A 56,711-nucleotide genomic window follows, 5' to 3' on the forward strand; every position below is an offset into this window, starting at 1 on the left:
AAGTTCTTGGCTGCACCGCTTGAATTCTACGGCGACGAGAAAGGCTGGGTTAAGAGCATGAAATGCATCGCCATGGAACTCACCGAGCCAGATGCGAAAGGCAGAAGAGGAGTCAAACCGATTCCAGGTAGCGAATTCACAATGGACGTTGACACAGTAATCATTGCTATTGGACAAACACCCAACCCAATCATCCAGCGTACAACAGAAGGCTTACAGAGCGACCCACGACACGGGACAATCACAGTTAACGAAGTCGGCAAAACCAGCTTAGACGGCGTTTACGCAGGCGGAGATGTCGCCACGGGCGCGGCAACGGTTATCAGCGCCATGGGTGCAGGCAAACGCGCAGCAAAAGCAATCCACGAATACTTAACAAACAAAAAATAAGCGCAATCTTTCAATCTATCTGAACTATAACTCCCTATTTTAACATATTACATACTTTTTAGAGGGGTGGTTTATTGCTTGCCTTAACCACCCATCCTATAATATAAAAGAACGATAATGCGATTTTTTTAATTTTGTATGTTAAAATTTGGGGTAAGGTGAGGGGGATAAGCCCCTCTCTCTCCGTTCTTCCTTTCTTCCCTTCCTGAAATAGAAAGTGTCTTCTTGATTTAAAAGGGATATTTCGGAAACCGTAATATTCCATTTTCATGTGGCTGGTTGCGGTTTAGGCCAAGACTGTCCCCGCTCCTGTTGAGCGCTCGGCGCGGAAAGATGCAACTGCATAAGCAACCAGTTTCCATCACGCTTTTCCAAGACTCCTGTCAACCGAGCTGGGTATGTAAACTTTTCCACAGCTATTTTTCCGTGGAAAATGATGTCTGTTGCAAACCAAGAAACTGAGCCAGACATGGACACAGCAACGTCTTTGTGTTCGATTGTTACAGAATCGGATTGTTCCCAATCCCTTCTTAAGCACTTAACGAACTGGTTTATGCCTATGCATTTCTCGTCTTCGCCTGAGCCAATGACTACTATATCAGGGTCAGGAGCCCAAAAAGAAAGTACGCCATTTAGGTCTCTCTTTCCGTAAGCCTCAAACATAGCTCTCAACGTTAGAGTAACTTCAGCTTGCGTTTGTCTATCTGATTTCACTTTGTTTCCTCGTCGGCGGAACTTTTGCGGCGTGGCTTTTAAGTGTAACTATTAATTATAGAATGTATTAATCATTAAATTATAACAAATTATGGAATTATACGTTCTTCAGCTTGTTTTTTCCGTAGTCCTTTTGCAAATAATTTTTTTTGCCTAGAAGTAGCACCTGAGACAAGTTCCACCTCAGTATGCAACAGCCTCGAAAGTTCCTTTACGATTTCTTTGTTTACTTTGCCTTTGACTGGTTCCTCGGTGCAATACAGAACGATTTCGTCGCCATCAAGTTTTATTTTAAATTTTGCACTGTTGGGTTTAACAAAAACTGAGATGATTACGCCATCTTTTGTCTCGGTGATGCTCATGCAGTTATGCACTCAGTCTGCTCTTGCGCTTTGCTGTTCTGCAGTGCCCAGCTGAACTTGTTACGTAGAGTTTTTGGGTAGAACTTTTCGATGTCGAACTTAACTTTTTTTGCCCATTTAACATATGCTGTAGGGTCAATGTATGATTTCAGCGAAGTGCCAAGGTTGTATTCTCGCGTTAGCTTAGTTAATTCGATATCTAGTTTTGCTCGCTCAATTCTTGTTTCGAGTGACTCGGTTTTTTTGCCCTCTTTCTTTTTTGCTTCGAGCTGATCTTGGAGTTTTTTGAGGTTTTCTTCTTTCTTGGCTAAGCGCTCATCAAAAGTTGGAGGAATCTTGCGCTTGTGGTTAGCTACTTCTGCCACCTTCAGGTTAGCCATCTTGGCAGCGAAATTTTTCTTGTAGGGCGGGTCATCTTTTGTGATACCGCTTTTTTCTAATTCTTCTTTAACGGTTTTTGTGCACCGCCACGTACGGAAAACTTTGGCTGTTAGCTTGGGCATTTTCTCCGAGAGGAAGCGGCTGACTTTTTTGGAGTCAATGCCTTGGAAGAGGTATTCTTTGCTTTTATCGTTCATGTATTCTTTGATGTTTCGGATGACTTGCGGCGGGGCCTCAACTTCCTTTATCCACCTCACGCTGTCTTTGCCTAGAAAATCGAAGTGTATGATGTTGGGTTCTTTTATTGTGATGTGTTCTGCCCTAAGAGTGATTGCGCCCACTGTGTCGGCTTCATCTGGGTCTTTTTCGTCACCAACTCTCATGTTAGGAACCAGAATAAGCCACGAAACAGTGGCAACTTTGCGTCTCATCTCATCCTTGTCATCGAGGTTTCTGAGGATGTGGGCTTCGATTTGCTTGATTTGTTTGCCGAGTGTTTCTGCTTTTTTGAATTTCTCTTTTTCACGGTTCTGTTTTAGGAAAGCTGTATCGCTAAACCAAACGTACTTGATTTTACCCGTGAGTTTATCCTTCCAACTGGCAACATACATTTTGTTCGGTTCCCAAACAGCCCCAGCCCATCCTGCTTTTTTCGCTTCTTCATCAGTCATTGATGAAGTATTAAGTGTAATGTCGCATTTGCTTGGGCCATCCTTCCATCTTCCACGTTGCGGGTGGTCGCCGCGCCCAGCGAACAGGCAAGACGGCTCAGCAGTCCAGTTGGCTACCTCTAAGCGTTGCCCATCAACTTCTGCGTAACCGAATTTTTCTTTGAACTCTAAACGTTTGACTTTGCGTTCTTCAGCTTGTTTCTTTTTTTCTTCTTTACTTAAAGCCTCTTTTTTCGCTTTGTCTTCAATAATGAAGCTTTTGACTTGGCTGAAGTCAATGTCGTTGATTTCTTCTCCACCGTTGTTTTGGGTTGGGTTATCGATACTTGCCAGATATTTCGGAACGAACGGCGCTAAGTAGTCGGCTGAAGGGTTTTCTTTCTGTAACTGTTCGAGGAATTCTCTCATAAAGTTCTTTGTGAAAACTTTGTCTGGCGGCGGTATAGTGGTTGATAGAGTCCTGCGGATCCATGCGACCGCCATCTGCTCAGTTTTTTCTGAAAGTTTGATGGTGTTACCTTGAATTTTTATGTTAAACCCTTTGTAATCGTAAGGCGGAACGTATATGCCGTTATGTTTTAGGCTTTTCATAACGTGCTTCATAGCTTAAACCTCAATTGCAAGGGCATTCTGTAGACCTTGCCTGACTATTTGCTTATGCATGGTTCTTTTATCTTTCGCTGTCGAACCTGCAACTTTCTATAACCCTATAGTGCGAAGCTTAAAAATGTTGCATCAAAAACGTATTGTTTGTCAGGGAAACAGCTTTTTTTGGCGTTTTGCAGCGCGGTCGCTTTGCAGTTTTTTGTAGACCATTTCAACGTTTTTTCTCTCAACGTATCCTTTGTGTGGTCGAAAACCGCCTGAGAAGCCGCCGGGGATGTGCATTAGTTCATGAATGAGGGTTTTTTCTTGGTCTTCAGGTGACATTTTGTCGTAGATTTCGGAGATGACTTCGATGGTGTATGAGGGGGGAAGGTTTAGGACTCCTTGCCAGATTCTGCCTAAACCGTGGATGCGAGCGATTGTGCGGCGAGCTTTGGAGCCCCTGCTTCGGACGCAGAAGACGAATTGGGGGACGACGTGGTAGAATTCGCATTCTTCCGCAAGCTGGTCGACTTGCTTTTTTATTTCTGGGGCGTCATAATATCTTATCGGTATTTTTTCTCTCTCCGTTTACTTGATGTATTGTTGTTTGGGTTAAAAAGTTAAGTGCTTTTCAAGTTCTCGTTTGTGCTCTTTGACTTAGAGGTCAGCCGATTATTTGCTTTATGAACGGGATTTTCTTTAAGGGATAAACTATCGCCGCTGTTAGCGCAAACGTAATTATGGTGAGTAATGGAATTTCAATTATTGGGTTCATCGTGTTCATGTTTAGTGTGAAGCCCAAGAAGCCAGCCTTAATCGTCTCCATCACAATGATGTGTAACAGGTAAATCGGTAGGGTGTTTTGGCTTATCCAATGCAGCAAGTTGTTAGCTATGGGGTGACCATTTTCGATTTTGCTTTTTGGAATGGCGGTTAAGAGAAGAAAAAGTGATGTTGATGCCATTATAAGGGTGACGTTTAGGGGTTCATGGAAAAAACCGGTGAATTTTTCGCCTGCAGTAGCGGTTATCCACCATGACCCAAATATTGTTGCCGAAACTCCTGTGACAACGCCAAGTATCGCTACCCACGAACGGGCTTTGACCTTGAGTAAGTAAATGCCTAAGAGGAAGTAGCCTATCCAGCCTGTGAAAACAAACATTACGGGGTTAAAACCGAAAGAGGCGAATTGGTTGATGAATGGAACGGCGGTGTTGCCGATGAACCACAGGACTAGCAGGTACTTGAATTTGTCTCGGTTAACATGTTTGACTATCACACGCAGGACGGGTGTGGCGAGGTAGAGTCCGACTAGCAGGTAGAGGAACCAGAGGTGGTAGTATGAGCCGGAGAGTAGCCCTTGCAGTACACTGTTTACTGTAAGTGGTTGCCCGCTGACGAATACGCCCCAGCCGAAGTAGGCTATGGTCCAGAAAATCATGGGTAGCCCCACGCGCATGAAGCGTTTTTTGAAGAAGACTTTGAGTGGTTCGTCGGCCTTTGCAGGGTCAAGGAGCAGTGCGCCGCTTAACATGACAAACAGGGGAACGGCTAGGTTTGCAACAGCTGCGTAGATGTCTATTGTCCACCATGTTTTCATAACTGTGGGTGTGATCTCGCCCGGGATAATGTATGGAAATGCTGTGGCGTGGACAAGAACAACGAGTAGAATGGCGAGGGAGCGGATTAAATCAACTGAGTATGGTGCTGCTGTTGCTCCTGCTGTTTGGGTTCCAATATTCGCCATTTTAGCATCGCGTTTGGTCTGCCCAACAGAAGAATCACTTATAAGGGTAGTGAAGCCAAATGTGAAAAAGTCAGGATGAAAAAGGGATTATTGTTTTGGGGTTTTGCCGTTGTAGTCTGTTTTGAGCACGTTCATGCCGCTTATGACTGCTTCCATGCTTGCTTTTACGATGTCTTCGCGTACGCCCATGGCTGTGACGACTCGGTTGCCTTTGCGCATGCGTACGACGACTTCGACCATGGCGTCTGTTCCGCCTGTGATGGCTTTGACCATGTATTGTTCTAGCGTTATGGGTTCGACTTCTGCGATGGCGTTTCTAACCGCGTTTATGGCTGCGTCGACTGGTCCGACGCCGACTGCTGTGCCCCAGACTGTTCTGTCGTTGACTTTTAGGCGTACTGAGGCTGTTGAGGTGACTTTGTCGCCGCCCACATATGTCATTTCTTCAAGTTGGATGGGTTTTTCTTTGCTGCTGAGCCCCATGACGTTTTCTGCTATGGCGAGGACGTCGGCATCCATAACGCTTTTGCCTTTGTCGCCTAGGTCTTTGATACGTTGGAAGATTTCTTTGAATTGTTCGTCTGTGGGTTTTATGCCCATGTATTGGAGGCTGTCTCGTATGGCGTGTGAACCTGAGTGTTTGCCGGGTGAGAGGCGTCTTGTGCGTCCTACGAGTTCTGGTGTGATGGGTTCGTAGGTTAGGGGGTTTTGGAGTAGTCCTTGGGTGTGTATGCCTGATTCATGTGTGAAGGCGTTTTCGCCGACGATGGCTTTGTTGGGTTGTACATAGATGCCTGTTAGGCGTGAAACCAGTTGCGAGGTGCCGTAGAGGAGTTCGGTTTTTATGTTTAGGTCTAGTTTGTAGAGTGCTTTTAGGGTAACTACGATTTCTTCTAGGGAAGCGTTTCCAGCGCGTTCGCCCAAGCCGTTTATGGTTGCGTGTGCTTCTTGTGCTCCTGCGCCTAGTGCAGCGATTGTGTTGGCGACTGCCATGCCGAAGTCGTTGTGACAGTGAACTCCGACGGGGACTTCAAGTTGGTCTACTATTTTTGAGTAGAATTCAAACGAGCGGTCGGGTGTGAGGATGCCTACGGTGTCGCATGGGACGATGCGGTCTGCGCCTGCCTCTTGGGCGGCTTGGAGGACTTTGGTTAGGTAGTCAAAGTCTGAGCGTGTTGCGTCTTCAGCTAGGTATTCTACGGTCAAGCCGTGTTTTTTGGCGTATGCGACGAGTTCTTTGGTGGTGTTTAGTATGTCGTCTCGTGTCTTGTGGAGTTTGCACTCGATGTGCAAATCAGAGGTTGGGATAATCATGCTGATGCCCGAAGCACCGCTTTTGAGTACGGCATCGATGTCCCCTTTGGTACCTCTTGCGGCACTGTAGACTTGCGCTTTCAAGCCCTGCTTGGCGATTAGTTTGACGGCTTCAAGTTCGCCCTCAGAAACCGCCGCGAAACCAGCCTCAATGAAGTCTACGCCGAGCTCGTCTAGGCGCTGGGCTATTCTGAGTTTGGTTTCAGGTACAAGTGATACTCCGGGTGTTTGTTCACCATCACGCAGGGTGGTGTCTAAAAATTTTATTTTTTTAGGGAAGCGATTGAATAAAGCAATACCCCATTTAAATCACATCTCTCTTGAAGGCGTGTTGCGAAGATATAAGATTTATGGTGCAGCGATTCACTGTTGTGTGCCTTCTCTATCTTGGTGCGTCGTTTCTGTCTTAAGTAATGGGTTTTTGAAAAGTTTAAATGTGTGTTGTCCCACTCTATAGATGTGGGAAATGTGGAAGAGCAGGTTACTCTAAAAATTGACTCAAAAGGCAGAATGTGTATCCCTAGCGAGTTCCGAGAAGAAATCGGAGATGTTGTCATCATGAAGAAAACCGCTGAAGGTTTCCTTATTCTGCCTGGTAAGCAAGAGAATTTCATTGAATCCTTCAACAAAATGATAACTTCTGAGCCTAAACGCAAAGGTAAACCCAAACTTGCAACACCTGAAGAAATGAAGTCGGTTTGGAGAACCGTCAAGTGATAGTTGGCTTAGACACCAATATCCTTTGCTATGCCCTTGACCCAGCGTATCCTGAGCATGCAAAAGTCAAAAACCTGTTAACTAACTTATCGCCAGAAAACATGGTTGCCATAAACCCAACCGTGCTCCATGAAGCCTACCACACGCTCGTTCACTATTTAGAATGGACGCCAGAAGAAGCTGCCAGACGTCTCTTGGCAATGCTAAAACACCCCTACATCAAATTTTACAACCAAACCCAAAAAACCAGTCAAATCGCTCTGCACCTTGCAACAAAACATGGCTTAGACGGCAGAGATGCGCTCATAATAGCCAACTACGTAGCAAACAAAACCCCAACACTATGTACCCATGACAAACCCCTGCTAAAACTACAAAAAATAGCATGGAAAAACACCAACTTAACCCTAAAAGACCCACTAAACCAAAAATAAGGTGTTCAGGTTTTTTTGCTGGTTAGGCTGTTTTTGGCAGTTTCACCACAAGAAACCTGAAAACGCCCTCTCCGGTGTTGCGAAGAAGATGCGGAATCCCCTTCGGACTGTCGATTATTGTGTCCTTTTCCACTTCTTGGGCTTCTTCGCCGACCTCAACAACACCCTTGCCCTCCAAAATGTAGAAGAACACGCCCTCAGGCGTAGTGTGCCGCTTAAGACTCTGACCAGCCCCCAAGGCCATGTGGATAACGTCAGCGTCTTTTGATTCAAAGATTCTTCGCGCGTCAACCCCGTGAGCATTCGGGAAAGACTCAGTATCTTCAACCTTAACGATTCTCATAACAACACACTAGGCGACAATAACAATTTAGAGTTTCCCCCTAACAACTAAGGGACACCTTTTACATTTTCACCCTACACACTTAATTGGCAAAGCGTGCTGTGAGCGACAGTTTGATGGTTGCTGCTTGCGGATTTGGCTACAACCTGCCTGCAGTTTGGGGCTAACGCTGACGCAAAAAAGCAATCCATCGCAAAGTCTGCTGGTAGATGATGAGTAGGGCAGGCACTCTCTTCTTCTACTAATAAAAAAAACAAACCTAACCAAACGACTTAACCTACCCTATAGGGGATAGGGTATACGGCAAAGCAACAAACCATCACACAAACAACCATACAAAAAACAAAACCTAAACGGAAGACTATATCTGCAACATCAAACCATCCATTGTTGAACCAAACATGAGTTCAGACAAGGAAATGCGCAAAATCCCAACCAGCCGCATCAAAATCCTAACCAAAGACGCCAAACAAATGGTCAACGGACCATACTACTGCCCAAAATGCCGAAAAGAACTCCTACAAATCTACGCTGACGTCAAAAACAAACAAGCCTACGCCATATGCAAATGCGGACTAGAATGGCAACTAACCTACGCCCCAGTCTTCCAACCCATTGACTACTACAACAAATTTCGAGACCTCTGGAAAAAACAAAGCTACGGCATAATCAAACAAAAATAAACCAAACACCACCTTAAACCGAAAACAACAAACCCCTATAAACAACCAACCGTTACTAAAAAAAGGGCAAACCCAACTTGACCACCCAACAAAAACTTGAATTCACACGACCACTGCTCATTTTAGGAAACCTCACACTCTTAGGATGGCTTTTTTTAGCATTCCTCAGCGTGTACATATTCAATGAAATCTACGGCTACCTATACCTACTACTATTAACCATCACAATTTACGGAATCCTGCGCAGACTCGGCTGTAACAGTTGCTACATGTGCAAAACCTGCACCAGCGGATTCGGCAGGTTAGCTGGAGTATTCTTCGGCAAAGGTTTCGTGAAAAAGGAAAGCGCTGGCAACAGACGAGGAATGATAGCTTTTGTTTACTTTCTACTCTTTCCGTTACCAACCACGGTTTTAGCATTGACTATCTGGAACGCTTTCTCATTTACTGTTCTGGCAGTCTTTGCGTGCCTTTTGACAGTAGCGTTCTACAGCTTAACAACTTGGTTAAACCACTAATCCGCCTAAAAATTATATAATTTGGGATAAGTTTTTAATGCCTCCTACCATAGTGTATCTATTCATTGCCGAAGATGAACAGATGAGAAGCCCAATCAACCCCAAGCTTGTTAAACTAATAATTATTGTTGCTTTATCATTAATATTGGCTGTTCCCACGGTTTCTTTCACCAAGGTTGCCGCCCAAACAAGCGACCAATATTATGACAAATCTTTCGCTTGGGACTACAATGGAAACCACTGGAAATGGAACCTAAGCATCCCCAAGGCTCTCTACGATGCCTACAAGGAAGTGTCAATACGTTCCCGAACAAGAAATGGCCCGGATGGCTATGGTTTTCTAACGACAACAAACGATTATTACTTAAGAGCCCTCGCGCAGAAACTGAACGAAACCGCAACATCGATGAACTACGGCACATATGACCAAGTCAGCTTCGTTCTTGCATTTGTCCAAAGCTTAACCTACACCTCCGACTCAGTAACCACTAGCTACGACGAATACCCAAGATTCCCCATCGAAACGCTAGTCGATGAAGGCGGAGACTGCGAAGACACATCTATACTCTTTGCAACATTAACACTAATCTTGGGATACGGCACAGTCTACATTAATCCACCAAACCACTACGCCGTCGGAATTCTAGGAAATGGTCTTATAGGCGTCTCATGGACATACCCTAAAGACTCCAACAACACATACTATTATTGCGAAACAACAGGAAGCGGTTTCAAAATCGGCATGCTTCCCGAAGAATTCAGCGGTCTATCCGCTTATGTTTACCCAATAGACGAAAGAGAACAATATGTTCCTCCAATAGTAGTGATACCTAAAGCAACACCAACCCCGGGAGCAGCAATCTCAAAAACACCACTTCCCACAACTTCGTCATCCTCTAATGTTGGAGACCCAACTATTCAGCCAGTAATGCCCTTATCGCTTGACTTAATCAACAAAAACCCCGTTCTGTTTGCAATAATTATTGCTGCGATAGCGGGTTCAATCTTGATGGCTGTCATTTCGGTTAGAAAACCTAAGAACCGAACGGTTTTGCTCACTGAGGAACCCAAAGAAGCTGCTTCCCAGAAATCCCTTGATGGTGGTTCGGAAACAGAGAAGTTCTGTATTTATTGTGGTCAAAACAACAAAGACTACGCCGTTTATTGCGAACGTTGCGGTAAACAAATTGCTTAATCGGCCGCTCATTTGGCAGATTTTTCTAGTTCATTGAAGGTTTCTTCTGCAATTACGTAGAGCTTGTTTTTGGCGTAACCAACAATCGCTATTTCAAGCAAGACTATGACTGAAAGGAAAACCGCTAAGCCCCACGCTAAATTAATTAACGATTGAGTTGCCTGCAAATTTACATCGCCCTCAACGGTGACAATCCAGCTCCAAAAACTAGGAGCCCGTTCAGCCATAAAAGCGGTTAAATCATTAGCCATCCAAACGCACAAGCTTGCCAGTGCGACCGCTAAGATGCAGCCGATTATGGTGATGTTTTTCCAGTCAGAAGCTAAGTTGGAAGAAGCAGACAGTTTTGTTTGAGAACCCTGAGCTTCCAAATTAATTATTACCTTTTTCTTCGCGGTTCTTGGCGCTATACCCCAAAGTGACCCCTGCGAAAACTTGATTTGTTTTGTTGGTTCTTCTGAGAGTATTTTGTAGCCTTTCGCTGTAAAGTTGTCTTTTAGTTTTGTGTAAGCTTCATCAATATTTAGACTGACAGTTCGCTCAAGCGTAGGCATAGCTTAAAGATAGCGTTTGTTGTTATTGTGGTTTTTCGTTAGGTTTGAAAAGTTTCTTTTGGTATTGTGATTTAGGCTTAAAACCCCTAATTGGCTGGCGTACCATGGCTCGCTGTCGTTCAAGGTTTTTTATGCGTGCATAGAGCTTGGAGACTTTGGTTTTGGACGGCACTTTTGATTTTGGTTTATGAATTGGTACAGGCGTGAATGGTTGAGTGATTTCTAGCTTCGTCCGCTTGGATTTCTTGAATGGAGCATCACGCACTTTCTTGAATGTAACGTGCCCTTCTTTGAGGTTGACTTCCTGCACTTCCCAGCCTGCATTTAGCCAAGCCTTCGTGTGGATGCTTGATGAGTTGTTGCTCCACCATGCAGGGTCTCGGTAAGCGTTCATTGGGAGGTTGCTGCCGATTAAGCCGTCGATGCGTGCAAATGAAAGCTTCACTAGGTTTGTGAATGACGCTCGGAATTTTAGGTGGCTTTCAAGTCCAGCGTACTTGGATGCGGTTCGTGGTGAAACTATTCGTCTGGCGCAGTGCAGGCAAAGCATTTTGGTTGGGTCGCCTGTGGCAACATCTGGGGTCATACAGTCTCGGCAGAACAGTTTTTTGCAACGTTCGCACTTGCGCATGTATGTAGTTTGTATTACTCTGCCGCATATGCCGCATTCATCTTTCAATGTTACTGCACCTGTGACCTGTAGGAAGCCGTTACCATTACCTTTGCTTTTTTAGGGATATTAATTTTGACCTGTTTAAAGCTGCTTTTCTTTCTGAAATTGTGATTATGGCGTTTTTATGGGTGTTTTCTTTTCTAGTAGTTGTTGTGTAGCCCCTCCCTCTTTCAACAATTAGCGGGATGTCTAAAGCGTTGTTTGTTGGTTTCTGTTTGTGGTTTGGGTTGCTGGTTGGTTGTGGATGTTGCACAAGCAGTAGGGTGAGTTTTGTGTTGCTTGCTTTTTTCTGTTTTTTCACCAACTGCGATATGGTAATATTGCCTACGTGGTGGTTTGGTTCCAGTAGTAAACTGTCTTGTACTCTACTTTAGAGACTGGGTAAGCTGAATCCTCATAGACTATGTCTAGGCTGGTGCCATATTTTGCCAGCAGTTCACTCATGATTGTTGCGATTTGCTGTGTTTTATCGTCTGTTGACCAGAACCCCCAGATGGTGTCGTTGGGGTTGCGCATGCCCCACCCGTAATTGTGAGGCAAAACCAGCGCTACCTCAGGGCTACTTTTATCCACAAACTGTTTGTTGTTGATGTCGTTCCAGAACCGTTCAAGCGCAAGGTAATGTTGCTTAGTCATAGCTGCTGCGGTGTTGCCCTTATCATCTTTGGCGTAATTAAAAATCGTTATGTACTTGGCGCCTGCTTGATAGGCGCTGAGCATTTGGCTGTAAATTTTCTCTGGAGTATCAAGGAAAGGCACCTCATCGTACTTCCATGTAATCATGGCGCCCCACTCCTTATCCTGAAGCCGCGCTGCACCTTTCACTTGAGCTATCTGCTGAGCAACACTCGCATTCCACCCTAACTCAGCAAATAAAACATCGTATCCCCCTAAATAATCCCACCAATAGAGCCCATAATCAGAAGTGAAAGTGGTAATTCCTACAGCATTTAAGGTTGAAAGCCCCGGGTCACCATCACTTAACACTTCATTAATGAAAAATTCCGCTTCTAAATCATAGTTTTCAGGCTCAGTGCCATTATAGACGAAATCAAGCATTTTGAGATATATCTCATAGAGCGCTTGGAGTGCGGGATGGTCATGGCCGCTTAGGTTTTCTCCATAAGCTCTATACCAGTCTGCCCAGTACCCATCCAACTGGATTCCACCTGGTTCATCGTTGTAATACATACCAAGGAACTTGTCGCCCCAGCGTTGTGTCCAGTTCTGCTTGATGCTGTCCAGTGGTTCCAGCCAAAACCAAGTAGACTCGTTTTTTTCTATAACATCATAGATGCCTAAGTTAACTATGATGCTTAATCCGTTTGCTACGGCGTAATCGCAGGCTTCATACACTGCAGACTGGTTCCTGCTCAACACGCTTCTGCCCGAATCTAAAATAAACAGGTTAGTGTACGCTTTTGTTCTGTCGATAAGCGCTTTCGCTTCAGCGGTGGTGTTTCCGCAAAAAGCAACCCCGACAAAAACGCCTGGGTCCGCTTTCACTCGGCTCCAGCCTAAATAGTACATGTGAAAGCCCAAGATTGAAACTGCCAGAACTGTAATCAGCAAGGCTCCAACAACATACTTACCAATTCTTTTGAACCCGCTCACACCTCGCTTTACATTAAAAATTCACGTGTACCCGCTTAAATCTTACGATAAAACCGCCAAAACACGCTCCGCCCGTAGAACAGCAGTATTGTTCCAGTTTTGGAACATAATGTTCCTTCTGTAGAACTAAAAGCCCCTGCCCCATGGTACTGGTGGCGAGAGAAATGAACAAATCAGTACCCACTATCATAATCATGGTAATTATAGCCGCCTCCAGCATACTCATGACTGAACCAGCAGAGGCAAGTGGCAACGTGATTGTTGTTCCAGACGATTTCCCAACTATAAATCAGGCAATCCAGAACGCTACAGAAGGCGACACCATCCTCGTCAGACAGGGCATGTACAACGAAACCCTAGTAATCGACAAAGCCATAACACTGAAAGGAGAAGATACAAACAAAACAATTATAAACGGAAACATGTCTGGAACTGTAATCCAAATCCTATACGACAACGTCGCAATAACAGGTTTCACCGTCACCTATTCAACAACGCCCAACACGCCAAGAAGATACTACCAGCATAACATTCCCCAAGAATGGCTTCCTATGACGCATAATGGCTGGGCGCTCTCAAGTGGCTACCCGCTGGATGGCGGCTACTTTGTCAGGAAGACCCAGTTTAGGCTATCAGGAATCCACATCCAAAACGCCAAAAACTGTCACATCTCTGGCAACAAAATATCTGACTGCGGTGTAGGCATGTGGCTTTGGAGAGCTTCTCAGAATAATATTACTGGAAATATCTTGGTTCAGAACGATTACGGTATGCAGGTTGAGTCCTCAAGAAACAACAGCATTAGTGGCAACACCTTTTTGAATAATGGCGGTGGCGTATGGCTTCCACAACTCAACTGGATGAGCGGCTGGGGCACTGACAGAAAAACCGTCAACAATACATTCACCGAAAACAACTTTATCGGCAACCAGAAAGCAATAGAGCCGCAGAGCCTAACAAACACCACAAACTACTGGGACAACGGCACAGTAGGAAACTATTGGGAACTATACAACGGCACCGACAGCAACCAAGACGGAATCAGCGAAAAACCCTACCAAATTATCGGCGAATATTTTACAGGCGGATACCACCAACACGGCATCTGGAAAGAGCAAGTCTACGGTGTAGATAACTATCCGCTTATGGAGCCCTTTAACACAACCAACATGTTTGTTGTTTACACACCGCCCCCATCCTCACCACCAACGGAACAAAAGCCCCTAAACTTATCCGAGCACACCAAAACAACTCTCGCTATAGTTGCCACTGGCATAACCATAGCCGCTGTAGCAGGAATAGCAGTTCACTTTTACTTCAAAAAGCGCCAGCATTAAGGCTAAAGGCTATTTGTGTGTAAGTATTTTTAAGCAATTACAACATTATCAAACTCTAAGGGGAGAAAAACTGATGGAACGCGCCAAAGTCGTAAAAGAAGAGCTCCTTGAACAGGACACACTTTTTTTGGCAGTTTATGTGGAGGCAAAAAACTCCATCATGATAATGCTCAGTGAAAAAGAGGACAAGCTAGGAACAATGGCAATTGCTGTTCCCAAATTCAAAGATGTTGGTCAAGTTACTTCTTCAGTGCTTTTAGGAGACCGAAACGTTATCTCTGCGCGCATGTTTGCTGAGCACGTTGCTTCCAAGAAGGGCAAAATCGCCATGGTCTCCGTTTACCTGGAAAAGGTCGGAGAGATGCAGGCGCAATCATTCTTCATGCACCTCATAGACAAACTCATCAAAACAGATAGCCCCAAAGAATCCACTGCAATCTAAGCCAGCGCAGTAGCAGTGAAACCATGATTCAAAAGCTTACAAACGCTGACTTTCAAACAATCCTAACCGTGGTAAACGATGCCGCCATCGCTTACAAGGGAAAAATCCCAGCCGACAGGTGGAAAGAACCCTACATGCCAGCGCAAGAATTAGAAGAGGAAATCGAAAGGGGTGTCCAATTCTACGGCTGGACAGAAAAAGGCACAACTATCGCTGTTATGGGCATCCAGCTGGTAAACGATGTCACCTTAATACGGCATGCCTACACGCTTACGAGCCACCAGCGCAGAGGGTTCGGGGAAAAACTCCTAAACTACCTGCTAAGCTTAGCGCAAACCCGCAAGATTTTGGTGGGCACTTGGGCATCAGCGCCATGGGCAATTAGCTTCTACGAAAAACATGGCTTCAGACTGGTTTCAACAGAAGAAAAGAATAACTTGCTCCATAAGTACTGGAACATTCCAGAACGCCAAGTAGAAACATCAGTTGTACTTGAACTAAAAGGCTAAAGCAATGAAACAAACCCTCGTGCTCAAAGTTAATGCAGAGAATCCAGAGCCAGCAAAAATACAAACCGCAGCCCAAATCATACAAAACGGTGGATTAGTAGCGTTCCCCACAGAGACCGTTTACGGCTTAGGCGCAGACGCACTAAACCCCAAGGCGATTCTGGCTCTTTTTGAAGCTAAAAAACGACCATTGGATAATCCGCCAATAGTTCATGTGGCAAGCATAAGCGAGGTTTACCCGCTGGTTACAGGTGTCCCTGCTAAAGCTGAACTGCTAATGAAACAGTTTTGGCCTGGCCCCTTAACTCTCATTTTTAAACGCTCAAAATTGGTTCCGAGCGTGACAACCGCAGGCTTAGACACGGTAGCCATCCGCATGCCAAAACACAAAGTAGCCCTCGAACTTATCAAACAAAGCCGCCGCCCCATCGCGGCGCCAAGCGCAAACCTCGCAGGCAAACCCAGCCCAACCACCGCCAGCCACGTCTACGAAGACCTCAACGGAAGAATCGACGCTATCATAGACGGAGGCGATACAAACATTGGTGTGGAATCCACGGTTTTGGATTTGAGTGTTGAACCCTCGATGCTTCTGCGTCCTGGGGGAACGCCGTTTGAAGCCTTAAAGAGCGTGCTTGGCGACGTGAAACTTCACCCGTTTGTGCAAGCTGAACAGGAGCTACCCCTGCAGCAGATTCGTTCGCCTGGAATGAAGCATAAGCATTATGCGCCGAGGACTGAAGTGATTCTTGTCGAGGGTAGCGTTCAGGCAGTAATTGGCAAAGTTAAGGAACTTGCAGAAGCCTACAAGCGTAAAGGCGCAAAGGTTGGCATACTTGCTACTGATGAAACCCAAAGCGCTTACAAAGCGAGCATAATTCGGTCTCTTGGCAGCCGCTTTAATTTGGCATCTGTTGCCCAAAGCCTGTTTCGTTTACTGCGGGAAGTTGACGCTGAAAACGTTGATGTTATAATAGCTGAGGGTGTGCCTTCTGAGGGGCTTGGTTTAGCCGTGATGAATAGGCTCCGCAAAGCCTCAGGCTACCACATAATCAAAGTAGACTAACTAGTTCTATCTGCGAATTTGTGACAAAAGCTTATCTAAACCAATCGTGGCAACACAGAGCACGCTGTCTGCTCCACCATAATACACAAAGAGTTTGTCATCTATAATGATGTTGCCAGTGCTAAAAACTACGTTGGGCACTTTGCCGAACCGTTCATAATCCTCTTTTGGCGACAAAAGATACTCTTTTGAGCGAAACAGAACATGCTCAGGGTGCTCAGCATCAAGAAGAGCGAATCCTAAAAAGTACATTCGGTCAACACTAACTCCATGATATATGATTAACCATCCCTCGGTAATTTTCATGGGTGGTCCAGCGATGCCGATTTTCCAGTTGTCCCAACTGTTAGCTCTTGGCCCCATAACCGCCATAATATCGCACCATCGCGTCAAATCATCAGAGTAAGCAATGCACATGTCCGGTTCAATGCGGTGAAGCATAGCGTATCTGCTGCCTATCTTTTGGGGAAAAACAACCGAGTTCTTGTTCCGTATTCCTGGAAAGGGAAGCCTGCGAGAGCCCCATTTCCATGTTCTGTTAAGAAAATCATCTTTCGAAATCGATGTTAGCGCTGCTTGGTAAACTTGTAAGTGGCTGTATTCTCTAAGTGCCGTGTAAGTTAGTATAAGCTGGTCGTCGATGTGAACTATTCTTGGGTCTTCGCACCCGTCCTTTTCAGGCTCTGTGGCTGGCTCAAAAACAGGGTCAGGTAAACGCTCCTCTATATGAAAACCGTCAGTCGATGTTGCGTAGCCTATCCTTGAAACGTGGTCGTTACCGATGGCTCGGTAAAGAATATGGATTTTTCCGTCGAGATAAACCGCTGCGGCATTGAATACCTCGCGTGACTCCCAAGCATGCCCTTCTATCGCGGTTAAAATCGGGTTGCCTGAAAAGCGTTCCATGAAAAGTCAGCCTTTTACGTTGTGCCTGGCACTGGCGTTTTGATACCCATGATTTCGTCGAAGAATGCACGCAAAGAGAACATCCCAATCAATTTTCCCGTGGCATCCGTTACTGGTAGGTGCCGTATGTTATGCGAGAGCATGAGGTTTTTGGCTTCATCGAAGGATGCATCAAGAGTTACTGAAACGACATGCTTGCTCATGACACTACTTAACGGCTGATCCAACGCAAATTTGTGCGCTACAATTCGTATGGCATCTCGCTCGGTGAATATTCCTCTGCATTTTTCTTCATCATCAATAACGATTACTGAGCCGATATGTCTATCATAGAGGAGTTGTATGGCATCTTGGATGCTTAGGTCTTCTTTGGCTGTTATAACTTTTTTACACATTATATCTCGGACTTTTAGCATGGGTTCACACATATTTCATCTCTCAAAACAGTTAATTTGAAGAGCCGTAGAACTGTCTCTTGGTTTTTCTCCGCCCTGGGCTCTTATGTTCAATTCTTCCAGTTTCAGTCGTGCCAGAAGGTAAGAAATGGATGATTCCGCCCCTTGATTCATGTTTACGCTGTTGTGGGTTATTCCATCAAAGCAACCAGCGGTTTCAGGGTCATACAGCATTAACTTCTGGCTATTTTTTCCCAGATACCATTGAAAAACAGTTCTAGCCACCCATAAGTAGCTCTCATCATGCGTGGCAAAATAGGCATCAACGGCGGTGTCAACCATCGCTGACGCTTCCAGTGGTTGCTGGTCATAAAGCGCTCTTTTCCCATTCCGCTTGTACCAGCCATTATTGCCAATCGGCATAAAATTGCCGTCAACCATTTGGGTATTAAGCAGAAAACTCGTAGACTCTTTAGCAACATCCAAGTACCTGCCATTGCGGGTGATTGAATAAGCCTCAAAGAGCGCTTGAGGCAACCGAGAATTGTCATAAGTTAGGTAAGGTTCAAACCAGCGCCAATCATACTTTGATTGGTCATTGTAGGTTTCACAAAGAGAATTCGCCAGCCTTTCAATGCTATCTTTTAAATCGTCCACTCGATACGCACGGTAGTACTGTGAGAGCCCTAAAATCGAAAAAGCAAGCAACCGAAGCGAAGTTGACTTCCAAACGCATGGCAAAGCTTTATCAAAAATCTCCTTAGCAACCAGCTTCATGTACCTAGGCAAAATAGAATTAATCGTGCATCCGCAAGCCCACAGGCTTCGCCCCAAGCAATCCTCCGAGCCATCAACATCCATGTAAACCCGCTCGTAACTTAGGTAATTGTGGAAGTTGCCTTCAGGTTTCTGCATGTGATTGAGGAACGCCAAATAAACGTTCGCCAACGGCACTGTCCGTGGGTCATCCTGTAAACGGTGATATCTGGTGCAAACGATTAATGCGCGAGCGTTGTCGTCTGTTGTGTAGCCTTCGTTTCGTTTCGGAATACAATACTTCGCATGCTGAAAAACACCCGTGGAATCCGTCATTAACTCAAGATAATCAAGCTTTATAGGCGGAAGTTGCACAGCACATTTCCTCCCAAGACCGCTTGGTTAATTCATCAAAGAGTTTGAGGTATTTTTTAGCAACTAAAGGCCACGTGAACTTTCTGCTGTATTTGTAGGCTTTGTGCTCAAGAGATTTTCTGAGATGCTTATTATCGATTATTTCTGTAACTTGGTCAGCTATGGAATCGGCATCGTTAAAATTGCAAAAGAGCCCTCGTCCCTCGCCCAACGCTTCTTTTGCGTGAAGGTACGGTGTAGAAACAACAGCTTTCCCCGCAGCCAAAGCGTAAGATAATGTGCCGCTGCTGACTTGGTTGCGAGAAAGATACGGCGTTATGTACACGTCTGTCGCTTGCAAGTAAGTAAAAAGCTCAGGCTTGGAAAGGAAACGATTCAAGAATTTCACGTGCCCACGGAGCCCAAGCTCTTTAGCCCTCCTCATCAACATGTTGCGGTAGGCTTCGCCCTCGGCTCTTTTAACTTGAGGATGCGTAACCCCAAGGACATAATACACTATGCGCGGTTCTCTTTTGAGAATTTTCGGAAGAGCATCAATGACGTACTCGATACCTTTACCTTTACTTAACAACCCAAAAGTGCACAGGACCACATGATTCTGTAAGCCTAAAACAGGCTTCACTTTTACGCTGGGAACAAGCGGAAAATCAGGGCACCCATGCGGAATCAACTTCACTTTTCTTTGCGGAACACCATATTGCTTGAGCAGTGAACGCGTTGTTTTATTTAAAACTACAATAGCCGCGCTTCGGTCAATTATTTTGTGAAAAACTTCTTTTGTCTTTTTCTCAAAACTTGGCAGAACGGTATGCAGAGTTGTCGCCACGGGTTTCTTTACCCTATCAAGAAAATCACAAATGTATTCGCCTGATTCGCCGCCGAAAATTCCAAATTCATGTTGGATGTTAACCACGTTGATGGCTGTATGATTAAGAAAATTCGCTGTTAAAGCGTAATCTTCTCTGGAGTCCCGACCAATGCGGTGTTGCCCCCCACCGTTCAACGATTTAAACAGACGACGACCATCAATAGAGATAACCATTTGATCTCTCAGCCTGTTAAATTGACTAATAGAATTAACCAAATCGGACGTGAAAGTTGCTATTCCGCACTTTCTAGGCGGAAAAGTGCTCACATAAGCAACTTCTTTGACGGTTGTCAATGGAGGGGTGCCTAGAATATACTTTGCCACCGACAAATCACGTCATATATTGGGTTTTGGCTGTCTTTAAGCGCATGTGATTGTACACCGACAGTCACAAAGGCGAATTTTACCATATTTTTCCATGAAGTTTATATGTATCTACAAAGCATGAGTGTTTTCAGAGGGAGAGGGGCTATGAAACGATTTGAACATAATCCCATATTAAAACCAATCAAAGAGAACGCTTGGGAATCCGAAGCAGTGTTTAACGCTGCTGCTGTTTATAGCAACGGGCTAGTACATCTGTTATACCGCGCCATCGGTAACGACCACGTTTCAAGGATAGGCTACGCAACATCAACCGATGGATGCACCATCAAAGAACGGTTCGATGTGCCAGTTTTTAACCCAGTAAACCATGCTGAAAGAGACGGTTGCGAAGACCCGCGCCTTACAATAATCGGCGACGAGTGCTTGATGGCTTATACAGCATTCCGAAACCACGATTACCCTATCATATTCCAAATCTCACTAACATCCATCAGCATGAACGATTTTCTCAACCGTAAATGGGACTGGAAAGAGCGCATTCTGCCGTTTCCAGGAATCCGCAATAAAGATGCTGTCATTCTGCCTGGAAAAGTTGATGGCAAATATGTTATGTTCCACCGCATTGAACCGAGCATATGCGTAGCTTATTCGGAAGACCTCAAAAAATGGCATGGCTTTAAATCAATCATGGAGCCTCGGGATAAAATGTGGGATAGCCTAAAAATCGGTGCTGCTGGTACACCCATCGAACTCAACGAGGGTTACCTATTCATTTATCACGGCGTCGATGAGGCAAAGCGCTATTCGCTCGGTGCAGCCTTACTGGATAAGAGCAATCCAGAAAAAGTTCTCTACCGCTCAGATAAACCCATACTTACTCCTTGTGAAGGCTACGAATGCGTCGGTACTGTGCCTAACGTCGTGTTCAGTTGTGGAAACGTGCAGTTAGACGACAAAGTCATAGTTTACTACGGCGGCGCTGACAGTGTTCTTTGCGGAGCAATCTATGAACTAAACGAGTTGCTTCCAAGAAAATAATTACAACACCGCTAAAATATCGGTCTCTTAGGATGCCTTTTTGGCACTCCACTTTTTGTATGGATGCTGTTGGCGTAGAATTACAGTCACATATTCTTAAATCATGGTCAAACTAGCAGTATCATGAGCTACGCGCCCACTGCACTCGTGGAGAGCAAAAGAAGTTTTGGGCGCTGAAAATTAAGCTGATTTTCACTGTTTGATAAACAATTAGTGATTAGTTAGGAAGGTGAAGTTGTGTCTGATTTCTCCATTCATGAAGAAAATAAAGTTGATTCACCTCAGGCTGAGTCAAGAGACATGACAAGCGTAGATAAAGATTACATTACTGAAGATGCAACAGAAAGCGAAGATACAGAGGAAAGATGGGGCGCAGAGAAACAGTCGCCAGTAGCAGGCAGAATTTCTGGAACAATGGAGGAACTGGAAAGAATTCAAAGTGCAGAAACGATGACTATCGATGAGGTGCGTGAGTGTTTGAGGGATTCTTTGGATTGCTACCAGACATGCACAGAAACTACCGCAAAATGTTTGAGGATGGGCGGCAAGCATGCGGAACATAAGCATCTGAATCTTCTCATGGACTGCGCTAGAATCTGTAACATAAATGCTGATTTTATGCTAAGAAACTCAATCTATTACCCACAAACATGCGGTATAACCGCTGATATCTGCGACGAATGCGCTGATGCTTGCGATAGGTTTGATGACGACTTCATGAAGAAATGCGCAAGCGTTTGTAGACGTTGCGCTGAATCATGCAGGGAAATGGCCAGATAGCGTTTTGCCGCCGATTACTTGCATTTTCAGAACTACCAAGGAGGTGATTGTTAATGGAAACTGAACTTGAAAAAGAAGTGGACAAAGAAAAGCAAAAGCTCAAGGAGAACGCTACAATCTACGACTTGCTTAAACTGGAGCATAAGGACGTTAAGAAGCTCTTCAAGCAGATTGTTGAGAATGAGAGTTATCAAGATAACGTCTACAGTCAAATCAAGAAGGCACTAACGTTGCACATGGAAGGCGAAGAAAAACTGCTGTATCCACGGCTTGAGAACGATGAAGAAACGCGCTCAAGTATTCTCGAAGCGTATGAAGAGCATGATGTCGCCAAGAAAGTGATGAATGACATTGAGGACTCTTCGGATAATGATGCAAGGGTAGCCAAAGTTAAGGTGCTAAGCGACGTTGTTGACCACCACGTCGAAGAGGAAGAGGGTGAACTGTTCAAGAAAGCAAGAAAGATTCTATCGACTGATGATGAGCGTGAGATAGCTAGGAAATTCATGGATGAAAAAATGGCAAAAATGTAGTTGAATGATTTCTTCATTTTCTTTTTTAATTTTCTGCTTTATTGGTGGTGATTGTTTGCCTCCAAGGGGCGTCGAGAAATCAAAGAGAAAACGGAAGTACGAACACATTAAACTGTCAGAGCTTGAGCGGGGTGCATCTGAGCAGGATGTGAAGCGCATTGCTGCGGCAACGGTGAATAAGACTAGACGAGAGAAAGGTGAAACTAAAAGCTAGTTTTTCTGATATTATCATTTAAGAATTTTTAACGTATTGTAGTGTTTACGCTGAGAAAAACTTATATTTTAAAGGTTGATTGTTCCGTCTAGAATTTCAAATTAAACTTTGGTGAAAAATATGTCTACAGGTGGAGGAAACATTCCCGTTCTAGTATTAAAAGAGGGCACAGGCAGAACAACTGGCCGAGAAGCCCAAAGAAACAACATTATGGCGGCAAAGATTGTTGCTGAAGCGGTGAAAACAACGCTTGGTCCATGCGGCATGGATAAGATGCTTGTCAGCAGCATGGGTGATGTTGCCATAACCAACGACGGTGCAACCATTATGAAGGAGCTTGATGTCCAGCATCCAGCGGCAAAGATGCTCGTGGAAGTTGCAAAAGCACAGGATAACGAGGTCGGTGATGGAACAACAACAGCGGTGGTTTTATCTGGGGAATTACTTGCCAAAGCTGAAGCTTTACTCGACAAAAATGTACATCCGACAGTAATAATTGAGGGTTTCAAGAAAGCAAGCGAAAAAGCTCAGGAAATCTTGGAAAAAATCGCCATCCCCGTAGCCATAACCGATGACAAGACCCTGCGGATTCTTGCAACAACATCCCTGTCAGGCAAGAGCAACACAGTGTCATCTGAACATTTTGTTAAATTAACTGTTGATGCTGTTAAGCAGGTTGCTGAAGAAGTTGACGGCAAATACAAAGCCGACATAGACTTAATTAAAGTTGTTAAGAAGCATGGCAAGAGCCTAGATGAAACAGAACTTGTTAAAGGCATGGTTATTGACAAGGAAGTCGCCAGCTCAGGCATGCCAAAACTCATTGATGACGCCAAAATCGCCCTGTTAAACGCAAAGTTAGAGATTGAGAAAACCGAGTTTGACGCCAAAATAAACATTGAAAGCCCTGACCAAATGAAACTTTTCCTCGATGAAGAGGAACGCATGTTAAAGGACATGGTTAACTCAATCACTAAAGCAGGCGCTAACGTTATCTTCTGCGAGAAAGGCATCGACGACATGGCATTGCACTTTTTAGGAAAAGCTGGCGTTTTAGCGGTTAAGAGTGTAAGCAGCAGCGATATGGAGAAACTCGCCAGAGCAACAGGCGGTAGCATCATCGCAAGCGTCAAAGACTTAACCGCAGACGCGCTTGGCAGAGCTAAAAGGGTTGAAGAAGTCAAAATCGGCGATGACAAACTAATCTACATACGCGACTGCAAGAACCCCAAGGCCGTAACCATCGTCATCCGCGGTGCATCCAACCACGTAATCGACGAAGCAGAGCGCTCACTACACGACGGTTTATGCGTAGTCCGAAACGCAATTGAAGACGGCAAAATCGTCGCTGGCGCAGGTGCACCAGAGGCAGAATTAGCTAAGAACTTGCGAGCTTACGCTGTTAAAGTCGGCGGACGCGAGCAACTTGCAGTTGAAGCTTTCGCAGAAGCAGTTGAAGCTATCCCGCTAACGCTGGCTGAGAACGCTGGTTTAGACCCCATAGACGTTATGGTAGCCCTAAGAGCAGAGCATGAGAAAGCAGACAGCAAATACTTCGGCATCGAAGTGACAACTGGCAAAATCAAAAACATGGTTGACCTGCAAGTTCTTGAGCCACTGCGAGTGAAGCAGCAAGTCATAAAGTCAGCCACCGAAGCCACAAACATGATACTGAAAATCGATGATTTAATCAGTGTCAAAGGCGGCGGCAAAGCACCCCCAATGCCTCCAGGCGGAATGGGTGGCGGCATGGGTGGAATGGGTGGCATGGGCGGTATGGGCGGAATGCCCTACTAAAAACCGAACCCTTCCTTTTCCTTTTTGCTCTTTTGAAAATCCTTCAGTTTGTTTTTGTTTTTTGGTGTAAACTTATATGCATATTGGCTAGATTTATTGGGTGTCTGGTGTCTTTGAGTGAAGCATGTTAAGGTTAGCGCGTTTGATTGCCCTGATGCATGGTTTAAAGCGTTAAACGCGATTTGGCGAGAAGGCGACCCTTTCCAAGTGGGTTACGGTTCAGAAGCCACCGATACCAAAAAGCTGAATTTATCCATCGAGATTGCTCATCCTGAAAACCGTCCGCTCGTCAGCGACAAAGCCCCTTGCGACATGAAGTACGTACAGTGGTACGCGCTCACGTATCTTTGGTGCGGAGAGGGCAAGCAGGATGAAACCTACACTTACGGTAGCCGACTCCGTGAACCAGTTGACCAAGTTGAACAAGCAATTAAAAATTATGTGAAGGAGCAGCGGGACAGGCAAGTGACTATGGTGGTTAGGCTTCCAGAGGACATCTACAAGGTCAACCTAAAAACGGGCGAGAAGCATGAACCGCCATGCCTAAGCCTGATTGATACGGAAATCCTCGACAACAAAATGCACCTAACCTGCTACTTCCGCAGTTGGGACGCTTACGCTGGTCTGCCAGCCAACATCGCGGGGCTACAACTTTTCAATGAGGCGTTTGTGGCGGAAATCAACGAGCGCGCAAACCTTAGTTTAGAGACGGGTAAGCTTGTTTTTCACTCTAAAAACTGCCATATCTACCAGCGGTTATTTCCTCTTGTTAAAGAGCTCCTTGAGCCAAAACAAGGTTCAAAAGACTTGCCCGCTTCATTCACAGTCAGACACAAGTCATAGAAAGAAAAGAGCGGTAATTCATTCTCCCTTTCTGCCTATGTGGGGTAGCCGAACTTGTCCAAGCAACCATGCCGCCAAGTGCGTTGCTTGCATCTTTAATATTCTGTTTTCCACTGAGAGCTTAATCTTGCCAGTCTAAAAGCCGCTTTTCACCCTGCAACTTCTGGATGTCAGTCACATCCTGCACAACTTCCACGGTGCCCAAATACTTGCCCTCAGCGTCGCGGACTGCAAAGAAGCGGATAAAAATAACTCGTCCGTTAAGGTTTATCCAGAATTCAGCCACGTTCTTCTTGCCTGATTTAAAGGAGTCCACTATTCTGGTTACGGTGTCAAGGCTTTTTGCTGGGTGACAGTTTTGCACTTTTCTGCCAATAACTGATTTTGTGCGTACAAAAATCATTTTCTCTGGCTTATTAAAGTACTGTACAGTGTCGTTTTGGTCGATGAAGGTTATTTCCACGGGTAACGTGTTTAGTAATGCGTTTAGTTGCGTGTGGTTTAGGCTTCCGAAATCAAACGGCACGGTGCCTTCTGGTGCCTGCAGTTGCGCTTGAACAAGGGCTTTTTCTTCCTTAGGCGGCACTGTTAATTCTGGTGGCGTAAAGCAGCAGTAGCCTATCGCGTCGAATTCTTCGCGGATTTCTCGCCATTCCTGCTCAGTAATTATGCTGAGAGCGGCTGGGAATAGGATGTTGTTTTCCTTGTAGAAGTGGCTGGGTAGCAGGTTGCCGAGTTCCTTGGCAGAATCCCATAATTGCTGCTTGGAATTCTCAAAGTTAGCTGGGTCTGAGCCTTTGATTGCGGCTCGCAGTTTCTTTTTTGCTTCTCTTATTTGGTCATGCTCCATCCACATTACGGCTGGCGGCTCAGTGATGCCGTGTTTTTCCAGCGCTGGGAAAAGCACGTTTTCTTCACGCAGATAATGTTTCTCTGCGTCGGTGAAGTCGCTGATTAAGTGTTCTACTTGGTGAATGTCCTCTTTAACGTAGCGTATGTCGTTGACTCTGAGTATCTTGTTTGCTATTTTCAGGAGGTCTTCAGACATTTTGGTCATGATTTTGTGCTCTTCCATAAGAATGCTAATCGGCTGGCTAGGCTTGAGGTCAGGATGTTGCTTTTCGATTTGTTCTCTAAAGATGGCTAAGTGAACATCGCAGAGCTTGCGCATTTCCTCTCGTTTCATGCCTTCCTTAGCCAGCTCTTCCTCGATTTTAGCGATTTCTAATGAATCGGTGCCTTCGAAAACGTCTCGGAATTTTTCTTTGACCTCTTCAGGAGGCACACCCGCATGCAACTGGCGTATTGCCTCTTTAATTTGCGCTTTTTTATCCGCTGGCAAAATCACGTTTCCCTCTTTGCTAATTACAGAAATAGTGAGGGATTTATTTCTTTCCAAAACCGAAAAATTCATGATTAACTCTTTATAGCGCAAGGTGCCTATGCAATAGAGAGGAATATGTTATGGGTCACAATTTGGCAACATGGAAAACACTTGAAGATTTAATGATTGAACTGCGAAAGAAAGGCGTCAGTGTTCCCTCAAATGTGGTTGAGGATTTGAGGGCGGCTAGGTCCATGATTAAACTAACATCCATGGAGGACAGCCGAGGCGAGGTTTTCCAGAAAGCTGAAGAGTATCTTGCAAACGTTGAAGCTTACCTCATAACTGAAGCACAGAAAGTCTTCGGTTCCGAAAAGACGGATGAGTGGTTCAAACGTTTAGAGGAAGCCAGTGCCCAAGTTTGTGAAGAGCTAAAAGAGGAAGACAAGTTCATCACTGGTGTTCCAAGAGACCAAAAATGGATTCGTGTGGAACCCATCGACAACCTGCCTGCGGAGCGGATACAGCAAATCGCTAAAGAACACAACCTTGGCGTTAAGCCACAAAATAATGGTCGGCTGGTGGTTTTCGGTCAACCTGAAGATATTAAACAGTTTCTCAAGGCGATGGCACCGCAAAAAACCAGCTAAACCATGGTTATCTGCTCCATAACCATAAAGGTTTGCATGTGAAGGTTGAGGAAAAATTTTATATGATTAGCCGCAGTCTTTTCAGGCATGGCTCCCCATAGAAGACCTAAAGTAGTAAAGCGCAAGTCTCACACATCTCTGTATCTTGCAGTAGGCATAATCGTAATAGTCCTAATCATCGTTGGTGCTTACGTTGCAATAGGACAATTCGGCAGTCAAAATGTTCCAACACCGACGCCAACGCCAACAGCTACTCCGACGACAACTCCGACAACGTCACCATCAGGTGCTGACTCCGAGTATGAAAATGCAACTAAAGTTCTCTTGCACACAAGCATGGGCGACATAACCATCGCATTGCGAAATGATATGCCCATAACTACAGGCAACTTCATCAACCTTGTCAAGCAAGGAGTTTACAACGGCACAATATTCCACCGAGTAATAGCTGACTTTATGATTCAAGGTGGCGACCCGACAGGAACAGGATACGGCGACCCATCAATTCCAACAATACAGGACGAGTTTACAAGCAACAACCATAACTACAATGGAACAATAGCGATGGCAAACACGGGGGACCCAAACACTGGAAGTAGCCAATTCTTCATCAACGTCAAATACAACAGCCACCTTGACACTAAGCATCCAGTCTTCGGAAAAGTCATATCAGGAATGGATGTTGTCATGGCGATTTCAAAAGTGCAGACTAATTCAGCTGATAAACCGTTGCAAGACGTTACCTTAATTAGTGCAACAATCTTGCCCTAAAAATTGGGGTAAATATTACCTTTATTTCTTTTCCACTTTTGGCTTAGAACCGATTTCTACAACTTGGATGCTTACTTGGTACTTTTTTCCTCCAGCAACCATTTTGCCCGTGCCGTAGTATCCTCTACTGCCCGTTTTGAAGTCTTTCTTATCAATAATAAAATTCTGTTTATCACCGTTTAATTGTATAGTCGCTATGTTTGGTTGTTCACTCATTCGCTTTCACCTTCTTTGGATTATTGTCCTTGTTGCTTTTCACCTTTTCGCTTTGGGGCTCTGAAACATTTTTTGGCTCTTCACTTTTGCTGTAGAATTCGTCGGTTAACTCTTTGACTTTGGTTTCATTTTGTTTGCGTTTTTTTCTTCCGCGGAAATCTATAGCGAGCATGACAAGTATGGGCAGTGAAAGGTAGAAGGCTGCAAAGAAAACGTTAGTGAACAATTGAGTAACGGGATTAGAGAACAGCACTTCTGTGCTTGTGAGGTTAATACCGTAAACTTTGTTGAGCACGTCGATTAGTATGATTCCTGTTAATGCCAGCGTTAAGCAAACAATGAACTGAACCATAACGCCTCTGTCCTTGCCTAAAAGGAGACTAGGGATGATGGATGACAAAACAAATACCCATGCAAAAGAATAAACAAACACAACAATATCCATTCTCTCAAGCAACCATGCGCCAACAACTGGTAAGACTGGGCATAGGACAGATACAACCGTGGTTACGGCTGTTTGGGTGAAAATTTGGTAGCTTACCATTAAAACCCAAGCTACTGACAAATATAACGGAGTTATCAGGATAGCTTTCACCAAGCATGGGCCACCTTGATTAAAGTATGGGCAGTTTTTTTATAACGTTTACGCTCCACCGATTCAGATTACCTAACAACAAATAACCATCCAAATATATAACTGAACAAAAAAAGAGAAGAAATTTAGAAACTCTTACTTAAGCCAGTATTAACTGCGCGCTGACTTCCACTTAACCGCTTTCGTAATAGGAAGACGCTACCTATGATTGCGATAGTCGACAAAGCGATAACAGCTAATATTGATGGCGATTCAGGAATTGTTTCGGTGGTACCAGTCTCCAGTCCCCAGTTGGCTGGATTGTTATTCGAGTTAAGCGGCCAAACTTGGACTCCTGCTCCAGAATTACTTGCGTCATATACTCCAACTTGGATTCCCGGCGAATATCCTGAACCGCTAATGTCGAAATTTTCATTTGACTTGTTTATGGTGATTTCAAAAACCCAGTGTTGATTACTATTTAGCGGTGAAGTAGTCAATGTATCTGCTCCAACAACGGTTCCCGCTGGAAGACCTGTGAACTGTGTCCATCCTGTTCCATTGCCTTTGTAGACTTTTAATCCTGAACTGCTGTGCCCTTTCCACTCAATTTTGATGTCGTCTGCTTGAGGGGCGGCTCCGCCGTCTGCGTTGCGGTCATAGCAGATTTGATAGTAGTCCTCTGTGTTATTGGTGCTGTCAGTAAAGAATTCAATTAATATATGCTGGTTTATATCACCTGGCCATGTCCATTTTTCTCTCCAAGCGAAATTTGTGGGTGGATTTGTGGGAACGCCGGCATCTGTCCACTCGTTAGAGGCAGTCCATTTTCCATCTATGGTGGGTGTTACTATTGCCGAGTAGTTGGTACATCCGTATCCTGTAGCGATAGCACTTACGATTGCTGGTAGTGACAGGCTAAAAAGCGCAACTATAAGTAGAGTGCCCAATACAACTTTTTTCATGTTTAATCTATTCTCCTCTAAAGTTTTTTTAACTGTATTCAAGCTTTAACCTTAAATAATTTGCCATGCCCCTTATGTTGGCAACTTAGCTTCTACAAGACGGGATGCAGTTAATTCGCCCAGTACCGCCAAGTCTTCAGTTGGCAAATAGCAACTTGCTGATTCATCAAAAAGTACACTTGCTTCCGCTGGAAACACGCTTTCCTCCCATAGAATAATAACCAGCGGCACATGCGGCAAACTGAACAATTCTACTGCAGAATCGCCATAAGTTCTCTTAACTCCGCCAAGCAGTCTCGCGGATTCAACGAGCTTCTCTGGGGTTTTGCCAAATTCGTAAGCAATCGGTTGAACAGCCCTAGTCAAAAAAGCCTTTTCGTACGCTTGACCTCCAGGTAAACTCGCAAACCTTGTCAGTTGTCCAACTCTCTCAACCTTTTTTGCACTACTATAATGACACAGCACTGTCTCTATTACTCCAAGCACCGTCTTTGCAGGCTCTGCCTTCTTTAGCGAATCACGGATATCTCCAGAACACAAATCTACACGATAGCCTAAGAACTCAAACTGGTTCTCGCCAACCAATGACCTTAACCCGTTGATTACGTTTTCTCCTAAATTAAGTCGCAAAGGCTTTCATAAGTTAAGAACCTGTTGCAGTATAAAAATTGAATAATCACCTATCTATTCAAGGGGGAGAATTTGGTGTGGAAGAGTCATTTTACTCGTTATTTTTCGCTATTTGTTGTCATCCACCGCCAGACAGAATTTACTGTTACAGTTTTTCCAGACACTTCCAATCTGTCCTCCTGATTAGCGGTTAATATAAGACCGCGTGTTAAACCGACTTTTTCTAGTGCTTCTGTTAAGCCGTCAATCTCGCGCTTTTTATTATCTTCATTTAGTTCATAACAAACCTGAATAGCCTGAGTGATCACATTTTTTTCTTTGATGAGGAAGTCGCATTCATTACGACCCTTGAAATAGAAAACTTGCTTTCCGTTTCTCCGTAAGTGCAGAAAAACGGAGTTTTCAAGCATTCTTCCTTTATTTGCAGAAAACGATACTGAGTTAACATCAGCCAATCCATTGTCTATAACGTAGATTTTTTTCGGATTTACTGCTTGCTTCTTTAAGGAATAGTCGAACTTGGAGACTGTAAATAAGAGGTAGCTTTCTTCCAGATATGAGACGTAAGCAGTTGCGCTGTTGGTAGAGCCAAGGTTGAATGTCCTTGCGAGGCTGTTGTATGAAAATTCTGTGCCAACGTTTGAAAGCAAATAGAGCGCCATTTCCTTTATTGCTCGGGGACTTCTCAGCTTATGCCGTACTACGATATCCCTTAAAACTATGTCATTGAAAAGCTCCTGCAGAATATCGCTCTTGTTATATTTTAGATATTCTGGAAAGCCACCGCGCTGTAGGTATTCACTAAATGAGTCAATATTCGCCGTTTTTGAGGCGAAATCAAGAAACTCTGCATAAGAAAACGGAAATAGTTCATATTTTAGATGCCTTCCAGTGAGCCTTGTCCCAAGTTCTCGACTCATTAGTGAAGCATTTGACCCTGTTAACAGGAAATGTTTTTTTCTATCCAGCAATGTTCTCACAAAGAGCTCCCATTTATCGACGTTTTGTATTTCATCAAAAAAATAGCAATCACTTTCTCCAAACTCCTCTCTAAAAACCTCATCAAGCTTTTGAAAGTCACTAAGCTCAAAGCCTGTTGCTCTTGGATCTTCGAAATTAAAGTAGTATAAACCCTTCTGGGATCTCATAACTTGCCGCAAAAGCGTGCTCTTGCCGCAGCGTCGTATGCCAGATAAAACTAGGGCAAATGGGAGTTTGAACTCAATTTTTTTGGTCAGCGCTCTTTCTATTCCATACTCTAAAGTCTCACGCTCTTTTTTTTGGGTTGCTACGATGGCTCTTAAGGTTTCTTTAAGCAACATATGTTTAAAGTGTGCATTATTAAAATATAAACTTATGCATTACTAATGCACAGTATAGCGCCGACGAGAAAAGCCCAGGATGACAAAAATCGCTCCTGAATAAGCAAAATATTAAGTGGTGCGGTCGCCGGGATTTGAACCCGGGATCATTAGCTTGGAAGGCTAATGTCCTAAACCAGACTAGACGACGACCGCACACAGTACTGCTTGTACTTTTTCATTAACCAAGTTTGATTTAAGGGTATTGCAACATCACATACAAGATTCAAACGCTTAAGCAGAATTAGTTAACCATAGTGCCTAACTTTTTAATGTTAAGAATTGGAAAGGGGCAAAGTGGTTCCTTTTCCCCTGTGAGAAGCTCTCCTTTCTCCTCAAACAACAAGAAAGCGTTTATCGCTTAAAAGGGATGTTTCCAGCAAAGGAATATGTCGAAGGTTAATCTTTTTTCTTTGTACTGCTCAATTTTTCTAGGACTAAACCGCTTTATATAGGGGGATAGGTTCTACTGGCAGAGCAACAAACCTTTCCCTAACATAACACCATTGCGTCTCAAAATGCAATAGCGCAAGAATAACCCAAATTCAAAGCACATAAGATATAAGGAAGCCTTACAATATCAACCCGAAAGAAGTGTTCCTAATGTCAGAAAAACTCTCATTAGTCACATGCACCAGTTGCGGCAAACCAATCCCACCAGTCAGCGAATCCACCAAATTCCTCTGCCCCAATTGCGGTGAAATCCAGATAAAACGCGACGGAAAATGCCGCAAATTCGGCAGACTCTACAAATGCCCAAAATGCGGATTTACAGGACCATAAAGGTGAAATAGACAATGGGTAGCGTAATAGTAACCTACAAAGTCTTCCCAGAAGACATCGTCATAAGCTTTGATGACTTAAAAACGAAAATCCAAGCCATTCTACCTGCAGACTCAACCATCGAAGGATGGGGCGAAGAACCCATAGCATTCGGCCTCAAAGCACTCCTCTTACAAGCCAGATTCCCAGAAGAAAAATCAGGCATCGTTGACGAATTCGAAACAGCCCTTGCCAAAATCCCAGGAGTTAGCCAAGCACAAACCTTCATGGTGCGAAGGTCAAGCCGCTAAGCAACTTCCAACAGCCATTTCTTTACTCAAAAACCCCTCAATTATCTCACAAATAAGCACCTGAAAGTTTCAACCTTTACGCTTTAAAGTTTATATAATCAAAAAACGTTTCTTTCAACCACATACTCAAACTAAACATAACCATTACTTGGAGAAATTCTGCATGAGCGAAGTACAACTCCGTGTTGGAGACGCAAGACAAAGAGATGTAGGCAGAGGAATAGCCCGCATCGACCAGCGAACCATGCAAAAACTAGGCATAAGCGCAGGAGACGTTATCGAAATCGTAAACAAACGTACAACCAGCGCCATCGCATGGCCAGCATACAGCGAAGACCAAAACCGCGACATCATCCGCATCGACGGTTTTACACGCAAAAACTGCGGTGTAGCAATTAACGAATACGTGGTCGTGCGTCCAGCAAAAGTGAAAACAGCCCTCTCCATAACGCTTGCACCCGTGGACATGAGGCTAAACGTTGACGAAGACTTCACTAATTTTGTTAAAAACCGCCTCATGGAACGCACCCTAGTCGAAGGCGACACAACCCTAGTCATGATGCTAGGACACGCCATACCATTCACAGTGTCAAAAACCAGACCCCACGGCATCATTAAAGTAACAACTGAAACACGCCTAACCATCCTAAACGAACCTGCACCAGAAGGCAAAGGCTTACCACGCACAACATACGAAGACATAGGAGGACTCCACGAAGAAATCCAACGCGTCCGCGAAATGGTAGAACTCCCACTTCGCCACCCAGAACTCTTCCAACGCTTAGGAATCGAACCGCCAAAAGGCGTACTCCTTCATGGTCCACCTGGCTGCGGCAAAACACTCCTTGCACGGGCGGTAGCTAATGAGTCAGAAGCAAACTTCTACTCCATTAACGGACCAGAAATCATGAGCAAATTCTACGGCGAATCCGAAGCACGTTTACGTGAGATTTTCCAGCAAGCCCAACAGAATGCACCGAGCATTATATTTGTTGATGAGTTGGACGCTATAGCGCCTAAACGTGAAGAAGTCACAGGCGAAGTTGAAAGACGCGTTGTTGCACAACTGCTCGCACTTATGGATGGCTTATCAGGCAGAGGAAACGTAATCGTCATCGGCGCAACTAACCGTCCTGGCGCGCTTGACCCAGCACTAAGACGCCCAGGAAGGTTTGACCGCGAAATAGAAATTGCTGTTCCAGACAAAAAAGGACGCTACGAAGTACTTCAAATTCACACACGCGGCATGCCACTGGCTGAGGATGTTGATTTAAAGAAGCTTTCAGAGATGACTCACGGCTACACGGGCGCAGACCTTTCCGCGTTGAGCAGAGAAACAGCTATGAAAGCGCTTCGCAGGTATCTGCCACAGATTAACCTTGAGGAAGAGCGTATTCCGCCTGCTGTTTTGGAAAAGATGGAAGTCAAGATGAACGACTTCATTGACGCTTACAAGGAAGTCACGCCGACAGCTATGCGGGAAGTCTACATAGAAGTTTCCACGGTTCACTGGGAAGACGCTGGCGGCCTAGAAGAAGTAAAGCAGCACCTCAAAGAAGCAGTTGAGTGGCCCCTAAAGAGCCCTGAAATTTTCAGCCGCTTAGGAATCAGACCGCCAAAAGGCATACTACTTTATGGTCCACCTGGCTGCGGCAAAACACTGCTAGCTCGCGCAGTCGCGACCGAGAGTGAGGCGAACTTTATTTCCATTAAGGGACCTGAAGTTTTCTCCAAATGGGTTGGTGAATCAGAGAAAGCTATCCGCGAAGTTTTCCGTAAGGCACGGATGGCTGCTCCAGCAGTGATTTTCCTAGACGAGATTGATTCTCTAACGCCAAGGCGCGGTTTAGGCATGAGTGACAGCGGCGTTTCAGAGCGTGTCATTAGCCAGTTGCTGACAGAAATGGACGGCATAACAACCTTGCAGGACATTGTAGTCATCGCCGCAACCAACCGCCCAGACATGGTGGATTCCGCCGTTTTGCGTCCCGGCAGGTTTGACAGGTTGATTTATGTGCCTGAGCCTGATGAGAAGAGTCGTTTGCAGGTCTTCAAGATTTACACTAAGGGTATGCCGATTAGTAGCGATGTGGATTTGAACCAGTTGGCATTGATGACTAAGTATTATTCTGGTGCTGACATTGAATCTTTGTGCCGGGAAGCTGCGATGCATGCATTGAGACGCGATGTGAATTCCCGTGAGGTTACGATGAAGGATTTCCAAGATGCCATGAAAGAGATGGGGCCGTCAATCACGCCTGACATGGAGAAGTGGTATAAGAGTTTCATGCAGCAAATCCGACAAGTACAAAAGCCAGCAACCCCTGTAGCTTAGCGAGAAGATTAGCGTATGCCACAAATGAAAACTTGGAAAACACGCCCCGACTACTTCGTTCTCTTAGAGATTCTTAATAAGAAGGGTGACATGACTGACGATGACCTCTTTGATCAGTTGAAAAATGAGTTTGAAGATTTAGGTTTTAAAGACTTCAACGAATTACTACTAAAGCTTGAGGTAAGCGGCAAAATCCGCACTTCCTCGATGGCGAGAGGCAAACGAAGAATCGAACTCGTCCAGTAGAGATCACTTTCCTCTCTTGTTTGAATTTTTTAATTTGTTATTTTTAATCAGCATTTTATTTTGTGAAAATTCTTTAAAAGCTCGATTTCCCCAGCGATAGGTATCAAACTATGGTGGGTTGTCATTGTGCGAGGTAAAAAATGGACAGCAAAGCAGGAAGCCCAGCTGAAAACGCTTGTCGAGGCAAATGCGAGTATCGGAGAGATTGCCGCGATGTTTCAAAAGACGCCTGGCGCAATAATTGTGAAGTGTCAACGTTTAGGCTTGCCGTTAGAAACGAAGGACTACGTGAAATCCCAGATTTCTCTCCCAAGGGAACTGTCTAGTGTCGAAGAAGCGCTGAAAATATTGGCTGGTGCCCTGAAAGCTGCGGTTAAGCCTGGTTTAGAAAAAGTTGAGGTTCAGCGCCTGCAAGCCATTGCGACTATTTCTAAGACCTACAAGGAGCTGCTGGCTGACTACATCAACTATCGAGAGATTGAAGCTAAACTAAAAGAAATGGAAGAGCAAAATGCGCAACTACTCAGAGAAAGAAGCCCGAGCCCTACGCCCCAACAAGATACTGCCACGGTGGCATGAACTTCGGCATAGTAGTAGCCGACTTCGGCGAACAGTTGAGCAGAAAATCCAAGAGTTAAGCGATGACCCCGCCGAATTTTTTGAGCAAACATTGGGTTTTAAACCCTATGATTATCAAAAAGAGTTTGCTCAAATGTTTGAGAGTAATCAGTTTACTGCTGCTCGCTGGTGTAGGCAAAGCGGCAAAACCCAAACCATATCTGCACTGCTGCTGAAGTATGCAGTAAAGCACCCCAACGTTGCAATAGGCATAGTTGGGCCATCATGGCGGCAAACCAAGCGCATCATAGCGCGCATAGCCGCGTTGAGCAGGAAGCTTCCGTTGGGGATTGCGTTTAAGCCTCAGAAAACCCAAATTCACTTTGCGAACGGAAGCAGCATAGAAGCTTTCCCGAATAACCCTGAAACAATCCGCGGACCCACCCTCCACGTGGTGTATGCTGACGAGTTTAACTTTGTGGCTAACGACCAAGAACTCTACGACGCCATACTCTATACGCTTGGCACAACTGACGGCAAATTTGTCTGTAGCAGCACGCCGTGGCATAGCGATAGTTTATTTTTCAAGATTTTCAACCACAAAGACTTTTGTGATTTCAAAACCAGCCACGTCACCGTTGAGCGGGCTCTTAGTCCAAACGGTCCTCTCAAGCCCAATATTATTCAGCGGATTAAGACTCAGATGGGTGATGACCCAACACGTTGGCGCAGAGAAATGATGGCAGAATGGGTGGAAGACGACAACGTTTGGCTAACACAGAGCCTGATTGCTTCTTGCATTGGCACGCAACAGAACTGTGGGCAGGAGCTTCGTGAATTTGACCCGCAAACGCTCAAGAGAGGGGTCTTTTTTGCTGGGTTGGACTTGGCTCAAACACGCGATTACAGTGTCCTATCAATAGTTGAACGCGATGTCGATAGGCTCTTTCTTAGGCACCTCAAAATCTTCCCCCAACCCACAGTCTACGCCACAGTACTGGGCTACATCAAGGCACTGCAAGACCGCTGGAACGGCTTCAGACGGATTCGCGTTGATTTTACACGCGAAGGACCAAGCTTCATCGCAGACATGGAAGACGCTGGCATCAGGAACGCCGAAGGCGTCAACTTTAGCGTGCCACGCAAAAGCGAAATGGCAAGCCTGCTAAAACAAAGAATGTTAAACAAACAATTCTACTATCCACTGCTGAACTGGGAGCGACCCTACCGAGGAGACATCTGCATTGAACTCAATGTTGAGCGTTACGATTTGCGCAGGGACGGCAACGTTGGCTTCTCGCATCCGTGGGGCACACATGACGACGTTTTCTGGAGCATTGCGCTTGCGGTTTATGCGACGGCAGACATGGGACCCGAACCATTCCTAGCAGTAATCCCGCGAGAATAATTCAAAATGTCAGGTAGAGAAAGATTTGAATCTCCGTCTCTTGAGTGCAGGTCAAGCATTAAACAAATAATTCTTAATGAAGCTGTGTCTGAGACTTGTCGCGATATTGAAATACTATATGCTCGCCATTTCTCTTGTGTTTTATAGTAAAAACTTCCATATTCGATATGCGGTTGCAAAGGTGTTTCTTTAATTCAATTGCTTCCTTTGTTGATTGAAGGATGAGATTAAAGCTGCGTTCTTTTATTTGTGGATAAAATGAGCTATGTGGGTTTCCTTCACTATGAACCTCTGCCATGATTCTTAACCGTGGTCTGACTGAAGCCTTTTCAATATCCTGTGAGCAGGCTATTATTGTTTGGTCGTCTATACATCGCAGAGCCTTTTCTACTTCTTCCATTGTCTTTTTTGATGTACTGATACCTTTCTTTTCTAGATGGCGGTGATAAACATGGAGAAGCATTTCATGGAATAAGCGTTGTTTGGGTAATGTTTCAAAGAAAGCTCCATCGATTATTGAAATTTTAACTCTTTTGCTTCCCTTATTTGTTCTTACTAAGTAAAAGCATCTTCGATCAAATTTCATATATTGTTCTGTTGGCGGTAATTCTCCGTCAATAATGCTTGCTATTTTTGATACTATGTTCTTGCCATTTATGATGTCTATCTCTTCGAGAGTTTTAGTTTTTGTAGGAATTGTCGAATTGAAGGATGCAATGCTAGCGCTCTTTGAGTCCTTCAGTTCTAATAAGCTTCCACAGGAGTAAGTTGCTCCAATTTTAGTTTTAAATAAGAAATCTGGAAATCGCTGCGATTGAGAGTAAAGGATGTTTTCATTTAGCCCTTGTTTTATCAGTAGGTCGAGATTGATATTTTTCCAAAGATCACAGCCATAACTTTTTGCTTCTTTACGATTGTCTACATAAGCAAACTTTTGGTCACCGCTTTTCAAAGCTATCTCTTCAAGAGGCGAGTTAAGAATTAATTTTCCACTCTTGAGATTATTTACAATGTTAACGTATAGTTCAGCTACATCAGACAGGTCTATCATAGCAACTTCTTCTGCTCAAGGTTAGCGCTTTTAACATTCCAAATAGTGTTAAGGTTATCCGTGAATTTGTAGTAATCCCTGTATTTTTCGACTCTATCTGGTGGTCTTATAAAGTTCAATCTCTTTTTAATCAAAGCTACATGCGCTGGATCAAGTTCCAACCCAATTGAGTTACGTTCGAGCTGCTTTGCTACTACCAGTGTTGTGCCCGTTCCTGCAGTAGGGTCGAGGACAACATCGCCAGGTAAGCTAGATGAAAGAATTATTCTGAGAAGCAAGGAAATTGGGCTTTGTTGGGTGTGAATTCTCTTGCCTTCTTCATTTCTTATTGCTTCGTCGCCTGCAAAATAGCCCGATGTCATTTCTCTTATATCATCCCAAACATCAGTCAAATAAATTCCGTTTTCATGCTTATACTTATGCCAAGGAAGGGCTGGAGGGTCGATGCGAAGTTTATTGAATACCCTAGGCTTGTTCCCCTTTATCGCATACGCGATTATTTGATATTGTTTAGAGAAGCGAGAACCACATGGGACAGCAGACGTTTTTTTCTTCCATATTATCAGGTTCTGAAATTTCCAATTCGTCCTTCTCAGAACAGATAGGACATTTTCGACGTTTTTTTCTCGATGCATGAAATAGATCGCTCCGCCTAGCTGAGTGATTTCATATACACCTTTGAGTATCTCTTCTACCCACTCCCAGTATTTTTCGTCAGGTTGGTTGTCATCAAAAAAGCGGTAGTCTTTTCCCTGGTTATACGGTGGATCAAAGAACGTTAAATCGACATTTCCTAAAGCGCTTGGAATGAGGTATTTAATGCAGTCTCCTTCGATTACTCTGTGCCAGAGATTTTGAACTTGTTTTATTTCACTCTTATTTTCTTTGGTTTCTTCTGAAACTTCGACCATAGGCACTTCAGCTTAGGTTTATTTACACAGATGTTGTATATATTTTCAGTTCCATTAATTATAACTTCTTTATTATAGCTTGAAGTGAAGCATGTCAGTAGCAGAGGTATTCAAAGTTCTTCGTTTAAAGCGGCATTTTTGGTTCCAATTTTTGCCTTTGCAGAATGTGTTTTTATGCGAATTTGGTATTTTTGTATACTGGCGATGTGTGTTGACGCTTAAGCCGTTAGCCGTGCGCGTCCTATATGCTCTTTTTGAGATGTGAAAACAAAAACAAACCCAACATGCCCTCACAACCACAACCAGCCGCCCCAACATAGAATCATGTATCACTTGTGAAGAAAAAACCGCATCACACAACCTAACAGACCAAGAAAAACAACGCAAAAACAAAACACAACCCAATCCACAAGCAGACATGTGACAGGATTAAAACAAAATTTCTCACACAAAGAAAACAAACAACACTAAAGAACCTTAACCAACGTATCCAAATTAAAAATGGTGTTTGCACAACCATTCTTAATCAAAGGTATAGCCTGCCCAGCAACATCCATACCATTCAAAAGCGGAGCCATCATCTTCATCTCCTCCCCACAAGCAACCCCAATAATACCCTCATACCGCGCATTTTTAAGAATCTTCGGAATACAAGAACCACCAGGCACAACATAAACATCATAACCCTTATTTTCAGCCAACCGCGCTGCCTTATTCACCAAACAATCCTCAGAACAATGCGCACACACATACGACGGAACATCAGCATCAAACGTCGCCCTGCAACGAGAATCCATATATTTCCGAGAACAATGCGGCAGAAAAACCGCCCTCTTCTTAGTTTCCAAAAACTTGCCCCTCTGCATACTGTTAATGGCCTGCAAATCAATCAAATCCTGAAGCAAAACAATCGCATCAGAAATATTCAAACCCGTAGCTTCCTGAATCTTAAACTTAAGAATCAAATCATTGAGCGTTTTAAGAAAACTCTTATGCATACCCTTCTGATAACTAACCATAGCAATCTCACTAAAGAAGAACCGAGGAACCTGCGACAGATCAAAGGTAAATTTATAGGGCATAGCTTAGCATAAAGAATAACACGCTTAATAAAAATACCTATGTAGCATCAAGAACTTGCATGATCTTGTTTTTCGAAGTTTAACCCTAAAAGCTCCCTGAGAGCTTTAATCTCCTGCCTTAATTGTTTAACTTCAACCTCAAGGTTACTGGCTCGTGTTTCCGCGTCTTTCTTAAAATTCTCAATATCAAGGAGTAATTTAGGCTCTGAGTTGATTACTTCTAAATGTTTATGCAAATCCGCCAAGTTCTGTCTAAGCCCAAACTGTATTTTTTCAAGTTTACTGATCGCCGCTTCTATTTTTACAGTCTCGGAAGCGTTATTGGTGGAATGAGCCATTTTCACGCTCCCCTCAAAAAAAGGGTTAGATGCTTATTTCAAACATCAACCGTTCAACAAGTTCCTTGTACCTATTTCGAATGGTAACCTCAGTCACTTGGGCAATTTCAGCAATTTCCCTCTGAGTCTTGCGCTCACCCGTCAAAACCGAAGCAACATAACTCGCTGCTGCCGCTATGCCTGTTGGTCCTCTGCCAGAGGTAAGTTTGAGATCTTTTGCCGCAGTCAAAATTTTATGTGCAATTTCTTCTACTTTTCCCTGCATCGTCAACTGGTTGGAAAACTTGGTTATGTACTGGTTTGGTCTTAGCGGTGGGATTGAATAGTTTAGCTCTCTAATTAAGAAACGGTAACTTCTGCCAACTTCTTTCTTGTTAACCGTCGAGCACTGAGAAATTTCATCCAAAGTCCTAGGCAACCCACATTGCCTGCAAGCCAAATAGATCGCCGCCGAAGTAACACCCTGAATAGACCTGCCCCTAATCAGGCGCTCTTTAACAGCTTTACGATAAATAACTGAGGCTGTTTCAAGAATATTCTTCGGAAGATTCAAATTATTAGAAATCTTGGTAATCTCTGAGAGGGCAAAAGCCAAGTTTCTCTCAGTCGCGTCTGAAACCCTGATACGCCTTTGCCATTTACGCAGACGATAAACCTGCGCTTTCTGTCCAGGCGAGAGACTTTTACCATAGATATCGCGGTCATGCCAATCAATCGTCGTTGACAAGCCCTTGTCATGAATAGTATACGTTAAAGGAGCTCCAACACGAGTTCTCTTTGACCTCTGCTCATCATCAAAAGCTCTCCATTCAGGTCCTCGGTCAGCGATTTTTTGTTGCACAACAAAGCCGCAGTCCATGCAAACTTTTTCAGCACATTCATAGTCTCTCATAATTCGGGTGCTACCACATTCAGGGCATGCCTCAACTTTAGACGGTTCAACTCTTGGCGCAACATCTTTTTCTATTGCTTTTTCATGTAACTTGCTATCTCTAATCATACCTTTTTTTACTCCGTTTCGTTTTCGAGAGAAGCAAGTACAATGGTTTATTCACCAGTGTAGCGGGTTCCCTGACGGTTGACTTAACAACTGCATAAGGTGAAGACACTGGACCAATGATGTCGAAAACTCTGCCCACAACTTTCAGGTTCTCGTCAACAACTTCTAGGCCAATTTTCGGGGGGTTTGCTGTTTTTATTATAATATTTCCCGATGGAGTCACATTTGACGCCTTGCCCAATTTTTGCAAACGCAGTCCCCTCTCGAAAAACATGTAGGTGACCGTAATAGCGTATTTAAAGCTTTCTAAGTTGTGTTTTGGCTGAAAGTTCAGGACTTGCTTTTTACAGTAGAAAGCTTCTTAAATAAGAAGTGTTGATAAGACTGTGCCTTGAAAAAGGGTGAGGCTAATATGTCAAAACCATTCTATGTAAAATATGAAGTCCCCAAAGAACTCGTAGATGCAGCCTATGAAGCCCTAACGATTGCTTCAAAATCAGGATCAGTTAGGAAAGGAACCAACGAAGCTACAAAAGCTGTAGAACGCTCACAAGCAAAACTGGTCGTCATAGCTGAAGATGTTGATCCACCAGAAGTCATAGCACACCTACCGCTACTCTGCGACGAAAGAAAAATTCCATACGTCTTTGTCCCAAGCAAAGAACAACTCGGCAAATCAATCGGCATCGATGTCCCGTGTGCAGCGGCATGCATCATGAGGGAAGGAGAAGCCGCAGGATTAATCAAAGAAATCATCACACGCATTGATCAGGTTAAACGAGGAACTCAGTAATGAGCAGTAAAGAAGCGGCAGAACAACTAATTCCCTCAGAAGTTATTCAAATCATTGGTCGCACCGGCGTCACAGGCGAAATTACACAAGTTAGAGTGCGCATAATGGAAGGCAAAGACAAGGGCAGAATCATCACACGCAACGTTAAAGGACCAGTTAGAGTACAAGATATTCTGATGCTGCGAGAAACTGAAAGAGAAGCAAAGAAAATCACAAGATAAAAACGGAGAGAAAGTGTCATGCCAAAACCTAGAAAATGTTCGTTCTGTGGTGCTGATTTCCCAGCTGGCACAGGCATGATGTACGTTAAGAACGATGGCTCTATTCTATGGTTTGATTCAAACAAATGCAAGAAAAGCAGCTTATCATTCAAACGTGACGCTCGTAAGCTGAAGTGGACTAAGTACTTCGGTAAAGAAGAGAAGGGCAAAGGGTAGAAAGCAATCCTTCTACGTGTTTCAACCCATTTTTTCCTATTTTTCAAAAGTTATTCGTTTTTCGACTGAAATCTTATTTACATAGTTTTTAATCCAAATTAGGTGCAAAATGCCTCTCCTTAGGACAAAAAAAGAAATATTCGAATGGTTAAAACAAGGCAAAAAAACTATTGACGTGAGAAAAGGCAAGCCTTACCGTGGAGAATTCGCCTATTTTCAATCAGGTCAACAGATGTTGCGTCTAAGGATAATCAAGAGGGAAACTGGGAGATTAACTGATCTTGTGCATGGGGGCAATTACTGGTTGGTTATTCCTTCAGCTGAGACTTTGGAGGATGCGGTAGTCTATCTGCAGGTGCTTTATGGCAACTGTGATGGTTTTTTTACTGCTTATTACGTTAAGCCGGCAACTGATGTGCGAAATCATTTGTAACAGATAATTTATCGCTGTTTTAGCCTAATATTTGTCTGTTTTTCGTAATAAAAGTGCAATAAACGTAACGCTTAAATAGTCTTATTTACATTTCTTTGCCACACAATGAGGAATAAAAATGCAAACATTCAATGGATGCTACACTGCATTAATAACACCCATGACCCGTAATCGTCAAGTCGATTACGAAGGATTACAGCAATTGGTAGATTTCCAAATTAAAAACGGTGTGCAGGGTTTACTTGCCGTAGGCACAACCGGCGAGAGCCCAACTTTAGACTGGATTGAGCACAGTAAAGTAATAGAAAAAGTACATGAATATTCAAGAGGAAAAGTCCTGACCATTGCGGGGACAGGCAGTAACTCAACTCAAGAAGCCATAGAAGGCACAGAACACGCCCAAAACGTTGGTGTAAACTGTGTTCTTTTAGTTGACCCATACTATAATGGTCCGAGCTCGCTGGAAATTCGCAGAGAATACATTGAGCCTATTGCACGCAAGTTTCCTGAAGTGCAAGTAATTCCATACATTATACCGGGCAGGACTGGAACACAGTTGTATCCCCAAGACTTAGCTATCTTGCATCAGCAGTATGCCAATGTTCGGTGCGTGAAGGAAGCTACAGGCGACCTCAAGAACATGGAGTTAACAAGGCAACTTTGCGGCGAAGACTTTACTATTCTGTCAGGTGATGATGATAAAACATACACAATGATGGTTTCACCAGATATTCGTGCAAGTGGAGTCATATCAGTCGTATCTAACGTTGCACCAAGAGCAGTCACTGACATGACACATTACATACTTGACGGTAACGAGGAAGCAGCCAGCGTAATTGCTCAAGCCCTCCAACCGCTTTTCAGCATTGTAACGGTGAAAACCCAAGAACAAACACCATACGGACAAGTAACATGCAAAGCCCGCAATCCATTAGCTTACAAGGCACTGATGAATGTGTTAGGCATGCCCGCGGGACCATGCAGGCAACCCTTAGGCAAAATGACACGCACAGGCTTAGAAGTAGTCCTTGCAAACGCAAGAAAAGTCTATGAAGCCAACCCGCAGGTTCTCGAACCCGTTGCTGATTTCTTTGGCGTAGACATAGACGACCGTCTCTACAATGAGAAGTATTTGGAGGGACTTTTCTATGCTTAAGTTCTGTGTTGCAGGTGCAGCGGGCAGAATGGGCAACGCCATTATCACTGAAGCCACCGCCAGAGGGCATCAAATTATAGGCGCAGTAGAAGCCCCCAACATGCCCTGTGTCGGTAAAAGCCTCAAAGAACTCGGAGTCAGCCATTCAGACACAAGAATACTAAGCTCCGACAGGTTAACCGAAGCTGTGCAAAATGCAGATGTTTACGTCAGTTTCACCACGCCAGACGCTGACTTAAAAAATATTCCAGTCGTCGCTAACCTTGGCAAACGCATTATCCTTGGAACCACAGGCTTTACACCAGAGCAAAACCGCCAAGTTGTAGCCGCCATGACAGGCAAAGTTCCAGCAGTCTTCTCACCCAACTACAGCGTAGGCGTCAACATACTCTTCAAACTCGCAGAGGCGCTCAAAGCGTTTCCAGCAGGCTATGACTTTAGCATAAACGAAATTCACCATACGGGAAAAAAAGATGCTCCAAGCGGCACAGCCAAAAAACTCGCTGAAATCATCGCTAATGCGCGCGGTTACAAGAAAACCGTTCACGGCAGAGAAGGCATAAGCCCGCGCCAAAGTGAAGAACTCGAAGTCACTGCACTGCGCGCTGGAGGAGTTGCAGGAGTACACGACTTAATAGTTGCAGGACAAAACGAAATGCTACGCATCGAACACACTGCATTCTCACGTAATGTGTTTGCTCAAGGCGCTGTCTTGGCTGCTGAATGGTTAAGCAAACAAACCGAGCCGAAAGTGTACAGTATGGCTGATGTCTTAGGGTTATCTTAACTGAAAAATTACCATTAACTTTTTTATCAAGGAACAAATAAAGTGAAAAGGTCAAAGGAAGAAAAAGAAAATGTCAAATAAACGTAAAGTCGCCGTGTTAGGCGCAACAGGGGCCGTTGGACAACGGTTCATTCAACTCTTGCAGGGGCACCCATGGTTCGAAATTGAGGTGCTCGCCGCTTCAGAGCGGTCAGCAGGCAAAAAGTTCAAGGATGCATGCAACTGGGTCATGGAGACTGATATGCCAAAGGAAATCGGTGAGATGCCAGTGGCAAACGTTGATGTAGCGTCCGTAGAGAAGGTGGGTAAAGTAGACTTGGTATTTTCATCGTTGCCAGGCGATTTGGCGGGTCCCGTTGAAGCAGAATTTGCAGCTAAGTACCCAGTGTTCAGTAAGGCAAGTGCTCACCGCATGGAAAAGGATGTGCCCTTAATTGTTCCAGAAATCAACCCTGACCACGCAGAGTTGGTTAAGGTTCAGCAGAAGGCACGTGGTTGGAAGGGTTTCATCACTACTGACCCTAACTGTAGTACCATTCAAATGGCGATTACGTTAAAGCCGCTGATGCAGTTTGGTTTGAGGCAAGTTGTTGTTTCAACTATGCAAGCCTTGAGCGGTGCAGGTTACCCAGGCGTGGCTTCACTTGACATAATCGACAATGTGGTTCCTTTCATTTCTGGAGAGGAGGACAAGATGGAGTCAGAAGCCCTCAAGATTCTTGGAACCTTCAACGGCAAGGCAGTGCAGAACGCCGATTTCAAGATTAGCGCAAGCTGCAACAGAGTCCACGTTAAGGATGGCCACTTAGAGGTAGTCTTTGTCAAGCTGGACCAAAATCCATCGCTTGAGGAAATCGAGGCGGCATTTGCCAACTTTAAGGGTGAACCTCAACGGTTAAAGTTGCCCTCTGCACCGGAGCACCCGATTGTTGTTCGGCATGAAAAGAACCGACCCCAACCTCGCTATGACCGCGACGCAGAAGGCGGCATGAGTGCTGTCGTCGGTAGGATACGTAAGGATCCGATTATGACTTTCAAGTACCTCTGTCTTGGGCATAACACGATTCGTGGGGCTGCAGGCGGTGGCATTCTAAGTGCGGAGTTGTATGTGGCTAAAGGTTTAGCTTAAGGCAGGCGCGCAAACACAAACTAACTAGACGGTGTAACTAATGGTTAAGAGAAAGCTTCGTGAACCCTTAGAAGAACGAAAGGGCAACCTGTTCTTTGACGGTTTCTCAGTTAAGGAACTGGCACAAAAGTATGATACGCCACTGTATGTGATAAGCGAGAAGTGTATCCGCGATAACTATGACCGTCTCCACACAGCACTGATTAACAATTACAAGTACGTGCGCATTTACTATGCGGCAAAAGCAAACACTAATCTTGCTGTTCTACGGATTCTGCAGTCACAAGGCGCATACTTAGACACTGTTAGCCCCGGCGAAGTCTTCATGGCACTAAGTAGCGGTTTCACACCTGACCGCATCCTCTTCACTGGCACAAGCGTAAGAAACGATGAGCTCAAGATGCTGGCTGACGCCAACATAACCATAAACGTGGATTCACAATCAGAGCTTGACCGATTGCTAAAGATTTCTGTGCCGCAGATTCTGTCAGTGCGGGTTAATCCAGAAATCGGCGCGGGGCACCATAGTCACTGCATTACTGCTGGTTCAGAGTCAAAGTTTGGGCTTTGGGAAGAAGAAACCATTCAAGCTTTTGCCATTGCTCAAAGGGCAAGGGTGGAACGCTTCGGCATCCACATGCATATTGGTTCAGGTATCCTAGACGTTGAGCCATACGTTTTAGCGGTTGAAAAGCTGCTCAAGATAGCCAAGCGTGTTCACGATGAAGTTGGCATTGACTTTGAATTCATAGACATTGGCGGTGGGCTTGGTGTTCCTTACAAGCCAGAGGATAAGGAATTGGATTTGACAGAGTTCTCCAGCAAGGTCGTGGGTCTGTTCAAGAGCAAGGTTAAGGAGTACGGTTTAGGCAAGCCGTTCTTATGTGTTGAGCCTGGCAGATACTTGGTTTGTGACGCCAGCATCCTCTTGACATCGGTTAATACTGTCAAGGTTACACCAGCCAAGAAATTTGTTGGTGTGGACGCTGGCTTCAATACGCTTCTTCGCCCGACAATGTACGGCTCGTACCATCCAATCTTGGTTGCTAACAAGCTTGGTTTAGCAGACAAGGAAACCTACGATGTGGTTGGTCCAATCTGTGAGTCAGGTGATGCCTTAGCCAAGGATAGGAAGTTGCCTAATGTTGAAGAGGGCGATTTAATTGCGGTACTTAACGCTGGTGCTTACGGTTTTAGTATGAGTTCACAGTATAACTCGCGTCCAAGAGCGGCAGAGGTTATGATTCGGCAGGGCAAGGCAGTCTTGGTTAGGGAACGTGAGCAACTTAAAGATTTGATTTCAAGTCAGCGGGTGGCAAGTGACCTTTGATGCGCTTCTGGAAGATGCACGGCTTAGGCAACGATTATGTTGTAATTGATAATAGAGACCAAAAAATCAGTGACAAGCACGCTTCTGCTTTGGCTAAGCGGCTTTGCGAGAGACGTTTTTCCGTTGGCGCAGACGGGCTTTTGTTGGTTTATGCCTCCAAGAATGCGGATGTGAAGATGAGGATTTTTAATGCGGACGGCAGCGAAGCAGAAATGTGCGGCAACGGCATAAGGTGCTTTGCTAAGTACTGCTACGAAAACGGCATCGCCAAGAAAACAGAGTTCTCGGTAGAAACGCTCGCGGGCATGAAGCACGTATGGTTAACACTTGACGGAAGTGAAGTAACGGCAGTCAAGGTTGACATGGGTGCTCCCAACTGGCAGCGTTCATCTCTTCCAATGCTTGGACACGGTACAGCCATAAACGAGGACTTGGAAGTTGACGGAAAATCCTACATTGTGACCTGCCTGTCCATGGGCAACCCCCACTGCGTCACATTCGTCGAAAACGTCAACAACTTCCCAGTCGCGACTGTTGGTCCACTTATCGAAAACCACAAGGCTTTCCCAAAAAGAACTAACGTTGGCTTTGTTCAAGTTCTCAACCGCAACGAGCTTCGAGTGCGAGTTTGGGAGCGCGGTTGCGGAGAAACGCTTGCCTGTGGTACAGGAACATGTGCTGCTGTTGCTGCGGCAAACAAGCTTGGCAGAATAGGCAACAAGGTTACGGTTCACGTGCTTGGCGGCGACTTGCAAGTTGAAGTGAGCGAGACCCTGTTCTTGAGCGGGCCAGCTGAGAAAGTCTATGAAGGCACATTATTCAAGGAGAACTGAAAAATGACGTTTGAATACGCAGAACGAATAAAGCGGCTACCACCCTACCTGTTTGCCCAACTTGAAAAACTTATGAGAGAAAAGAAGTGTTGTGGAGTTGATCTCATATCGCTTAGCATCGGAGACCCTGACCTTCCACCGCCAGACTTTGTTGTGGAGGCGCTAAAAGAAGAAGTTGCCAACCTCAAGAACCATAACTACTCTTTCAGCCAAGGGGAACCCGACTTTCGCGCTGCAGTGACGGGTTGGTGCAAGAAACGCTTCAATGTTGACCTTGAGCATGAACAAGTCGTCGCGCTCTTAGGTTCCAAAGAAGGTCTTGCAAACGTTGCACGAGCGTTCATAAACCCAGGCGACAAGGTTATGGTTCCAGACCCCGCTTACCCCGTTTACGCAAACGGCAGCACAATTCTCTGCGACGGCATCGCCGTGCCCATGCCTCTTTTGGAAGAAAACGGTTTCAAGCCTGATTTTGACGCCATCGATGCGCAGGGCGCCAAAATGATGTTTCTCAACTACCCAAACAACCCAACCGCCGCAACCGTTGACAAGAAGTTTCTCAAAGAAGCTGTAGATTTCGCCAAAGACAACAACCTGATACTATGCTACGACAACGCTTACTCTGAAATCACCTACGACGGCTACACCGCCCCGAGCATACTGGAAGTTGATGGTGCCATGGATGTTGCCATTGAATTTCACTCGCTCTCCAAAACCTTCAACATGACAGGCGACCGCATTGGCTTCGCTGTAGGCAACAAGAAGCTTATAGATGGCTTAACTCAAGTCAAAACCCAAATCGACAGTGGACCACCAGTTTACACTCAGAGAGCTGCCGTCAAAGCTTTGGCATCCTATAAGAGCCGTGACCCACCAGAGTTTCTGCAGAAAAACAATCAAATCCTAAAGGAACGCCGCGACCTGCTTGTCGATACACTCTGCAAAATTGGCTATGAAGTTGAGCGGACTAAAGCAACCTTCTATGTATGGGTTAACTGCAAGTGTAGTTCGATGGAGTTTGCGGCTAAACTCCTTGATGTTGGCGTTGCTGTTACTCCCGGCATCGGCTTTGGCAAATACGGTGAAGGCTACATCAGAATAACTTTCACTCAGCCTAAAGAACGCATAAAGGAAGCCTGCGACCGAATAGCCAGTGCCTTCTAAATCACTTTTTATTTTTCCATTCTTCTTGGAGCTTCTCAGCCATGTTGCCGTCTTCTAGGATGACGGGTCCTCGGTAACCGCAATTTCTGCACTGCCATAACGACCAGAACTGGGGCATCCCCTGAGCCCAAAAAACATCGGTTGACCCGCACTGAGGACAGAACTTTAATGAAAATCTCTTCCGTTTATTCGTGGTAGAAGACTTGCTTTTCAAATGGAATTCCTCAACTGGATATATAGGGGCAAAATACATTAAACTTGTTTTTGGCGAATCTGCGCCTTCTTTTGTACACGTAATAAAAAGCTTTTCAGGGTTACGTTTTTTTATGTGAAGTAGCATTAGCAAGGTGTCGAGTTATCTATCCCAAAAACAGGTAGGTCACTGTATGGTTGAAAACGTCAAAGAACTCCTAAAACTTCACGAAGGCATAACACATGAGGTTTATTTGGACAATGAGAACTCCAGCATAGTGCCCCAAGAAGTAGTAGACGCCATGTTACCTTACTTCAACAATAAAGCCTACGGAAACCCAACGTTGACGCATAAGCCAGGATGGGAAGCCTTCGAAACCATAATGACCAGTCTAACAAAAATCAGCCGTTTCATGGGCGCAAAAAATCCTGAAGAAATCACGTTGGCTCCAAGCGAAACAGAAGCAAACAACCTAGCCATCATGGGCTCAGCGTTCGCACAAAAAAGTAAAGGCAACAAAATAGTCATTTCGGAAGTTGAGCCCATAAATGTGTTGCAAGTTGCAGAGATGATGAAAAAATTCGGTTTTTCAACCACCAAAATCCCAGTTGACCGCGAAGGCTTCATCAACCTTGAAAAGCTAAAGGGCGCCGTAGACAACCAAACCGTTCTCGTAAGCATTTCAGCGGTAAACAATGAACTTGGAACAATTCAACCCCTCAAGGAAGCTGTTGATATTGTTAAAGCCAAAAACCCGCAAGCCCTTTTTCATACTGATGCCTCAGACGCTTATGGCAGAATCCCTCTCAATGTGCAGGACTTAAACGTTGACTTAGCAACCGTGAGCAGCTATAAGATTCAGGGTCCACGCGGCATGGGCGCTATGTACCTGCGGGAAGGCTTAAACATGGAACGCATACTCGAAGGGCAAATCGGGACGCAAAGGCTCTGGCCAGGCATAGAGAACACTCCACTAATCGTAGGCTTTACAAAGGCTTCTGAGTTGGCGTTCGAGAACTTTGAGGCAACCACCACAAAGATGCGAACATTGCGCGACAAGCTTGTTGACGGCATATTCAGTGAACTAACTGATCTGCGTTTTAACGGTCCAAAGGGCGACAAACGCTCACCAGACAACGCCAACATAAGTGTCCTGCGCTGTGAAGGCGAAGCCCTAACCATTGAACTTAGCCTCAAAGGTGTCTACGTTTCCAGCGGGAGCGCATGTAGCCGAAGACTACTTCAGCCAAGCCATGTGTTGGTTGCTATTGGGCGCCAGTTTAGCGAGGCGCATGGCAGTATTCTTATGAAGACTACGCGGTACCATACAGAAGAGGATATAGCTTACGTTTTAGAAGTCTTACCAGTAGCCGTGAACCGTATCCGAGGGATAGTCGGCTCAACAGGAGTTGAATAAATGTCACGTATACCTCTACCTTACAACCCCAAAGTAATGGACTTATTCCGCAACCCCAAGAATTTGGGCAAAATGGAAGATGCCACAGTAGTTGCAGTAGCCGGCAACCCGGCTTGCGGAGACATGATTACGTTTTATTTAAAAATTAATGAGCAGGAAATAATTGAGAAGGCAACGTTTGAGAGCTATGGGTGCGCCGCCAACATTGCTACTTCCAGCATAGTCACCGAAATGATTAAAGGCTTAAGCTTAGAGGCAGCATGGAAAAACATTACTTGGCAGAAGGTTACTGAGGAAATCGGCGGCTTGCCAAGCGTCAAATTCCACTGCGGGGTCCTTGCTGTCGGTGCACTAAAACGTGCTATAAGGCAATACTACACGCAAAAGGGCGTAGCTGCTCCCACTTGGTTGCCTAGTGAAAACACTTTTGAGGAAAAACAAGCCTTAGAGGAAGAACAGCTTGCAAAAATGCTTTCCAAGAGGATGAAAACTGAGGCAGAAAAGTAACCGTGGATATTCAAGCGATTCGCAGCGACTTTCCTATTCTGAAAAGGACAATTAACGGCAATCCACTAATCTACTTTGACAACGCTGCCACAACTCAAAAGCCTCGTCAAGTCATCGACGCCGTAACCGATTACTATCAAAACCACAATGGTAATGTACACCGTGCAGTCCACACGCTTTCTATGGAGGCAACTGACCTGTATGAGAAGGCACGGGAGAAAGTCGCAAAATTTATCAACGCCAAAGACCCAGCTGAAATCGTTTTCGTCAGGGGCACAACTGAAGCAATAAACTTGGTAGCGTACTCTTGGGGGCTAAGCAACCTTGGCAAGGGTGACGAAGTTCTAGTTTCTCTTATGGAGCATCACAGCAATATAGTTCCGTGGGAAGTCACTTCTAAACGAGGGGATTTCACCGTAAAATACGCCGACTTAAACGAGGACGGCACGCTCAACTACACAGATTTCGAGAACGAGTTCTCCAGCAAAACAAAGATTGTTAGCTTAAGCCACGTCTCAAACGTCACAGGCGCAATAAACGACATTAAAAGAATTGCCAAGATCGCCCATGACAATGGCGCTTTGGTATTGGCTGATGGTGCCCAGTCTGTTCCACACATGCCTGTGAACGTTCAGGATTTAGGTGTAGATTTCTTGGTGTTTTCAGGTCATAAAATGCTCGGACCCACAGGCATCGGAGTTCTCTACGGCAAAAAAGAACTTTTGGAAAAAATGCCGCCTTTCGAGGGCGGAGGCGAAATGATACGGGAAGTCGAGTTTAGCCAAGATAGTGGGCGCTGTAGTGTTTCTTTTAATGATTTGCCTTGGAAGTTTGAGGCTGGTACACCTAACATTGCAGGTGCCGTCGGTTTAGGCGCAGCAATAGCATACTTGGAGGGCTTGGGCATGGATAACATTTTGAGTCATGAAAAAGCGCTCACTAAATATGCAGTTGAGCGCATGAGGGAGTGCAGTAAAGTTACCGTTTATGGTCCAAGTGACCTCTCAAAAAAATGCGGCATTATTCCTTTCAGCGTTAAGGGAATGTCCTCGCATGACGTTGCGTTATTCTGCGATAACTTTGGCATAATGATGCGGAGCGGCTACCACTGTGCACAACCTCTGCATCAACAAATTCTCAAGTTGCATTCCTCAGCTAGGGCAAGCTTTTACTTATACAATACAACCGAGGAAATTGACCGCTTCATTGAAGTCCTAAAGGAGCTGGACAAACTCTAATGCCCTCAATTGATGACTATGTGGCGCGCATTGAAGGAACATGCGGTGCAGAAAGCGACGTAATTGTTGTTTTCAAGTATGAAAAGAAGGATGAAGCCATCGCCAACATCTTAAAGAAAGCCAAACTCAAGAACACGATTGCAGGCATAATTTTTGAATTAACCTTTCAAGACATGTCTTTCCGCCTCTACACGAGTGGAAAAGCAATTTTTCGAGGCGTAAAAACAAGGCAAGATTTGAATAACCTTTTGGCTGGTCTTCTACTTTAGTTTCTTTAGGCGCAGTTTAAGCCATACTTTGGTCCTGCTTACCCAGTTAACAATTGGAAAAAGCGGATACTTAATTGAACTCGGCAAGGCATCTTTTAGTTCCCTATGTAACCCCAAGCGTACGGCTGTTCTGCCTTTGCTTGTAAGCGGTATGTAGTAGCGGTTTATGGGAAACTTGACGAAGCCATGGTTGTTTTTGAACTTGTCAAGCGAGGGGTGATTGCCTATTCTGCCATACATAAGCCACCGTTCGCCTTTGGATGCGCAGACTTCAACTGCTTTTGCTAACAGAGCGTTGTTTAGGGCTTTATCCCAATGCTTCTGTAATGAAAGTATGTTTGAGACGATTGCGATGTGGTCGCCGTAGAGCAACTGGATGAAACCCAAGATTTCCCCGTCTAATACAGCAGTGATGAATGTGTTGTTCTGGGCGGCGTACATGTTAACACGTACGGTTTCGAGTGATTCACCGTAATGGGGGAACGCGCGTTCTTGGCGGATTGGCGTTTCATTATAGATTTTATAGATGCCCACAGCTAATTCTTCGCTGGGTTCCACAACAGAGACGCTTACACCACTTTTCTCAGCTTTGCGTACCATGTTGCGGGTTTTTTTGCCGGTGTCACTCCACCACTTCTCATAATCAGTTATCTCTAGTAATGCAACGTTGTCTTCTTCTCGTATCCAGTCGGCCGATGGGTTACTAATGGGGCAGCACCATCGGCGGTCCAAAAATGTAAGGATATCTACGCCTCGGCCTCGCAGTTTCTCAATCAACGCTGGTGTCACGTTAAGGTCGTATAGGTATTCTTGGATGTTACGTGCAACCCGCGCGAAAAACCTCTTGTGTATATGTATGTTTTTGAGTTCTTCGTCTACCGCTAAAACGCTCCTTAGAACCTCATAGTAAGGTGGTCGGCGACCTTTTTTTTGGAATAGCCATTCTGGATGAATAGACAAAATAAAATTTTTCTTAATCCACTCTTCCGCTATCCTTTTGCTTTCTTCCACATCGTGATTACTAAGTATTGCGTCCACTCCAAACGTTTTACCGACTTTTTCTGCGTCATGGAAAGAAATGAGTGGGAAATCAGGAGGGATTTTGGCTTGGCTCTCGTCTAGTTTGCGTCCCCACAGTATCCGCATAATCAGGTGCTTGGTGCCGTGGATAGTGTAATATTTGATTGTTCGGTTGGTTTCTTTCTCTAGGGTTTTCCACTCCTCATAGGGGCGAGTGGCAACATGCAACGCTACCTCATGACGCTCAGGGTTAAGCAAATCAAGCAGGCGTTTATCAGGAATAGTGTAGGGTGTGAAGAACCAGTAGGCATGCACTTTTTTTGGCGAATCGTTAATCATTGTAGCGATGACACGAGCGTTTTGAAGATAGGCTGGGCTTGTTTTGCTTTTTCGCCTAAGCGCTACCGCTAAGAAGCTTTTCGGTCGGGACGCGTAGGGGTAATCAACGTCTATGCGGATTCTTATGTTTGCTTCCTGCGTAGCCACAAAGGTTTTCTCCATTTTTCTTGCAAATGAGGTTTGAATTTATTGTTTATTGTGTTGGTTTATGAAAATTTATCTATTCCTCTTAAACAGCATGGAATCCAATACACGATAATACTTGTTTTGCCCACAAAACTGCAACATCATAGATTTGTTCATCTTGTTGGGTTAGGGTTGTTGTATTAAAGATTCCACATGACTCCAAATATTGTTCTCAAAGGTTTTGGGGTTTAGAATCGAGATTTTACTCCACAATTGTTTGCGTTTGTTTTCCCAATTCTCGCTTGACTGTTCGGTTACATTGTTGAGAATTTTCGCTTTTAAGTCCTCATAGGTATCCCAGCGGTACTCGTCAGGTAAAAATTCCTCCATGCCGCCGCTGTTATGCACCAAGGTGACGCATCCGCTGGCTAACCCTTCAATGGGTGCGATGCCGAAGTGTTCCCCCTCCATAAGATGCACGTAGACACGGGAATTTTGAAGCGTTTCTACGAGTTCGACACTGGGCAGATTTGTCTTCAAAGTGTAGTTGGGTGGCATGTCCTTTGAGAATGCTTCCAGCCACGGCTTGTCGCCTTCAATGACGCCTCCGATGCTGACGAACTCGATGTCGGGCAAGTCGCCTGCTAAGCGTTTGAGGATTTCATGCCGTTTGGCAGGAATGAAGCGGGCAACGTATACGACGCGTCTGTGCCTCTGGTTAAGCGGCTTGTCACACCAGAACTTGTCCAGATTTACGGGCGGATATACGACAAGGGGTTCTTTGACGCCGTGGCTGCGCCAATATTTCATGATGGCTTCTTTGGTGTAGCTGCTGTTGCAGAAGACCATGTCCAACTTGCCGATGCCTTGCTCAACCCACCGCTTGAACAGCCAAAGGTAAACTTTCCTTTTCAATCCTGAGCGAGCATAGTCATGGTGAATTTCTGGGAAGTGGACGTATGCTATGTTCTTTTTGGCTTTGTTTAAGAATACAGGTTCAAACGGAGAAGATGACTGTGTTGAGAACAGGTAATCATAGTCTATCTGGTTGCGGAATTTTTTTAGTAGCTTGACAAAGTTGCGGTGTCTTTTGTAGATGGTGAAGGGCGGTTTGGTTTCTATGCGTTTGCCTAATGAGTGAATGGTCACCTCTTCGGGGAATGGTTCGCCCACAATATCCTTGTATCTTGACGCGTCGAAGTCAAAAGTTAGTAGTTCCACGTTTTGCCCATGGGTGAGTAGAGTTTTTATGACGTTATGGCAGACTCTTTCGCCTCCCCCATAAATGTCAAGGTATGCGTGAACCACAAGGAATTTCGTCAAGGTGCTTCAACCTGATTGTTGTTAGCGTTATTTTAGTTGAAGTTAATGAAGCTTTACTAACATGCTAAACTATCCGAGCAAACTCGGTAAGTATAGACTTTCATCAATCCTTCAACTTTGACATTTTTTTATGGTGCATCGTTTTTCTGTGTGCGCAGGAGCGATTGCGTGTGTGACCATATCTGATCCTGAAAATGCTGTGGTTTTAAGATTGAGATTTTCTCCCGTAATTCCTGTTTTTTGTTCTTCCACAACGCTGGCTCGTTGGGTGAAGAGGTCAATTGGCTTATTTTTTCTTTCAAGTCCTCGAACGTTGTCCATCGGAATTCTTCTGGTATAAGCTCTCTGCTGCCTCCGCTGTTGTGGACCAGTGTTATGCATCCACTTGCTATGGCTTCCATTGGGGCGATGCCGAAGTGTTCTCCCTCCATTAGGTGGCAGTAAATCCTTGAATCATGCAGAAGTTTGATTAAGTCGTCTCCAAGCAGGTTGGGTTTTAGCACATAGTTTGCAGGCGTGTTTTTTGAGAACTCGGCAAACCATGCTTCTTCTGTATCTCTTAACGCTCCAATGCTCATAAACTCCCAATCTGGAAAACTGAGTGCTAACTGCTTCATCAACTCATGCCTCTTGCGTGGAA

General features: G+C 44.8%; 68 protein-coding genes and 1 tRNA gene (2 of these 69 only partly in view). 38 read left to right on the forward strand and 31 right to left on the reverse strand.

Features of this window, described 5'->3' with window-relative positions:
* Positions 1–390 carry the 3' end of an NADPH-dependent glutamate synthase gene (gene gltA / locus NWE95_11305; protein ID MCW4004485.1) on the forward strand. 975 nt of this gene lie to the left of the window's left edge, so only the last 390 of its 1,365 coding nucleotides appear in the window; its start codon lies off the left edge, out of view; the stop codon is at positions 388–390.
* 267 nt (positions 391–657) lie between these two features.
* On the opposite strand, the gene NWE95_11310 is transcribed toward gltA, so the two are convergent.
* The 6 genes from NWE95_11310 to NWE95_11335 form a co-directional block, all read right to left on the reverse strand.
* Positions 658–1,104 carry a nuclear transport factor 2 family protein gene (locus NWE95_11310; protein ID MCW4004486.1) on the reverse strand — a complete coding sequence of 149 codons (447 nt, stop codon included), beginning with the start codon at positions 1,102–1,104 and terminating at the stop codon, positions 658–660.
* Between the two features lie 89 nt (positions 1,105–1,193).
* Positions 1,194–1,466, reverse strand: a complete 273-nt coding sequence (locus NWE95_11315; protein MCW4004487.1) for a DUF167 family protein — start codon at positions 1,464–1,466, stop codon at positions 1,194–1,196.
* Positions 1,463–3,121, reverse strand: a complete 1,659-nt coding sequence (locus NWE95_11320; protein MCW4004488.1) for a DNA topoisomerase I — start codon at positions 3,119–3,121, stop codon at positions 1,463–1,465. Before NWE95_11320 ends, NWE95_11315 begins: the two co-directional genes overlap by 4 nt.
* A 150-nt stretch (positions 3,122–3,271) precedes the next feature.
* Complete coding sequence (locus tag NWE95_11325) at positions 3,272–3,673, reverse strand: putative metallopeptidase (GenBank protein MCW4004489.1); 402 nt, start codon at positions 3,671–3,673, stop codon at positions 3,272–3,274.
* A gap of 97 nt (positions 3,674–3,770) precedes the next feature.
* The gene (locus NWE95_11330; GenBank protein MCW4004490.1) at positions 3,771–4,853 is read right to left on the reverse strand and encodes an acyltransferase family protein; all 1,083 of its coding nucleotides are present in this window, start codon (positions 4,851–4,853) and stop codon (positions 3,771–3,773) included.
* An 87-nt stretch (positions 4,854–4,940) separates the two neighbouring features.
* Entirely contained in the window at positions 4,941–6,464 is a 1,524-nt protein-coding gene (locus NWE95_11335) for a 2-isopropylmalate synthase (protein ID MCW4004491.1), read from the reverse strand.
* Between the two features lie 171 nt (positions 6,465–6,635).
* Here NWE95_11335 and NWE95_11340 point away from each other — a divergent pair, with 171 nt between their 5' ends.
* Complete coding sequence (locus NWE95_11340; protein ID MCW4004492.1) at positions 6,636–6,884, forward strand: MraZ N-terminal domain containing protein; 249 nt, start codon at positions 6,636–6,638, stop codon at positions 6,882–6,884.
* A complete protein-coding gene (locus NWE95_11345; protein ID MCW4004493.1) occupies positions 6,881–7,318 on the forward strand; it encodes a PIN domain-containing protein in 438 nt (145 codons plus the stop codon). The genes NWE95_11340 and NWE95_11345 overlap by 4 nt, the downstream gene beginning before the upstream one ends.
* 22 nt (positions 7,319–7,340) lie before the next feature.
* Here the strand turns inward: NWE95_11345 and NWE95_11350 are convergent, their stop codons facing one another.
* Positions 7,341–7,661, reverse strand: a complete 321-nt coding sequence (locus tag NWE95_11350) for a cupin domain-containing protein (protein ID MCW4004494.1) — start codon at positions 7,659–7,661, stop codon at positions 7,341–7,343.
* 401 nt (positions 7,662–8,062) lie between these two features.
* Between NWE95_11350 and NWE95_11355 the strand changes: the two genes are divergently transcribed.
* The 3 genes from NWE95_11355 to NWE95_11365 all read left to right on the forward strand — a co-directional run bounded on the left by NWE95_11355 (position 8,063) and on the right by NWE95_11365 (position 10,057).
* Entirely contained in the window at positions 8,063–8,344 is a 282-nt protein-coding gene (locus tag NWE95_11355) for a hypothetical protein (GenBank protein MCW4004495.1), read from the forward strand.
* A 77-nt stretch (positions 8,345–8,421) separates the two neighbouring features.
* Positions 8,422–8,862, forward strand: coding sequence for a hypothetical protein (locus NWE95_11360; GenBank protein MCW4004496.1), 441 nt, complete (start codon positions 8,422–8,424; stop codon positions 8,860–8,862).
* A 37-nt stretch (positions 8,863–8,899) separates the two neighbouring features.
* Complete coding sequence (locus NWE95_11365) at positions 8,900–10,057, forward strand: hypothetical protein (protein ID MCW4004497.1); 1,158 nt, start codon at positions 8,900–8,902, stop codon at positions 10,055–10,057.
* A gap of 8 nt (positions 10,058–10,065) precedes the next feature.
* Here the strand turns inward: NWE95_11365 and NWE95_11370 are convergent, their stop codons facing one another.
* The 3 genes from NWE95_11370 to NWE95_11380 all read right to left on the reverse strand — a co-directional run bounded on the left by NWE95_11370 (position 10,066) and on the right by NWE95_11380 (position 12,898).
* Positions 10,066–10,611, reverse strand: coding sequence for a hypothetical protein (locus NWE95_11370; GenBank protein ID MCW4004498.1), 546 nt, complete (start codon positions 10,609–10,611; stop codon positions 10,066–10,068).
* Positions 10,612–10,633: 22 nt separating this feature from the next.
* Positions 10,634–11,290, reverse strand: coding sequence for a PHD finger domain-containing protein (locus NWE95_11375; GenBank protein MCW4004499.1), 657 nt, complete (start codon positions 11,288–11,290; stop codon positions 10,634–10,636).
* 318 nt (positions 11,291–11,608) lie between these two features.
* Positions 11,609–12,898 (reverse strand): hypothetical protein, encoded by a 1,290-nt coding sequence (locus NWE95_11380; protein ID MCW4004500.1) that lies wholly within the window; start codon positions 12,896–12,898, stop codon positions 11,609–11,611.
* Between the two features lie 164 nt (positions 12,899–13,062).
* On the opposite strand from NWE95_11380, the gene NWE95_11385 reads away from it, so the two are divergent.
* The 4 genes from NWE95_11385 to NWE95_11400 all read left to right on the forward strand — a co-directional run bounded on the left by NWE95_11385 (position 13,063) and on the right by NWE95_11400 (position 16,252).
* Positions 13,063–14,235 carry a right-handed parallel beta-helix repeat-containing protein gene (locus NWE95_11385; protein MCW4004501.1) on the forward strand — a complete coding sequence of 391 codons (1,173 nt, stop codon included), beginning with the start codon at positions 13,063–13,065 and terminating at the stop codon, positions 14,233–14,235.
* A 73-nt stretch (positions 14,236–14,308) separates the two neighbouring features.
* Positions 14,309–14,677 (forward strand): proteasome assembly chaperone 4 family protein, encoded by a 369-nt coding sequence (locus NWE95_11390; GenBank protein MCW4004502.1) that lies wholly within the window; start codon positions 14,309–14,311, stop codon positions 14,675–14,677.
* A 23-nt stretch (positions 14,678–14,700) separates the two neighbouring features.
* Positions 14,701–15,186, forward strand: a complete 486-nt coding sequence (locus tag NWE95_11395; protein ID MCW4004503.1) for a GNAT family N-acetyltransferase — start codon at positions 14,701–14,703, stop codon at positions 15,184–15,186.
* A gap of 4 nt (positions 15,187–15,190) precedes the next feature.
* Positions 15,191–16,252 (forward strand): L-threonylcarbamoyladenylate synthase, encoded by a 1,062-nt coding sequence (locus NWE95_11400; GenBank protein MCW4004504.1) that lies wholly within the window; start codon positions 15,191–15,193, stop codon positions 16,250–16,252.
* 6 nt (positions 16,253–16,258) lie between these two features.
* On the opposite strand, the gene NWE95_11405 is transcribed toward NWE95_11400, so the two are convergent.
* The 4 genes from NWE95_11405 to NWE95_11420 are packed head-to-tail and all read right to left on the reverse strand — an operon-like array spanning position 16,259 to position 19,876.
* The gene (locus NWE95_11405) at positions 16,259–17,158 is read right to left on the reverse strand and encodes a glycosidase (GenBank protein ID MCW4004505.1); all 900 of its coding nucleotides are present in this window, start codon (positions 17,156–17,158) and stop codon (positions 16,259–16,261) included.
* Between the two features lie 14 nt (positions 17,159–17,172).
* Positions 17,173–17,574 carry a CBS domain-containing protein gene (locus NWE95_11410; protein ID MCW4004506.1) on the reverse strand — a complete coding sequence of 134 codons (402 nt, stop codon included), beginning with the start codon at positions 17,572–17,574 and terminating at the stop codon, positions 17,173–17,175.
* A 15-nt stretch (positions 17,575–17,589) separates the two neighbouring features.
* Positions 17,590–18,684, reverse strand: a complete 1,095-nt coding sequence (locus NWE95_11415; protein MCW4004507.1) for a glycosyltransferase — start codon at positions 18,682–18,684, stop codon at positions 17,590–17,592.
* Positions 18,659–19,876 (reverse strand): glycosyltransferase family 4 protein, encoded by a 1,218-nt coding sequence (locus NWE95_11420; protein ID MCW4004508.1) that lies wholly within the window; start codon positions 19,874–19,876, stop codon positions 18,659–18,661. Before NWE95_11420 ends, NWE95_11415 begins: the two co-directional genes overlap by 26 nt.
* 147 nt (positions 19,877–20,023) lie before the next feature.
* Between NWE95_11420 and NWE95_11425 the strand changes: the two genes are divergently transcribed.
* From NWE95_11425 to NWE95_11450, 6 genes are all read left to right on the forward strand, one after another.
* The gene (locus NWE95_11425; protein MCW4004509.1) at positions 20,024–20,917 is read left to right on the forward strand and encodes a glycosidase; all 894 of its coding nucleotides are present in this window, start codon (positions 20,024–20,026) and stop codon (positions 20,915–20,917) included.
* A 237-nt stretch (positions 20,918–21,154) separates the two neighbouring features.
* Positions 21,155–21,697 carry a four-helix bundle copper-binding protein gene (locus NWE95_11430; protein MCW4004510.1) on the forward strand — a complete coding sequence of 181 codons (543 nt, stop codon included), beginning with the start codon at positions 21,155–21,157 and terminating at the stop codon, positions 21,695–21,697.
* 53 nt (positions 21,698–21,750) lie between these two features.
* Positions 21,751–22,230: a hemerythrin domain-containing protein gene (locus NWE95_11435; protein MCW4004511.1), complete on the forward strand. Its 480-nt coding sequence runs from the start codon at positions 21,751–21,753 to the stop codon at positions 22,228–22,230.
* Between the two features lie 55 nt (positions 22,231–22,285).
* On the forward strand, positions 22,286–22,444 hold the full coding sequence (locus tag NWE95_11440; protein MCW4004512.1) for a hypothetical protein: 159 nt from the start codon (positions 22,286–22,288) through the stop codon (positions 22,442–22,444).
* 120 nt (positions 22,445–22,564) lie between these two features.
* Entirely contained in the window at positions 22,565–24,241 is a 1,677-nt protein-coding gene (thsB, locus tag NWE95_11445; protein MCW4004513.1) for a thermosome subunit beta, read from the forward strand.
* 117 nt (positions 24,242–24,358) lie between these two features.
* Positions 24,359–25,084, forward strand: a complete 726-nt coding sequence (locus NWE95_11450; protein ID MCW4004514.1) for a thymidylate synthase — start codon at positions 24,359–24,361, stop codon at positions 25,082–25,084.
* A gap of 121 nt (positions 25,085–25,205) precedes the next feature.
* Here NWE95_11450 and NWE95_11455 read toward each other — a convergent pair whose 3' ends face one another.
* Positions 25,206–26,498: a DUF438 domain-containing protein gene (locus NWE95_11455; GenBank protein ID MCW4004515.1), complete on the reverse strand. Its 1,293-nt coding sequence runs from the start codon at positions 26,496–26,498 to the stop codon at positions 25,206–25,208.
* Positions 26,499–26,548: 50 nt separating this feature from the next.
* Here NWE95_11455 and NWE95_11460 point away from each other — a divergent pair, with 50 nt between their 5' ends.
* Positions 26,549–27,058 carry a DUF2096 domain-containing protein gene (locus tag NWE95_11460; protein MCW4004516.1) on the forward strand — a complete coding sequence of 170 codons (510 nt, stop codon included), beginning with the start codon at positions 26,549–26,551 and terminating at the stop codon, positions 27,056–27,058.
* A gap of 324 nt (positions 27,059–27,382) precedes the next feature.
* Complete coding sequence (locus tag NWE95_11465) at positions 27,383–27,829, forward strand: peptidylprolyl isomerase (GenBank protein ID MCW4004517.1); 447 nt, start codon at positions 27,383–27,385, stop codon at positions 27,827–27,829.
* 21 nt (positions 27,830–27,850) lie between these two features.
* On the opposite strand, the gene NWE95_11470 is transcribed toward NWE95_11465, so the two are convergent.
* The 6 genes from NWE95_11470 to NWE95_11495 all read right to left on the reverse strand — a co-directional run bounded on the left by NWE95_11470 (position 27,851) and on the right by NWE95_11495 (position 31,731).
* A complete protein-coding gene (locus NWE95_11470; protein MCW4004518.1) occupies positions 27,851–28,045 on the reverse strand; it encodes a hypothetical protein in 195 nt (64 codons plus the stop codon).
* Positions 28,038–28,643, reverse strand: a complete 606-nt coding sequence (locus tag NWE95_11475; GenBank protein ID MCW4004519.1) for a hypothetical protein — start codon at positions 28,641–28,643, stop codon at positions 28,038–28,040. The genes NWE95_11470 and NWE95_11475 overlap by 8 nt, the downstream gene beginning before the upstream one ends.
* A gap of 122 nt (positions 28,644–28,765) precedes the next feature.
* Positions 28,766–29,584, reverse strand: coding sequence for a hypothetical protein (locus NWE95_11480; GenBank protein ID MCW4004520.1), 819 nt, complete (start codon positions 29,582–29,584; stop codon positions 28,766–28,768).
* 72 nt (positions 29,585–29,656) lie between these two features.
* The gene (locus NWE95_11485) at positions 29,657–30,214 is read right to left on the reverse strand and encodes a DUF3786 domain-containing protein (protein MCW4004521.1); all 558 of its coding nucleotides are present in this window, start codon (positions 30,212–30,214) and stop codon (positions 29,657–29,659) included.
* Between the two features lie 98 nt (positions 30,215–30,312).
* On the reverse strand, positions 30,313–31,536 hold the full coding sequence (locus NWE95_11490) for an ATP-binding protein (GenBank protein MCW4004522.1): 1,224 nt from the start codon (positions 31,534–31,536) through the stop codon (positions 30,313–30,315).
* Between the two features lie 116 nt (positions 31,537–31,652).
* Positions 31,653–31,731 (reverse strand) — tRNA-Gly (locus NWE95_11495).
* Between the two features lie 447 nt (positions 31,732–32,178).
* Between NWE95_11495 and NWE95_11500 the strand changes: the two genes are divergently transcribed.
* The 6 genes from NWE95_11500 to NWE95_11525 all read left to right on the forward strand — a co-directional run bounded on the left by NWE95_11500 (position 32,179) and on the right by NWE95_11525 (position 37,195).
* Positions 32,179–32,358 carry a zinc finger domain-containing protein gene (locus NWE95_11500; GenBank protein ID MCW4004523.1) on the forward strand — a complete coding sequence of 60 codons (180 nt, stop codon included), beginning with the start codon at positions 32,179–32,181 and terminating at the stop codon, positions 32,356–32,358.
* Positions 32,359–32,372: 14 nt separating this feature from the next.
* Positions 32,373–32,648, forward strand: coding sequence for an elongation factor 1-beta (locus tag NWE95_11505; protein ID MCW4004524.1), 276 nt, complete (start codon positions 32,373–32,375; stop codon positions 32,646–32,648).
* A gap of 163 nt (positions 32,649–32,811) precedes the next feature.
* Entirely contained in the window at positions 32,812–34,983 is a 2,172-nt protein-coding gene (locus tag NWE95_11510; protein ID MCW4004525.1) for a CDC48 family AAA ATPase, read from the forward strand.
* 24 nt (positions 34,984–35,007) lie between these two features.
* Positions 35,008–35,229, forward strand: coding sequence for a hypothetical protein (locus NWE95_11515; protein ID MCW4004526.1), 222 nt, complete (start codon positions 35,008–35,010; stop codon positions 35,227–35,229).
* A gap of 126 nt (positions 35,230–35,355) precedes the next feature.
* Positions 35,356–35,808 (forward strand): hypothetical protein, encoded by a 453-nt coding sequence (locus NWE95_11520; GenBank protein MCW4004527.1) that lies wholly within the window; start codon positions 35,356–35,358, stop codon positions 35,806–35,808.
* Positions 35,741–37,195, forward strand: a complete 1,455-nt coding sequence (locus tag NWE95_11525) for a terminase family protein (GenBank protein MCW4004528.1) — start codon at positions 35,741–35,743, stop codon at positions 37,193–37,195. Before NWE95_11520 ends, NWE95_11525 begins: the two co-directional genes overlap by 68 nt.
* A 73-nt stretch (positions 37,196–37,268) precedes the next feature.
* Here NWE95_11525 and NWE95_11530 read toward each other — a convergent pair whose 3' ends face one another.
* The 6 genes from NWE95_11530 to NWE95_11555 form a co-directional block, all read right to left on the reverse strand.
* Positions 37,269–38,147: a hypothetical protein gene (locus NWE95_11530; protein ID MCW4004529.1), complete on the reverse strand. Its 879-nt coding sequence runs from the start codon at positions 38,145–38,147 to the stop codon at positions 37,269–37,271.
* Positions 38,148–38,242: 95 nt separating this feature from the next.
* A complete protein-coding gene (locus tag NWE95_11535; protein MCW4004530.1) occupies positions 38,243–39,157 on the reverse strand; it encodes a site-specific DNA-methyltransferase in 915 nt (304 codons plus the stop codon).
* A gap of 467 nt (positions 39,158–39,624) precedes the next feature.
* Entirely contained in the window at positions 39,625–40,239 is a 615-nt protein-coding gene (locus tag NWE95_11540) for a DUF116 domain-containing protein (protein ID MCW4004531.1), read from the reverse strand.
* Between the two features lie 47 nt (positions 40,240–40,286).
* The gene (locus NWE95_11545) at positions 40,287–40,577 is read right to left on the reverse strand and encodes a hypothetical protein (protein ID MCW4004532.1); all 291 of its coding nucleotides are present in this window, start codon (positions 40,575–40,577) and stop codon (positions 40,287–40,289) included.
* 25 nt (positions 40,578–40,602) lie between these two features.
* Positions 40,603–41,577: a transcription initiation factor IIB gene (locus NWE95_11550; protein ID MCW4004533.1), complete on the reverse strand. Its 975-nt coding sequence runs from the start codon at positions 41,575–41,577 to the stop codon at positions 40,603–40,605.
* The gene (locus NWE95_11555) at positions 41,570–41,827 is read right to left on the reverse strand and encodes a Gar1/Naf1 family protein (protein MCW4004534.1); all 258 of its coding nucleotides are present in this window, start codon (positions 41,825–41,827) and stop codon (positions 41,570–41,572) included. Before NWE95_11555 ends, NWE95_11550 begins: the two co-directional genes overlap by 8 nt.
* A 162-nt stretch (positions 41,828–41,989) precedes the next feature.
* Between NWE95_11555 and rpl7ae the strand changes: the two genes are divergently transcribed.
* From rpl7ae to NWE95_11605, 10 genes are all read left to right on the forward strand, one after another.
* Positions 41,990–42,370 (forward strand): 50S ribosomal protein L7Ae, encoded by a 381-nt coding sequence (gene rpl7ae, locus NWE95_11560; protein ID MCW4004535.1) that lies wholly within the window; start codon positions 41,990–41,992, stop codon positions 42,368–42,370.
* A complete protein-coding gene (locus NWE95_11565; GenBank protein MCW4004536.1) occupies positions 42,370–42,591 on the forward strand; it encodes a 30S ribosomal protein S28e in 222 nt (73 codons plus the stop codon). Before rpl7ae ends, NWE95_11565 begins: the two co-directional genes overlap by 1 nt.
* A gap of 18 nt (positions 42,592–42,609) precedes the next feature.
* Positions 42,610–42,807, forward strand: coding sequence for a 50S ribosomal protein L24e (locus NWE95_11570; protein MCW4004537.1), 198 nt, complete (start codon positions 42,610–42,612; stop codon positions 42,805–42,807).
* Between the two features lie 109 nt (positions 42,808–42,916).
* Entirely contained in the window at positions 42,917–43,240 is a 324-nt protein-coding gene (locus NWE95_11575) for a hypothetical protein (protein ID MCW4004538.1), read from the forward strand.
* Positions 43,241–43,358: 118 nt separating this feature from the next.
* Complete coding sequence (gene dapA / locus NWE95_11580; protein ID MCW4004539.1) at positions 43,359–44,396, forward strand: 4-hydroxy-tetrahydrodipicolinate synthase; 1,038 nt, start codon at positions 43,359–43,361, stop codon at positions 44,394–44,396.
* Complete coding sequence (gene dapB, locus NWE95_11585; protein MCW4004540.1) at positions 44,389–45,183, forward strand: 4-hydroxy-tetrahydrodipicolinate reductase; 795 nt, start codon at positions 44,389–44,391, stop codon at positions 45,181–45,183. The genes dapA and dapB overlap by 8 nt, the downstream gene beginning before the upstream one ends.
* 70 nt (positions 45,184–45,253) lie before the next feature.
* Complete coding sequence (gene asd / locus NWE95_11590) at positions 45,254–46,312, forward strand: aspartate-semialdehyde dehydrogenase (GenBank protein MCW4004541.1); 1,059 nt, start codon at positions 45,254–45,256, stop codon at positions 46,310–46,312.
* A gap of 40 nt (positions 46,313–46,352) precedes the next feature.
* Entirely contained in the window at positions 46,353–47,642 is a 1,290-nt protein-coding gene (gene lysA, locus NWE95_11595; protein ID MCW4004542.1) for a diaminopimelate decarboxylase, read from the forward strand.
* The gene (dapF, locus tag NWE95_11600; GenBank protein MCW4004543.1) at positions 47,642–48,475 is read left to right on the forward strand and encodes a diaminopimelate epimerase; all 834 of its coding nucleotides are present in this window, start codon (positions 47,642–47,644) and stop codon (positions 48,473–48,475) included. The genes lysA and dapF overlap by 1 nt, the downstream gene beginning before the upstream one ends.
* A 3-nt stretch (positions 48,476–48,478) precedes the next feature.
* Positions 48,479–49,639 (forward strand): aminotransferase class I/II-fold pyridoxal phosphate-dependent enzyme, encoded by a 1,161-nt coding sequence (locus tag NWE95_11605; GenBank protein ID MCW4004544.1) that lies wholly within the window; start codon positions 48,479–48,481, stop codon positions 49,637–49,639.
* 1 nt (position 49,640) lies between these two features.
* On the opposite strand, the gene NWE95_11610 is transcribed toward NWE95_11605, so the two are convergent.
* A complete protein-coding gene (locus NWE95_11610; protein ID MCW4004545.1) occupies positions 49,641–49,853 on the reverse strand; it encodes a hypothetical protein in 213 nt (70 codons plus the stop codon).
* A 172-nt stretch (positions 49,854–50,025) separates the two neighbouring features.
* Between NWE95_11610 and NWE95_11615 the strand changes: the two genes are divergently transcribed.
* Genes NWE95_11615 through NWE95_11630 form a run of 4 tightly spaced genes read left to right on the forward strand, consistent with a single transcriptional unit; the run spans position 50,026 to position 53,263 of the window.
* On the forward strand, positions 50,026–51,249 hold the full coding sequence (locus tag NWE95_11615) for a cysteine desulfurase (GenBank protein ID MCW4004546.1): 1,224 nt from the start codon (positions 50,026–50,028) through the stop codon (positions 51,247–51,249).
* On the forward strand, positions 51,250–51,756 hold the full coding sequence (locus tag NWE95_11620) for an iron-sulfur cluster assembly scaffold protein (GenBank protein ID MCW4004547.1): 507 nt from the start codon (positions 51,250–51,252) through the stop codon (positions 51,754–51,756).
* A gap of 2 nt (positions 51,757–51,758) precedes the next feature.
* The gene (locus NWE95_11625) at positions 51,759–52,994 is read left to right on the forward strand and encodes a cysteine desulfurase (protein MCW4004548.1); all 1,236 of its coding nucleotides are present in this window, start codon (positions 51,759–51,761) and stop codon (positions 52,992–52,994) included.
* On the forward strand, positions 52,994–53,263 hold the full coding sequence (locus NWE95_11630) for a hypothetical protein (protein MCW4004549.1): 270 nt from the start codon (positions 52,994–52,996) through the stop codon (positions 53,261–53,263). Before NWE95_11625 ends, NWE95_11630 begins: the two co-directional genes overlap by 1 nt.
* Here NWE95_11630 and NWE95_11635 read toward each other — a convergent pair.
* From NWE95_11635 to NWE95_11645, 3 genes are all read right to left on the reverse strand, one after another.
* The gene (locus tag NWE95_11635; protein MCW4004550.1) at positions 53,255–54,769 is read right to left on the reverse strand and encodes a hypothetical protein; all 1,515 of its coding nucleotides are present in this window, start codon (positions 54,767–54,769) and stop codon (positions 53,255–53,257) included. The genes NWE95_11630 and NWE95_11635 overlap by 9 nt on opposite strands.
* A gap of 165 nt (positions 54,770–54,934) precedes the next feature.
* Positions 54,935–56,071: a glycosyltransferase gene (locus tag NWE95_11640; GenBank protein MCW4004551.1), complete on the reverse strand. Its 1,137-nt coding sequence runs from the start codon at positions 56,069–56,071 to the stop codon at positions 54,935–54,937.
* 128 nt (positions 56,072–56,199) lie between these two features.
* Positions 56,200–56,711, reverse strand: partial view of a glycosyltransferase family 4 protein gene (locus NWE95_11645; GenBank protein ID MCW4004552.1) — the 3' portion only. It continues 637 nt past the right edge of the window; 512 of the gene's 1,149 nt are visible here — the last part of the coding sequence; the start codon falls outside the window, past its right edge — the gene reads right to left on this strand; it ends in the stop codon at positions 56,200–56,202.

It is taken from the genome of Candidatus Bathyarchaeota archaeon (genome assembly GCA_026014725.1).
Lineage (GTDB): Archaea > Thermoproteota > Bathyarchaeia > Bathyarchaeales > Bathycorpusculaceae > Bathycorpusculum.

Bases quoted from the DNA above. Each gene is read 5' to 3' on its own strand.
- rpl7ae (MCW4004535.1), top strand. From the start codon at position 41,990: ATGTCAAAACCATTCTATGTAAAATATGAAGTCCCCAAAGAACTCGTA.
- NWE95_11350 (MCW4004494.1), bottom strand. From the start codon at position 7,661: ATGAGAATCGTTAAGGTTGAAGATACTGAGTCTTTCCCGAATGCTCAC.
- NWE95_11410 (MCW4004506.1), bottom strand. From the start codon at position 17,574: ATGCTAAAAGTCCGAGATATAATGTGTAAAAAAGTTATAACAGCCAAA.
- asd (MCW4004541.1), top strand. From the start codon at position 45,254: ATGTCAAATAAACGTAAAGTCGCCGTGTTAGGCGCAACAGGGGCCGTT.
- NWE95_11545 (MCW4004532.1), bottom strand. From the start codon at position 40,577: ATGGCTCATTCCACCAATAACGCTTCCGAGACTGTAAAAATAGAAGCG.
- NWE95_11330 (MCW4004490.1), bottom strand. From the start codon at position 4,853: ATGGCGAATATTGGAACCCAAACAGCAGGAGCAACAGCAGCACCATAC.
- lysA (MCW4004542.1), top strand. From the start codon at position 46,353: ATGGTTAAGAGAAAGCTTCGTGAACCCTTAGAAGAACGAAAGGGCAAC.
- NWE95_11570 (MCW4004537.1), top strand. From the start codon at position 42,610: ATGCCAAAACCTAGAAAATGTTCGTTCTGTGGTGCTGATTTCCCAGCT.
- NWE95_11365 (MCW4004497.1), top strand. From the start codon at position 8,900: ATGCCTCCTACCATAGTGTATCTATTCATTGCCGAAGATGAACAGATG.
- NWE95_11620 (MCW4004547.1), top strand. From the start codon at position 51,250: ATGTCACGTATACCTCTACCTTACAACCCCAAAGTAATGGACTTATTC.
- NWE95_11605 (MCW4004544.1), top strand. From the start codon at position 48,479: ATGACGTTTGAATACGCAGAACGAATAAAGCGGCTACCACCCTACCTG.
- NWE95_11400 (MCW4004504.1), top strand. From the start codon at position 15,191: ATGAAACAAACCCTCGTGCTCAAAGTTAATGCAGAGAATCCAGAGCCA.
- NWE95_11470 (MCW4004518.1), bottom strand. From the start codon at position 28,045: ATGAGTGAACAACCAAACATAGCGACTATACAATTAAACGGTGATAAA.
- thsB (MCW4004513.1), top strand. From the start codon at position 22,565: ATGTCTACAGGTGGAGGAAACATTCCCGTTCTAGTATTAAAAGAGGGC.
- NWE95_11405 (MCW4004505.1), bottom strand. From the start codon at position 17,158: ATGGAACGCTTTTCAGGCAACCCGATTTTAACCGCGATAGAAGGGCAT.
- NWE95_11370 (MCW4004498.1), bottom strand. From the start codon at position 10,611: ATGCCTACGCTTGAGCGAACTGTCAGTCTAAATATTGATGAAGCTTAC.
- NWE95_11510 (MCW4004525.1), top strand. From the start codon at position 32,812: ATGAGCGAAGTACAACTCCGTGTTGGAGACGCAAGACAAAGAGATGTA.
- NWE95_11385 (MCW4004501.1), top strand. From the start codon at position 13,063: ATGAACAAATCAGTACCCACTATCATAATCATGGTAATTATAGCCGCC.
- NWE95_11615 (MCW4004546.1), top strand. From the start codon at position 50,026: ATGGTTGAAAACGTCAAAGAACTCCTAAAACTTCACGAAGGCATAACA.
- NWE95_11500 (MCW4004523.1), top strand. From the start codon at position 32,179: ATGTCAGAAAAACTCTCATTAGTCACATGCACCAGTTGCGGCAAACCA.
- NWE95_11435 (MCW4004511.1), top strand. From the start codon at position 21,751: ATGGAAACTGAACTTGAAAAAGAAGTGGACAAAGAAAAGCAAAAGCTC.
- NWE95_11455 (MCW4004515.1), bottom strand. From the start codon at position 26,498: ATGAATTTTTCGGTTTTGGAAAGAAATAAATCCCTCACTATTTCTGTA.
- NWE95_11425 (MCW4004509.1), top strand. From the start codon at position 20,024: ATGAAACGATTTGAACATAATCCCATATTAAAACCAATCAAAGAGAAC.
- dapF (MCW4004543.1), top strand. From the start codon at position 47,642: ATGCGCTTCTGGAAGATGCACGGCTTAGGCAACGATTATGTTGTAATT.
- NWE95_11540 (MCW4004531.1), bottom strand. From the start codon at position 40,239: ATGCCCTATAAATTTACCTTTGATCTGTCGCAGGTTCCTCGGTTCTTC.
- NWE95_11315 (MCW4004487.1), bottom strand. From the start codon at position 1,466: ATGAGCATCACCGAGACAAAAGATGGCGTAATCATCTCAGTTTTTGTT.
- dapA (MCW4004539.1), top strand. From the start codon at position 43,359: ATGCAAACATTCAATGGATGCTACACTGCATTAATAACACCCATGACC.
- NWE95_11515 (MCW4004526.1), top strand. From the start codon at position 35,008: ATGAAAACTTGGAAAACACGCCCCGACTACTTCGTTCTCTTAGAGATT.
- NWE95_11565 (MCW4004536.1), top strand. From the start codon at position 42,370: ATGAGCAGTAAAGAAGCGGCAGAACAACTAATTCCCTCAGAAGTTATT.
- NWE95_11550 (MCW4004533.1), bottom strand. From the start codon at position 41,577: ATGATTAGAGATAGCAAGTTACATGAAAAAGCAATAGAAAAAGATGTT.
- NWE95_11355 (MCW4004495.1), top strand. From the start codon at position 8,063: ATGAGTTCAGACAAGGAAATGCGCAAAATCCCAACCAGCCGCATCAAA.
- NWE95_11535 (MCW4004530.1), bottom strand. From the start codon at position 39,157: ATGGTCGAAGTTTCAGAAGAAACCAAAGAAAATAAGAGTGAAATAAAA.
- NWE95_11630 (MCW4004549.1), top strand. From the start codon at position 52,994: ATGCCCTCAATTGATGACTATGTGGCGCGCATTGAAGGAACATGCGGT.
- NWE95_11525 (MCW4004528.1), top strand. From the start codon at position 35,741: ATGCGCAACTACTCAGAGAAAGAAGCCCGAGCCCTACGCCCCAACAAG.
- NWE95_11395 (MCW4004503.1), top strand. From the start codon at position 14,701: ATGATTCAAAAGCTTACAAACGCTGACTTTCAAACAATCCTAACCGTG.
- dapB (MCW4004540.1), top strand. From the start codon at position 44,389: ATGCTTAAGTTCTGTGTTGCAGGTGCAGCGGGCAGAATGGGCAACGCC.
- NWE95_11460 (MCW4004516.1), top strand. From the start codon at position 26,549: ATGGGTCACAATTTGGCAACATGGAAAACACTTGAAGATTTAATGATT.
- NWE95_11320 (MCW4004488.1), bottom strand. From the start codon at position 3,121: ATGAAGCACGTTATGAAAAGCCTAAAACATAACGGCATATACGTTCCG.
- NWE95_11490 (MCW4004522.1), bottom strand. From the start codon at position 31,536: ATGTTGCTTAAAGAAACCTTAAGAGCCATCGTAGCAACCCAAAAAAAA.
- NWE95_11505 (MCW4004524.1), top strand. From the start codon at position 32,373: ATGGGTAGCGTAATAGTAACCTACAAAGTCTTCCCAGAAGACATCGTC.
- NWE95_11390 (MCW4004502.1), top strand. From the start codon at position 14,309: ATGGAACGCGCCAAAGTCGTAAAAGAAGAGCTCCTTGAACAGGACACA.
- NWE95_11480 (MCW4004520.1), bottom strand. From the start codon at position 29,584: ATGAAAAAAGTTGTATTGGGCACTCTACTTATAGTTGCGCTTTTTAGC.
- NWE95_11575 (MCW4004538.1), top strand. From the start codon at position 42,917: ATGCCTCTCCTTAGGACAAAAAAAGAAATATTCGAATGGTTAAAACAA.